Annotated in this window: 63 protein-coding genes (1 of these 63 running past the window's edge); 47 read left to right on the plus strand and 16 right to left on the minus strand. The window is 70.6% G+C overall.

Features of this window, described 5'->3' with window-relative positions; genetic code table 11:
* The coding region (locus tag VEB62_RS05210; RefSeq protein WP_324796333.1) for a DUF1993 domain-containing protein at positions 1 to 437 on the minus strand (437 nt) is incomplete at its 3' end.
* Positions 438 to 526: 89 nt separating this feature from the next.
* The gene (locus tag VEB62_RS05215) at positions 527 to 1,654 is read right to left on the minus strand and encodes a zinc-dependent alcohol dehydrogenase family protein (RefSeq protein WP_324796336.1); all 1,128 of its coding nucleotides are present in this window, start codon (positions 1,652 to 1,654) and stop codon (positions 527 to 529) included.
* 143 nt (positions 1,655 to 1,797) lie between these two features.
* Here VEB62_RS05215 and VEB62_RS05220 point away from each other — a divergent pair, with 143 nt between their 5' ends.
* On the plus strand, positions 1,798 to 2,235 hold the full coding sequence (locus tag VEB62_RS05220; RefSeq protein WP_324796339.1) for an acyl-CoA thioesterase: 438 nt from the start codon (positions 1,798 to 1,800) through the stop codon (positions 2,233 to 2,235).
* 6 nt (positions 2,236 to 2,241) lie between these two features.
* Here VEB62_RS05220 and VEB62_RS05225 read toward each other — a convergent pair whose 3' ends face one another.
* Positions 2,242 to 2,439, minus strand: coding sequence for a hypothetical protein (locus VEB62_RS05225; protein WP_324796341.1), 198 nt, complete (start codon positions 2,437 to 2,439; stop codon positions 2,242 to 2,244).
* A gap of 174 nt (positions 2,440 to 2,613) precedes the next feature.
* Here VEB62_RS05225 and VEB62_RS05230 point away from each other — a divergent pair, with 174 nt between their 5' ends.
* Positions 2,614 to 3,387: a YebC/PmpR family DNA-binding transcriptional regulator gene (locus VEB62_RS05230; protein ID WP_324796344.1), complete on the plus strand. Its 774-nt coding sequence runs from the start codon at positions 2,614 to 2,616 to the stop codon at positions 3,385 to 3,387.
* 69 nt (positions 3,388 to 3,456) lie between these two features.
* A complete protein-coding gene (locus VEB62_RS05235; RefSeq protein WP_324796347.1) occupies positions 3,457 to 3,957 on the plus strand; it encodes a TonB family protein in 501 nt (166 codons plus the stop codon).
* 33 nt (positions 3,958 to 3,990) lie between these two features.
* On the opposite strand, the gene VEB62_RS05240 is transcribed toward VEB62_RS05235, so the two are convergent.
* Together VEB62_RS05240 and VEB62_RS05245 are read right to left on the minus strand one after the other, a co-directional pair.
* Positions 3,991 to 4,197 carry a hypothetical protein gene (locus tag VEB62_RS05240; protein ID WP_324796349.1) on the minus strand — a complete coding sequence of 69 codons (207 nt, stop codon included), beginning with the start codon at positions 4,195 to 4,197 and terminating at the stop codon, positions 3,991 to 3,993.
* An 81-nt stretch (positions 4,198 to 4,278) separates the two neighbouring features.
* Positions 4,279 to 5,694 (minus strand): M20/M25/M40 family metallo-hydrolase, encoded by a 1,416-nt coding sequence (locus VEB62_RS05245; protein WP_324796352.1) that lies wholly within the window; start codon positions 5,692 to 5,694, stop codon positions 4,279 to 4,281.
* 72 nt (positions 5,695 to 5,766) lie between these two features.
* Between VEB62_RS05245 and VEB62_RS05250 the strand changes: the two genes are divergently transcribed.
* The 5 genes from VEB62_RS05250 (at position 5,767) to ruvB (ending at position 9,567) form a co-directional block, all read left to right on the plus strand.
* Complete coding sequence (locus VEB62_RS05250) at positions 5,767 to 6,459, plus strand: MgtC/SapB family protein (RefSeq protein WP_324796354.1); 693 nt, start codon at positions 5,767 to 5,769, stop codon at positions 6,457 to 6,459.
* A gap of 51 nt (positions 6,460 to 6,510) precedes the next feature.
* Positions 6,511 to 7,215, plus strand: coding sequence for an MgtC/SapB family protein (locus tag VEB62_RS05255; RefSeq protein ID WP_324796356.1), 705 nt, complete (start codon positions 6,511 to 6,513; stop codon positions 7,213 to 7,215).
* A gap of 46 nt (positions 7,216 to 7,261) precedes the next feature.
* The gene (ruvC, locus tag VEB62_RS05260; protein ID WP_324796359.1) at positions 7,262 to 7,768 is read left to right on the plus strand and encodes a crossover junction endodeoxyribonuclease RuvC; all 507 of its coding nucleotides are present in this window, start codon (positions 7,262 to 7,264) and stop codon (positions 7,766 to 7,768) included.
* On the plus strand, positions 7,765 to 8,379 hold the full coding sequence (gene ruvA / locus VEB62_RS05265) for a Holliday junction branch migration protein RuvA (protein ID WP_324796361.1): 615 nt from the start codon (positions 7,765 to 7,767) through the stop codon (positions 8,377 to 8,379). Before ruvC ends, ruvA begins: the two co-directional genes overlap by 4 nt.
* Before the next feature lie 153 nt (positions 8,380 to 8,532).
* Positions 8,533 to 9,567, plus strand: a complete 1,035-nt coding sequence (gene ruvB, locus VEB62_RS05270) for a Holliday junction branch migration DNA helicase RuvB (protein ID WP_324796364.1) — start codon at positions 8,533 to 8,535, stop codon at positions 9,565 to 9,567.
* Here the strand turns inward: ruvB and VEB62_RS05275 are convergent, their stop codons facing one another.
* A complete protein-coding gene (locus VEB62_RS05275) occupies positions 9,568 to 11,118 on the minus strand; it encodes a serine hydrolase domain-containing protein (protein ID WP_324796367.1) in 1,551 nt (516 codons plus the stop codon).
* Positions 11,119 to 11,232: 114 nt separating this feature from the next.
* On the opposite strand from VEB62_RS05275, the gene VEB62_RS05280 reads away from it, so the two are divergent.
* The 16 genes from VEB62_RS05280 (at position 11,233) to VEB62_RS05355 (ending at position 25,505) form a co-directional block, all read left to right on the plus strand.
* Entirely contained in the window at positions 11,233 to 11,613 is a 381-nt protein-coding gene (locus tag VEB62_RS05280) for a hypothetical protein (protein WP_324796371.1), read from the plus strand.
* Positions 11,610 to 12,059: a YbgC/FadM family acyl-CoA thioesterase gene (locus VEB62_RS05285; protein WP_324796373.1), complete on the plus strand. Its 450-nt coding sequence runs from the start codon at positions 11,610 to 11,612 to the stop codon at positions 12,057 to 12,059. Before VEB62_RS05280 ends, VEB62_RS05285 begins: the two co-directional genes overlap by 4 nt.
* A 129-nt stretch (positions 12,060 to 12,188) precedes the next feature.
* Positions 12,189 to 12,935, plus strand: a complete 747-nt coding sequence (tolQ, locus tag VEB62_RS05290; protein ID WP_324796376.1) for a protein TolQ — start codon at positions 12,189 to 12,191, stop codon at positions 12,933 to 12,935.
* Between the two features lie 2 nt (positions 12,936 to 12,937).
* Complete coding sequence (locus tag VEB62_RS05295; protein ID WP_324796378.1) at positions 12,938 to 13,417, plus strand: ExbD/TolR family protein; 480 nt, start codon at positions 12,938 to 12,940, stop codon at positions 13,415 to 13,417.
* A 4-nt stretch (positions 13,418 to 13,421) separates the two neighbouring features.
* Complete coding sequence (tolA, locus tag VEB62_RS05300) at positions 13,422 to 14,201, plus strand: cell envelope integrity protein TolA (protein WP_324796381.1); 780 nt, start codon at positions 13,422 to 13,424, stop codon at positions 14,199 to 14,201.
* Between the two features lie 82 nt (positions 14,202 to 14,283).
* On the plus strand, positions 14,284 to 15,663 hold the full coding sequence (gene tolB, locus VEB62_RS05305) for a Tol-Pal system beta propeller repeat protein TolB (RefSeq protein ID WP_324796383.1): 1,380 nt from the start codon (positions 14,284 to 14,286) through the stop codon (positions 15,661 to 15,663).
* 123 nt (positions 15,664 to 15,786) lie between these two features.
* Entirely contained in the window at positions 15,787 to 16,338 is a 552-nt protein-coding gene (gene pal / locus VEB62_RS05310; protein ID WP_324796676.1) for a peptidoglycan-associated lipoprotein Pal, read from the plus strand.
* Positions 16,339 to 16,444: 106 nt separating this feature from the next.
* Positions 16,445 to 17,320, plus strand: coding sequence for a tetratricopeptide repeat protein (locus VEB62_RS05315; RefSeq protein WP_324796386.1), 876 nt, complete (start codon positions 16,445 to 16,447; stop codon positions 17,318 to 17,320).
* Positions 17,321 to 17,361: 41 nt separating this feature from the next.
* Positions 17,362 to 18,681, plus strand: coding sequence for a tRNA lysidine(34) synthetase TilS (tilS, locus tag VEB62_RS05320; RefSeq protein ID WP_524536808.1), 1,320 nt, complete (start codon positions 17,362 to 17,364; stop codon positions 18,679 to 18,681).
* 35 nt (positions 18,682 to 18,716) lie between these two features.
* Positions 18,717 to 20,645 (plus strand): ATP-dependent zinc metalloprotease FtsH, encoded by a 1,929-nt coding sequence (gene ftsH, locus VEB62_RS05325; RefSeq protein WP_324796389.1) that lies wholly within the window; start codon positions 18,717 to 18,719, stop codon positions 20,643 to 20,645.
* 743 nt (positions 20,646 to 21,388) lie between these two features.
* On the plus strand, positions 21,389 to 22,612 hold the full coding sequence (locus tag VEB62_RS05330; protein WP_324796392.1) for an acyltransferase family protein: 1,224 nt from the start codon (positions 21,389 to 21,391) through the stop codon (positions 22,610 to 22,612).
* A gap of 169 nt (positions 22,613 to 22,781) precedes the next feature.
* Positions 22,782 to 23,438, plus strand: a complete 657-nt coding sequence (locus VEB62_RS05335) for a hypothetical protein (RefSeq protein WP_324796395.1) — start codon at positions 22,782 to 22,784, stop codon at positions 23,436 to 23,438.
* Between the two features lie 6 nt (positions 23,439 to 23,444).
* Complete coding sequence (locus VEB62_RS05340) at positions 23,445 to 23,747, plus strand: winged helix-turn-helix domain-containing protein (protein WP_324796397.1); 303 nt, start codon at positions 23,445 to 23,447, stop codon at positions 23,745 to 23,747.
* Entirely contained in the window at positions 23,747 to 24,346 is a 600-nt protein-coding gene (locus tag VEB62_RS05345; RefSeq protein WP_324796399.1) for a YdeI/OmpD-associated family protein, read from the plus strand. Before VEB62_RS05340 ends, VEB62_RS05345 begins: the two co-directional genes overlap by 1 nt.
* On the plus strand, positions 24,343 to 25,152 hold the full coding sequence (gene folP, locus VEB62_RS05350; protein WP_324796402.1) for a dihydropteroate synthase: 810 nt from the start codon (positions 24,343 to 24,345) through the stop codon (positions 25,150 to 25,152). The genes VEB62_RS05345 and folP overlap by 4 nt, the downstream gene beginning before the upstream one ends.
* Positions 25,149 to 25,505: a DMT family protein gene (locus VEB62_RS05355; RefSeq protein ID WP_324796405.1), complete on the plus strand. Its 357-nt coding sequence runs from the start codon at positions 25,149 to 25,151 to the stop codon at positions 25,503 to 25,505. Before folP ends, VEB62_RS05355 begins: the two co-directional genes overlap by 4 nt.
* A gap of 1 nt (position 25,506) precedes the next feature.
* Here VEB62_RS05355 and VEB62_RS05360 read toward each other — a convergent pair whose 3' ends face one another.
* Genes VEB62_RS05360 through VEB62_RS05380 form a run of 5 tightly spaced genes read right to left on the minus strand, consistent with a single transcriptional unit; the run spans position 25,507 to position 27,677 of the window.
* A complete protein-coding gene (locus VEB62_RS05360; RefSeq protein WP_324796407.1) occupies positions 25,507 to 25,890 on the minus strand; it encodes a VOC family protein in 384 nt (127 codons plus the stop codon).
* Positions 25,891 to 25,902: 12 nt separating this feature from the next.
* Positions 25,903 to 26,340 carry an SRPBCC family protein gene (locus VEB62_RS05365; RefSeq protein ID WP_324796410.1) on the minus strand — a complete coding sequence of 146 codons (438 nt, stop codon included), beginning with the start codon at positions 26,338 to 26,340 and terminating at the stop codon, positions 25,903 to 25,905.
* Positions 26,337 to 26,807 (minus strand): SRPBCC family protein, encoded by a 471-nt coding sequence (locus VEB62_RS05370; RefSeq protein WP_324796413.1) that lies wholly within the window; start codon positions 26,805 to 26,807, stop codon positions 26,337 to 26,339. The genes VEB62_RS05365 and VEB62_RS05370 overlap by 4 nt, the downstream gene beginning before the upstream one ends.
* 4 nt (positions 26,808 to 26,811) lie before the next feature.
* Positions 26,812 to 27,369 carry an SRPBCC family protein gene (locus VEB62_RS05375; RefSeq protein ID WP_324796415.1) on the minus strand — a complete coding sequence of 186 codons (558 nt, stop codon included), beginning with the start codon at positions 27,367 to 27,369 and terminating at the stop codon, positions 26,812 to 26,814.
* Positions 27,366 to 27,677 carry an ArsR/SmtB family transcription factor gene (locus tag VEB62_RS05380; protein WP_324796418.1) on the minus strand — a complete coding sequence of 104 codons (312 nt, stop codon included), beginning with the start codon at positions 27,675 to 27,677 and terminating at the stop codon, positions 27,366 to 27,368. The genes VEB62_RS05375 and VEB62_RS05380 overlap by 4 nt, the downstream gene beginning before the upstream one ends.
* An 84-nt stretch (positions 27,678 to 27,761) precedes the next feature.
* Here VEB62_RS05380 and thiD point away from each other — a divergent pair, with 84 nt between their 5' ends.
* Genes thiD through VEB62_RS05395 form a run of 3 tightly spaced genes read left to right on the plus strand, consistent with a single transcriptional unit; the run spans position 27,762 to position 29,958 of the window.
* Entirely contained in the window at positions 27,762 to 28,565 is an 804-nt protein-coding gene (gene thiD / locus VEB62_RS05385; RefSeq protein ID WP_324796420.1) for a bifunctional hydroxymethylpyrimidine kinase/phosphomethylpyrimidine kinase, read from the plus strand.
* A complete protein-coding gene (locus tag VEB62_RS05390) occupies positions 28,562 to 29,143 on the plus strand; it encodes a nucleotidyltransferase family protein (protein ID WP_324796423.1) in 582 nt (193 codons plus the stop codon). Before thiD ends, VEB62_RS05390 begins: the two co-directional genes overlap by 4 nt.
* A complete protein-coding gene (locus VEB62_RS05395; protein ID WP_324796426.1) occupies positions 29,143 to 29,958 on the plus strand; it encodes a PhzF family protein in 816 nt (271 codons plus the stop codon). Before VEB62_RS05390 ends, VEB62_RS05395 begins: the two co-directional genes overlap by 1 nt.
* A gap of 62 nt (positions 29,959 to 30,020) precedes the next feature.
* On the opposite strand, the gene VEB62_RS05400 is transcribed toward VEB62_RS05395, so the two are convergent.
* Positions 30,021 to 30,425 (minus strand): hypothetical protein, encoded by a 405-nt coding sequence (locus VEB62_RS05400; protein ID WP_324796429.1) that lies wholly within the window; start codon positions 30,423 to 30,425, stop codon positions 30,021 to 30,023.
* A 241-nt stretch (positions 30,426 to 30,666) separates the two neighbouring features.
* Here VEB62_RS05400 and VEB62_RS05405 point away from each other — a divergent pair, with 241 nt between their 5' ends.
* The 17 genes from VEB62_RS05405 (at position 30,667) to VEB62_RS05485 (ending at position 47,812) form a co-directional block, all read left to right on the plus strand.
* On the plus strand, positions 30,667 to 31,035 hold the full coding sequence (locus VEB62_RS05405) for a hypothetical protein (protein ID WP_324796431.1): 369 nt from the start codon (positions 30,667 to 30,669) through the stop codon (positions 31,033 to 31,035).
* Positions 31,036 to 31,716, plus strand: coding sequence for a response regulator transcription factor (locus tag VEB62_RS05410; protein WP_324796434.1), 681 nt, complete (start codon positions 31,036 to 31,038; stop codon positions 31,714 to 31,716).
* Positions 31,713 to 33,185: a sensor histidine kinase gene (locus VEB62_RS05415; protein WP_324796437.1), complete on the plus strand. Its 1,473-nt coding sequence runs from the start codon at positions 31,713 to 31,715 to the stop codon at positions 33,183 to 33,185. Before VEB62_RS05410 ends, VEB62_RS05415 begins: the two co-directional genes overlap by 4 nt.
* Before the next feature lie 81 nt (positions 33,186 to 33,266).
* Positions 33,267 to 34,628, plus strand: a complete 1,362-nt coding sequence (locus VEB62_RS05420) for a hypothetical protein (protein WP_324796440.1) — start codon at positions 33,267 to 33,269, stop codon at positions 34,626 to 34,628.
* 19 nt (positions 34,629 to 34,647) lie between these two features.
* Positions 34,648 to 35,469, plus strand: a complete 822-nt coding sequence (gene ccmI / locus VEB62_RS05425; RefSeq protein ID WP_324796443.1) for a c-type cytochrome biogenesis protein CcmI — start codon at positions 34,648 to 34,650, stop codon at positions 35,467 to 35,469.
* On the plus strand, positions 35,466 to 35,972 hold the full coding sequence (gene ccmE, locus VEB62_RS05430; protein WP_324796446.1) for a cytochrome c maturation protein CcmE: 507 nt from the start codon (positions 35,466 to 35,468) through the stop codon (positions 35,970 to 35,972). Before ccmI ends, ccmE begins: the two co-directional genes overlap by 4 nt.
* Positions 35,969 to 37,954 carry a heme lyase CcmF/NrfE family subunit gene (locus VEB62_RS05435; RefSeq protein ID WP_324796449.1) on the plus strand — a complete coding sequence of 662 codons (1,986 nt, stop codon included), beginning with the start codon at positions 35,969 to 35,971 and terminating at the stop codon, positions 37,952 to 37,954. The genes ccmE and VEB62_RS05435 overlap by 4 nt, the downstream gene beginning before the upstream one ends.
* Entirely contained in the window at positions 37,951 to 38,454 is a 504-nt protein-coding gene (locus VEB62_RS05440; protein ID WP_324796451.1) for a cytochrome c-type biogenesis protein, read from the plus strand. The genes VEB62_RS05435 and VEB62_RS05440 overlap by 4 nt, the downstream gene beginning before the upstream one ends.
* Before the next feature lie 114 nt (positions 38,455 to 38,568).
* Positions 38,569 to 40,086: a Do family serine endopeptidase gene (locus VEB62_RS05445; protein ID WP_324796453.1), complete on the plus strand. Its 1,518-nt coding sequence runs from the start codon at positions 38,569 to 38,571 to the stop codon at positions 40,084 to 40,086.
* Between the two features lie 69 nt (positions 40,087 to 40,155).
* Positions 40,156 to 40,827 (plus strand): response regulator transcription factor, encoded by a 672-nt coding sequence (locus VEB62_RS05450; protein WP_324796456.1) that lies wholly within the window; start codon positions 40,156 to 40,158, stop codon positions 40,825 to 40,827.
* 9 nt (positions 40,828 to 40,836) lie between these two features.
* Complete coding sequence (locus VEB62_RS05455; protein WP_324796459.1) at positions 40,837 to 42,246, plus strand: sensor histidine kinase; 1,410 nt, start codon at positions 40,837 to 40,839, stop codon at positions 42,244 to 42,246.
* Positions 42,243 to 42,674: an acetyltransferase gene (locus tag VEB62_RS05460; protein ID WP_324796461.1), complete on the plus strand. Its 432-nt coding sequence runs from the start codon at positions 42,243 to 42,245 to the stop codon at positions 42,672 to 42,674. Before VEB62_RS05455 ends, VEB62_RS05460 begins: the two co-directional genes overlap by 4 nt.
* Positions 42,662 to 45,544 carry a bifunctional [glutamine synthetase] adenylyltransferase/[glutamine synthetase]-adenylyl-L-tyrosine phosphorylase gene (locus VEB62_RS05465; protein ID WP_324796464.1) on the plus strand — a complete coding sequence of 961 codons (2,883 nt, stop codon included), beginning with the start codon at positions 42,662 to 42,664 and terminating at the stop codon, positions 45,542 to 45,544. The genes VEB62_RS05460 and VEB62_RS05465 overlap by 13 nt, the downstream gene beginning before the upstream one ends.
* Before the next feature lie 67 nt (positions 45,545 to 45,611).
* On the plus strand, positions 45,612 to 46,241 hold the full coding sequence (locus tag VEB62_RS05470; protein ID WP_324796466.1) for an EF-hand domain-containing protein: 630 nt from the start codon (positions 45,612 to 45,614) through the stop codon (positions 46,239 to 46,241).
* 64 nt (positions 46,242 to 46,305) lie between these two features.
* On the plus strand, positions 46,306 to 46,869 hold the full coding sequence (locus tag VEB62_RS05475; protein WP_324796470.1) for an RNA polymerase sigma factor: 564 nt from the start codon (positions 46,306 to 46,308) through the stop codon (positions 46,867 to 46,869).
* A complete protein-coding gene (locus VEB62_RS05480) occupies positions 46,866 to 47,303 on the plus strand; it encodes a hypothetical protein (protein WP_324796473.1) in 438 nt (145 codons plus the stop codon). The genes VEB62_RS05475 and VEB62_RS05480 overlap by 4 nt, the downstream gene beginning before the upstream one ends.
* Positions 47,300 to 47,812, plus strand: a complete 513-nt coding sequence (locus tag VEB62_RS05485; RefSeq protein ID WP_324796475.1) for a periplasmic heavy metal sensor — start codon at positions 47,300 to 47,302, stop codon at positions 47,810 to 47,812. Before VEB62_RS05480 ends, VEB62_RS05485 begins: the two co-directional genes overlap by 4 nt.
* A gap of 4 nt (positions 47,813 to 47,816) precedes the next feature.
* Here VEB62_RS05485 and VEB62_RS05490 read toward each other — a convergent pair whose 3' ends face one another.
* From VEB62_RS05490 to VEB62_RS05505, 4 genes are all read right to left on the minus strand, one after another.
* The gene (locus VEB62_RS05490; protein ID WP_324796478.1) at positions 47,817 to 50,228 is read right to left on the minus strand and encodes a sensor histidine kinase; all 2,412 of its coding nucleotides are present in this window, start codon (positions 50,226 to 50,228) and stop codon (positions 47,817 to 47,819) included.
* A 111-nt stretch (positions 50,229 to 50,339) separates the two neighbouring features.
* Positions 50,340 to 50,909, minus strand: a complete 570-nt coding sequence (locus VEB62_RS05495; RefSeq protein ID WP_324796482.1) for a hypothetical protein — start codon at positions 50,907 to 50,909, stop codon at positions 50,340 to 50,342.
* 84 nt (positions 50,910 to 50,993) lie between these two features.
* Complete coding sequence (locus VEB62_RS05500) at positions 50,994 to 51,134, minus strand: CBS domain-containing protein (protein ID WP_324796483.1); 141 nt, start codon at positions 51,132 to 51,134, stop codon at positions 50,994 to 50,996.
* A gap of 22 nt (positions 51,135 to 51,156) precedes the next feature.
* Positions 51,157 to 51,405, minus strand: coding sequence for a CBS domain-containing protein (locus VEB62_RS05505; protein ID WP_324796486.1), 249 nt, complete (start codon positions 51,403 to 51,405; stop codon positions 51,157 to 51,159).
* 165 nt (positions 51,406 to 51,570) lie between these two features.
* On the opposite strand from VEB62_RS05505, the gene VEB62_RS05510 reads away from it, so the two are divergent.
* The 3 genes from VEB62_RS05510 to amaB form a co-directional block, all read left to right on the plus strand.
* Positions 51,571 to 51,963: a hypothetical protein gene (locus VEB62_RS05510; RefSeq protein ID WP_324796488.1), complete on the plus strand. Its 393-nt coding sequence runs from the start codon at positions 51,571 to 51,573 to the stop codon at positions 51,961 to 51,963.
* A gap of 190 nt (positions 51,964 to 52,153) precedes the next feature.
* Positions 52,154 to 52,609 (plus strand): hypothetical protein, encoded by a 456-nt coding sequence (locus tag VEB62_RS05515; RefSeq protein ID WP_324796491.1) that lies wholly within the window; start codon positions 52,154 to 52,156, stop codon positions 52,607 to 52,609.
* Positions 52,610 to 52,711: 102 nt separating this feature from the next.
* Positions 52,712 to 54,074, plus strand: the 5' portion of a protein-coding gene (gene amaB / locus VEB62_RS05520) for an L-piperidine-6-carboxylate dehydrogenase (RefSeq protein ID WP_324796494.1). 131 nt of this gene lie beyond the right edge of the window; the window shows 1,363 of its 1,494 coding nt (coding positions 1–1,363); it begins with the start codon at positions 52,712 to 52,714; its stop codon lies beyond the right edge, outside the window.

A 54,074-nucleotide genomic window follows, 5' to 3' on the forward strand; every position in this document is an offset into this window, starting at 1 on the left:
GTGACGTGGAAGAAGAAATTGGGCAGGGCGAAACCGATGACATAGCCCTGACCCTTGAACGGCCATTCGCCGCCGGGGAATTTGAGGACGACCTCCTTGTCCTCCTGACCGTCGACGGCGTCGCGCGGCACCGAGCCGATGAAGGCCAGGGTCGAGGCGATGCGGGCCTGCAGCTCGGCGATCGTGGTCTCCGTGTCCTCGTTGACCGGGGCCTCGACGCCGGACAGGCGGGCGGCGCACAGCTTGGCCCCGTCGCAGGCGATCTGCACCTGTTTGACCAGCGGGTGCATGTCGTCGATCAGCCGGCGGGCCAGCAGGGCCTCCGGGCCGGCGCCGGTCTCCGCGGCGTGGGCGGCGGCCTTGTCCAGCATGGCCGACAGGGCCTTGAGGCTGCGGGTGAAGACGGGGACCGTCAGGTCGTACAGTTCGGTGGCCATGGCGTTTTGTCCCGATGGGTTTTTATTGAGAACGGTCTAGCTCGGAGGGGGCGGCCGACGCAATCCCGCCCCGTCGGGTCACGGTCGGGTCAGGGGAACATCACCACCGTCCGGACCGCCGTCCCGTCGGCGAGGGCGTCGAAGGCCTCGTTGATCCGCTCCAGCGGGATGGTCCCGCTCAGCAGCCGGTCCACCGGCAGCCGCCCCTCGCGGAACAGGGCCACGAAGCGGGGGATGTCGCGGGAGGGCACGCAGGTCCCGATGTAGCTGCCCTTCAGGGTCCGCTCCTCGGCCACCAGCTGGACCACATTGACCGCCAGCGCGGCCTCGGGCGGGGGCAGGCCGGCGGTGACCGTGGTCCCGCCCCGCCGGGTCATCCGCCACGCCGCCTCCAGCGCCCGCACGCTGCCGGCCATCTCGAACACGAAGTCCGCCCCGCCGCCGGTCAGGGCCCTGACCTGCTCCACCGCGTCCGCATCCGCCGCATTGACCGTCCGCACCGAACCGAGGCTCCGCGCCAACGCCAGCTTCTCCTCGCTCAGGTCCACCGCGATGACCGGCGACGCCCCGCTGGCCAGCGCCCCCAGCACCGACGACAGCCCGACCCCGCCGAGGCCCACGACCGCCACCGACTGCCCCGCCCGGACGCCGGCCGTATTGACCACCGCCCCCACGCCGGTCAGCACCGCGCAGCCGAACAGCGCCGCCTGCTCGAACGGCAGGTCGGCGTTGACCTTCACCAGCGATCGCCGCGACACCACCGCATGGCTCGCGAAGGCCGAACAGCCGAGATGATGATTGAGCTCGCCGTGACCGTCATGCAGCCGCCGCCCGCCGCCCAGCAGCTCGCCCTTGCCGTTGGCCGCCGCCCCCGGCTCGCATAGCGCCGGCCGCCCTCCGGCGCACGGATCGCAGTGCCCGCAGCTTGGCATGAAGACCATGACCACATGGTCGCCGACCGCCAGATCGTCGACGCCGGCGCCCAGCGCCTCGACCACGCCCGCCGCCTCGTGACCCAGCGCCATCGGCATCGGCCGCGGCCGGTCGCCGTTGATGACGCTGAGGTCCGAATGGCACAGCCCCGCCGCCCGGATCGCCACCCGCACCTCCCCCGGCCCGGGCGGATCGAGCGTCACCGTCTCGAGGCCCAGCGGCCGGCTGTCGGCGTAAGGACGGGCGGCGCCCATGCTGCGGAGAACGGCGGCGGTGGTCTGCATGGAACGGAGGCTAGGCGCTTGACGCCGCGTCCGCCAAGCCCAAGGCTCAAGCCCAAGCGGACTCGACCGAAGCCCGCACGAAACGCGCTCAAGCAGCGAGGCGCCGCGCGCCGAGCGATAGCGCCCAAAAAAGGGGAGACCTCATGACCGGAACCATCGAGCGGACCAAACGCAGCGACTACCGCCGCTTCCAGGCCATCTCCACGCGCTGGATGGACAACGACGTCTACGGCCACGTCAACAACGTGGTCTACTATTCGTGGTTCGACACGGCGGTGAACCGGCTGCTGGTGGTCAACGGCCTGCTCGACATCCATCAGGGCAAGGTCATCGGTCTCGTGGCCGAGACCGGCTGCCGCTACTTCACGCCGACCGCCTTCCCCGACGAGATCCAGGCCGGCGTCCGCGTCGCCCACGTCGGCACGTCCTCGGTCCGCTACGAGATCGGCCTGTTCCGCAATAACGAGGAGGAGGCCGCCGCCGTCGGCCATTTCGTCCACGTCTACGTCGACCGCGAGACCAAGCGGCCCGTGCCGGTGGACGACCGGATGCGCGGGTTCCTCGAGAGCCTGAAGGCCTAGCGCCGTCTAGTCGTCCAGCCGCCCCATCAGCGCCAGCGCGCCCACGGCGGTCAGCACGCCCAGGGCGAAAGCGCCGATGATGGCGCCGGTGGCGACGGCGGCCGGCACGGTGACCGGACGGGCCTCGTACCATTCGACGATGTCGGCCTCCTCCAGTTCCTCATCGGAAAAGTAGTCAGGGTCCTTGATCACGTCGGCGGTCATGTCGAGCTCCCTGTGGCGACGCTGGCGGAATGCCCGGACGGAAGCGGGGTTCCAGCCACAACGGCGTCTCGTGACACGCGCCCGGCCATCGGCTAGACGCGCGGCGACAGACAATGGTCGCGCTCAAGCAGCGAGCGACCGCGTCGCGAGCGTTAGCGCACTCAAGAGAGATTCATGGCCGGCCATTCCAAGTTCAAGAACATCATGCATCGCAAGGGCCGCGCCGACGCGCAGCGGTCCAAGCTGTTCTCCAAGCTGTCGCGGGACATCACCGTGGCGGCCAAGTCGGGCATGCCCGACCCGGCCATGAACCCGCGCCTGCGTCTGGCGGTGAACAACGCCAAGGCCGAGAGCCTGCCCAAGGACGTCATCCAGCGGGCCATCAACAAGGCCTCCTCCGGCGACGCGGATACGATGGAGGAAATCCGCTACGAGGGCCGGGGTCCCGGCGGGGTCGGCATCATCGTCGAGGCCCTCACCGACAACCGCAATCGGGCCGGCTCCAACATCCGCGCCGCCTTCTCCAAGAACGGCGGGGCGCTGGGCGAGATGAACTCGGTCGCCTTCATGTGGGACCGGGTCGGGCAAATCAGATATCCGGCCGAAGCCGGCACCGAGGACCAGGTCATGGAGGCCGCTATCGAGGCGGGCGCCCAGGACGTCGAGAGCGATCTGGTCAAGCCGGATATCTACGAGGACGCGCCGGGCCACACCATCTGGACGAAGTTCGAGGACCTCAACGAGGTCGCCGAGGCCATGTCGAAGGTGCTGGGCGACCCGAAATCGACGGCCCTGGTGTGGAAGCCGCAGTCCGAGGTCCCGGTCACCGGCGAGGCGGTCGGCACGCTGATGAAGCTGCTCGATGCGCTCGACGCCGAGGACGACGTGCAGAACGTCTATTCGAATGAGGACATCTCGGACGAAGACCTGGCGAAATACGCGGGCTAGATGACGACCGGCGGGCCAGACACACCCGGAAACGGACCGCGCGGACGCTGGGTCGATGTCACGGTCTGGGTGCTGGTTATCGCGTCCCTCATCGGCCTGGCCGGCGCCATAGCCTGGTATCTGTCCAACGCGTCGTTCGAGCTTCGCGAGATCACCTTCGAGGACGATTCAGTCGATGTCGAACTGCTGATTCCGGTCGCCCCCGCCCCCGCCCCGGAGCCGTCACCCACCGACCGCCCGCCCGCTGCGGCGCCTGTCCCGACCGGCGGCCCGGACACTGACGGGGTCGCGCGGCCCGCCTGGGTCCGTCCTCCCGCGCCCTTCTACCCGGCTCTCGCTCAAGGTCGCGGCATCGAGCAAGGCGTCGTTCAGCTGCGCTGCGAGGCCCTGGCGTCCGGAGCGCTGGGAGCCTGCGAGATCCTGCATGAGAGCCCGTCCGGAGCCGGCTTCGCCGAGGCCGCGCTGGCTTCGACGCGCCGGGCCCGGGTCCGGCCCTACAGTATCGATGGTTTGGAGACAGACAGCACGATCGCCTTCAGCGTGCGTTTCCAGATGGCGCCGGAACCCTGAAGCTTCACCGGGGCCGGCCCCCGCCCGGGCGGGTCAGCCGAAGCTGCGCAGCTCGTCGTCGACCCAGCCGTCGGGGTTGCGGACCGGACGGCCCGGGCGGCGCAGCCGCATCATCCCGTGCAGGGCGTCGGTGAGGTCGATGAGCTGGTCCTCGGACAGTTCCACCGCGGCGCGCAGCACCTCGGCGCGGACCTTCTCATAGGCCCCGGCGTCAAGGCGGCGTTCCGAAAACAGGGCCATGCCAAGCCCTCCGTTACGACGACGGCGTATCGTCAACCGGCGGGTAACCATCGCGCAACCGTCCGGTTTCGGCGTTAACCCTCATTGCCCGGTCGCGTACGCCTTGACCAGATCGAACAGGAAGTCCCGGCCCTCGTAGAGCGACCGGACGCGGATGCGCTCATTGAGGCCGTGGACGCCGCCCCCGTCCGGGTCGGCGAACAGGCCGGTGACGCCGTAGGTCGGAATGCCGGCGGCGTTGGTGAATCGGCCGTCGGTGGCCCCGGGGCTCATCGAGGGGATCACCGGCACGCCCGGCCACATGCGCCCGGCGATGTCCGTTATCGGATCGAGGATGGCGGGCGTCAGGGGCGGGGGCGGCGACACCGGATCGGGCTCGCCGACCAGGCTGACCGCAACGCCCGGATCGGCGATGACCCGTTCCAGCTCGGCCTTGACCTCGGCCGCGTCGTGGCCCGGCAGGATGCGGCAGTTGACGTTGGCCCGGGCGCGCTGGGGCAGGGCGTTGGGCGCATGGCCGGCGTCGACCATGGTGGCGACGCAGGTGGTGTGCAGGATGGCGTTCCAGGCCGGGTCCGCCGCCGACAGCCGCTCCACCGCCGCGTCCGGCCGGCCCCGCGCCCTCAGGTCGCCCATGTTGCGGGCATGGGCCGGCGTTACGGCCTCCATCGCCTGGAAATAGGCCGCGACCGTCGGATTGATCTCCCATTGGAAGACGTGGTCCCCGAGCCGGACCAGCGCGTTGGCCAGCCGGTCGATGGCGTTGTCGGGCACGGGCCGCGAGGAGTGGCCGCCCGGATTGGTGATCTCAAGCGCGAAGTCCTGGTAGATTTTCTCGCCCGCCTGGATATCCAGCGCGATACGGTTCCCCCCGGCGTCGAGCCGTCCGCGCGCGCCTTCGTTCAGGGCGAAGCCGGCGCTGAGGGCGTCCGGATGGGTCTCGAGCAGCCATTCGACGCCGTTGTGGACGTCGGACGTCTCCTCCCCGCAGGTCAGGGCGATCTTGATGTCGCGACGCGGCATGAAGCCCTCGGCCTTGAGCCGGATCAGCGTATCGACCCAGATGGCGGCCTGGGCTTTGTCGTCCTGGGCGCCCCGGGCGTAGAAATAGCCGTCCTCCTCGACGAGGGTGAAGGGATCGCGGACCCAGTCCTCCGCCTTCGCCTCGACCACGTCGATATGGGCCAGCAGCAGGACCGGTTCGGCGGCCGCGTCGGAGCCGCGCAGCACCGCCGACAGGTTGCCGTCCTTCGGGCGATCCGCCGGGACCAGCACGCGGACGTCGGCGGCCGGATAGCCGGCGGCGACCAGGCGGGCGGCCATCCGTTCCGAGGCGAGGGTGCAGCTGCCTTCCGACAGGGTGGTGTTGGTCTCGACCAGTTCTTCATACAGGGCGCGGAAGGCGAGCTGGTCCGGCCGGGCCGCCTGGGCCGAGACGGCCGGGGCTGAGAGGCCAAGGGCGGCCGCGACTCCGGCGACCAGCAGTCGTGATTTCATCGTGGGCGTCCCTCCGTTCCGGAACGCTACCTTGGAACAGCGCGGCTGTCGCGCCCGTTGCCGGACATGGACATGAGCGACCTGCCCGACTTCGCCCCGTCGCTGCTGGCCGCCGTTCTGGCCGGCGGACTGATCGGTTTCGAACGCGAGTGGCGCGGCCGCGCGGCCGGCTTCCGCACCCACATCCTCGTCTGCCTCGCCTCGGCCCTGCTGATGGAGGCCGCGGTGTCGCAAGGGGCGTGGCGGTTCGACGCCCTGCTCGGGACGCAGATCGTCAGCGATCCGACGCGGATGGCCCATGGCGTGCTGACCGGCATCGGCTTCCTCTGCGCCGGCGTGATCTTCCGGGCCGGCTTCTCGATCCACGGCCTGACCACGGCGGCGTCGCTGTGGATCACCGCCGCGATCGGCCTGCTGCTCGGAGTCGGTCTGTTCGGGCTGGCGTTCACCGGAACCGTGCTGACCGTCATGGTCCTGCTGATCCTGCGGCTGGTCAGCCGGCGCCTGCCCCAGAAGGCGGTGATCGACGCGGAGATCGTCTGGCGGCGCGACGCGGCCGACGCCGAGGCGGCGGTGGAGGCCGCGGTGACGGACCTTGACCCGGGGCGGCGCGCCGACCTGTTCGAACTGATCGACGGCGGCGAACGCGTGCGCCGGAGCTTCCGCCTCCAGATCGAGGACGACGCGGCGCTGAAGACCCTCGCGGCCAGGCTGAGGACCATCGAGGGGATCACCGGCTATCGCCTCGACCCGCGCGACGACTGACGACCGCTTGATCGCATCGGGCAGACGAGCCTAGGCTGAAGATTCGTCAGCTTGCGGAGTGAATTCCTGATGGACTGGGATCTGGTCTGGCCAGTGGTCGCGGCCATGACGGCCGGCGGGCTGATCGGGGTCGAGCGCACCTATCACGGGCATCCGGCCGGGTTCCGGACCCATATCCTGGTGTGCCTGACCAGCTGTCTGCTGATGCTGGCGGCCATGCACCAGGCGACCTGGGACTTCATCGCCCTGCCCGACCAGACGGTGGTGATCGATCCCACCCGGATGTCGCACGGCCTGCTGACCGGCATCGGCTTCCTCTGCGCCGGAGTGATCTTCCGCGAGGGCTTCTCGGTGCACGGCCTGACCACGGCGGCGTCGCTGTGGGTCACCTCGGCCATCGGCGTGCTCTACGGCGTCGGCATGCTGCAGCTGGCCCTGATCGGCTCCGGAGCGACCCTGGCGGTGCTGGCCGTGCTGCGTCTGCTCGACGCCAAACTGCCCCACGTCGGCGTCATGGACGTGACGCTGCGCTGGAAACAGGGCGCCGCGCCCGGCGAGCCGGCGTTGCGCGAGCTGCTGCGGGCGCGGGGGCTGAAGGCAGTGCGGATCGGCCACGTCATGAGCCCCGACTGCCTGATCCACGAGCACCATATGAAGGTGAAGGGCCCGATGCCGGTCGATGTCGACGCCCTCGTCTCCCAGCTGTGCGGTCAGGAGGGCCTGGCCGGATTCTCGGTGCTTCCGCGCGACGAATAAAGCCGGTCATTGTCCGCTAACCCTCTTTGGGGCATGACTGGAACGAATGACGAACGAAGCGACTCGGATTCTCGGTCTGGACCCCGGCCTGCGGCGCACCGGATGGGGCGTGGTGGCGGCCGAGGGCTCGCGCCTGCGCTGGATCGCCCACGGCGTCGTGGCCCCGCCGGAAAGCGCGCCGTTCAGCGAACGGCTGCTGCACCTGCTCGAGGCGGTGGGCGCGGTCTGCGCGGACTACGACTGTGATGAAGCCGCGATCGAGGAGGTCTTCGTCAACATGAACCCGGCCTCGACGCTGAAGCTGGGCCACGCCCGCGCGGCGGTGATGCTGGCCCCGGCCCGGCATGGGCTCAGCGTGGCGGAATACTCGCCCAACCTGATCAAGAAGGCGGTGGTCGGGGCCGGCCACGCCGACAAGACCCAGATCGCCTTCATGGTGAAGCGGCTGCTGCCGTCGGCCGGCGACGTGAAGGCCGACGCCGCCGACGCCCTGGCGGTGGCCATCACCCATGCGCAGCTGAGAAAGCGCGCCCTGCTGGCGGGGGCGGCATGATCGGGCGGCTCAGAGGCGTGCTGGCCGAGGTCGAGGCGGACCACTGCCTGATCGACTGCGCCGGCGTCGGCTATGTCGTGGCCTGCGGGGCGCGCACGCTGCAGCGTCTGCCTGCCCCCGGCGACGAGGCGACCTTGCATATCGAATCGAACTGGAACGCCGAGAGCGGGCCGCGCCTCTACGGCTTCCTGACCCGCGACGAGCGCCGCGCCTTCACCACCCTGACCGGCATCCAGGGCGTCGGCCCCAAGGCGGCCCTGTCCGTGCTGGACGTGCTGCCTCCGGGCGATCTCGCGGCGGCCGTTGCGCGCGAGGACAAGGCGGCCGTGGCCCGCGCCAACGGCGTCGGCCCCAAGCTGGCCCTGCGCATCGTCACCGAACTCAAGGGCAAGCCGCTCGGCGAGGTCAGCTTCACCCCGTCCGCGGGGGGCGTGCATGCGGCGCCCGCGCCGGCGCCCAGCGTCACCGGCGAGGCCGTTTCGGCCCTGCTCGGCCTCGGCGTGGCCGAGGTCAACGCCCGCCGCGCCGTCGACCAGGCCCTGATCCGCCTCGGCGACGACGCCGAACTGTCGGCGGTGATCCGCGCGGCCCTGCAGGAGCTGGGGCGGTGATTTTCTCTCTCCGCTCATCCCGGCGAAAGCCGGGACCCAGTGCTTTGGGTGATGTAGCATTCGTGATCGCCGGTCGGCCGGTCGCCCGGAAGCAGGGGTGTCATGCTGGACAGAACGGGGTCCCGGCTTTCGCCGGGATGAGCGGGTATGGGCATGACTGAGGACAGGCTGGTGGATGCATCGCCCGCCCCCGGCGAAACCTACGACCGCGCCCTGCGTCCGCAGACCCTGTCCGAATTCGTCGGCCAGGAGCAGGCCAAGGGCAATCTCAAGGTCTTCATCGAGGCGGCGCGCGGGCGCGGCGAGTCGCTCGACCACGTTCTGCTGTTCGGCCCGCCCGGCCTCGGCAAGACCACCCTGGCCCAGATCGTCGCCCGCGAGCTCGGCGTCGGCTTCCGCGCCACCTCCGGCCCGATCCTCGCCAAGGCCGGCGACCTCGCCGCCATCCTGACCAATCTCGAACCGCGCGACGTGTTGTTCATCGACGAGATCCACCGCCTCGCCCCGACGGTCGAGGAGATCCTCTATCCGGCCATGGAGGACCACGTCCTCGACCTGATCATCGGCGAGGGCCCCTCGGCGCGCTCGGTGCGCATCGATCTGGCCCCCTTCACCCTCGTCGGCGCCACCACCCGCGCCGGCCTGCTGGCCACGCCCTTGCGCGACCGTTTCGGCATCCCCCTGCGGCTGGAATTCTACACCCCGGACGAGCTGGTGAAGGTGATCATGGGCGCGGCCCGCAAGATGGGCGCCCCGATCGCCGAGGACGGCGCCCGCGAGATCGCCTCCCGCTCCCGCGGCACCCCCCGCGTCGCCGGCCGGCTGCTGCGCCGGGTGCGCGACTTCGCCTCCGCCGACGGCGCGACCTCGATCGACCGGCTGGCGGCGGCCCGCGCCCTCAGCCGGCTCGAGATCGACGAGGCCGGCCTCGACGCCAACGACCGCCGCTTCCTCAAGGCGCTGATCGAGAACTACGGCGGCGGTCCCGTCGGCATGGACACCCTCGCGGCCGCCATCGCCGAGGCCCGCGACGCCGTCGAGGACGTCATCGAGCCCTATCTGCTGCAGCAGGGCTTCATCCAGCGCACGTCGCGCGGCCGGATGGCCTGTGCAAGGGCCTACAGCCACCTCGGCCTGACCGAACCGCCCCGGCCCGCGACGGCCGGGCAGGGCGGCCTGTTCGAATAGCTACTGCGGCGCCGGCGCCGGCGTCGGGCTCAGCCGGAAATTCACGGCCTGGATCGTGGCGGGATTGGTCGGGGCCAGCAGCACACGGCCGTCGATCTGGCCCTTGTCGCAGGTCCAGCGGAAGCTTCCGGACAGCGCGCCCGTCGGCGTGACCGGCGCATCGGTCACACAGGCGCCGGCGTCGGTCTTCAACTGCGTCAGCACGGCGCGCCACGAGTCCGCTGAACGGTCCATCAGGAAATTCATGGCCAGCCGGTCGCCGGCCGCCGTCACATCCCCGGCGGCCCAGATCCGCCCGACGTCGGCGTAGCGTTCCGCCAGTACGGCGCTGGTCGCGGCCGATCGCACCGGGGCCTCTCCAGACCGGACCAGGGTCGTGGCCGCATCCATCAGCGGGCCGGACGGCCCGGCGTAGGTCCGGTTGGCGAAGGCGAACAGGCCCGTCCCCCGCTCGGGCATCAGGATCATGAAGGAGCCGTAGCCCGGATAACCGCCCCCATGGGCCAGATAGACGCCGAGCTCGCAGTCGACGATCGCCTGCAGGCCCATGCCATAGGCCCCGGCCCCGGCGCAGGGCTGGCCGTCGGGGCCGGTCCGGCCGCGCGGCGAAACGAAGTTCGAGCCCTGGGCCATTTCGCGCACCGTGGAGCGGCGGACCGGGCCGGTCTCGGGCTCGTCCCGCGCCGGCCAGGCCGACAGCAGGAAGGCGATCCAGCGGGCGTAATCCTCGGCGCTGGTCTGCACCCCGCCCATCGATCCGAACGCGCCGTGCCGCATGTCCGGTTCGCGCAGCCAGGCGTCGTTCTCCCAGCGATAGCCGAGGGCGCGGCGCTCCTGCGGGGCCGCGAAGACGTCATAGCCGCTCGAGGTCATGCCCAGCGGCCGCATGATCTCGGCCTCGATATAGTCGTTGTAGGGCCGGCCCGAGACGTTGGTGACGATCCGGCCCAGCAGGGCGTAACCGAAGTTGGAATATTCGAACGCCGTCTGCGGCGCGCGGGTGAAGGGCACGCCGTCCCGGAGCATCTGCGTGAACTCGGCCTCGGTCAGCACCTGCTGGCGGTCGCCCCACGGGTCGTCCGTGACGAACCCGGCGGTATGATTGAGCAGGTCGCGGACCCGGATGCGCGGGGAGTCGGCGGTGGGATAGGTCCAGGCCGCCAGCTCCGGCACATAGGTCTCGGCCAGGGCGTCGAGCGACAGTTTGCCTTCGTCGCGCAGCTTCAGGATGGCCAGGGCGGTGAAGGCCTTGGACATGGAGGCGATGCGGAACAGGGTGTCGGGGGTCACGGCGGCGCCGTCGACGGCCCGCACCCCCGTCGCCCGCAGATGGATGATCTCGCCGTTCCGGACGATGCCGTACACCAGCCCCGGCGCGCGGGCGTTCGCCTGCCAATGGTCGAAAGCCGCGTCGATGACGGGGATCGCCTCCTCGAGGCTCGCCGGCGCCGCGACGGCGGCGGCGGGGGCGGGCGGCGTCTGCGCCTGAACGGGGACCGCGGCCCCCATCCCCAGGACCAGAACCGCCAAGGTCAGAGCGCTGCGTCGCATGATCCCCTCCCAGTTGTGGTCCAGCCCTAGCATTCCGCCGGACGCCGGCCAATCCGCCGGCGGGCTTCACCTTGAATGCGAACCCCGTCATGCTTGGCCGTGAACGGAGACGGCATGGCGCCACGCAAGATCAGGGTCGAGCGGTTGATCGCCGTGCTGGGCGCCGCGGTGCTGACCCTGGGCGTGCTGCTGCTGTGGCTCTTCACCCGAAGCGGCGGCCTCGGCGGCGGCGAGCCGTCGGCCGAGGATCGGGCCCGGGCCCAGCTCGGCGAGCACATCGGGCCCGACGCCGTGGTCCGCTATACGGAGACAGGCCGCCGGCGGGCGGTGTGCGGCTATGTCTCGACCGACGACCAGCTGGTCGTGTTCATCTCGCGGCCCAACCGCATCCTGCTGGAGACCGATCCCTTGAAGGCCGAGTTCGACGAGATGCTGCGCGACGTCTGCCCCGGCTTCCTGACCCGCGCGCCCGGCGCGAGCGGAGCGCGGCCATGACCGACCGTCCCAACGCCGGCCGTTTCGAGGGTCGCGAGCATCGCCTGCCCGTCCGCGTCTACTACGAGGACACGGACTTCACCGGTCTGGTCTATCATGGAACCTATGTCCGCTATTTCGAGCGCGGCCGGTCCGACGCCCTCAGGCTGATGGGTGTCGGCCACGCCGAGCTGCTGGAGGGCGACGAGCCCATGGCCTTCGTGATCTCGAAGATGACGCTCGACTTCCTCAAGCCGGCCCGGATCGACGACGAACTGCTGGTCCGCACCTGCTATCGCGCCATCAAGGGGCCCCGGCTGCTGATCTCCCAGGTCATCGCGCGCGGCGGCGACGATCTCTGCCGGGCCGAGGTCGAGGTGGTCTGCATCCACCTGGACGGCCGCGCGCGCCGCCCGACGAAGCTTCTGGTGGGGAAGGTCCAGCCCTGGCTGGCGCCTTCAAGCTAGACCATTCACACACCTGTCAGATGCAGTCGGGTGACGAACCCGCCGCACCCCGCTAGACCCGCCTGAATCGCCACACATCCGCCACGCCCGTCCGGTGCACAGGACGCCCGGACGAAAGAGGACGACCGAATGACCACCGCCGCCGACGCATCGACGATGCTGAATCCCGTGACCCTGTTCATGCAGGCCGATATTGTCGTGCAGGTCATCATGGTCGGACTTGCCGTCGCCTCGCTGTGGTCGTGGGCCGTGATCATCGACAAGGCGGTCCGCTTCGCCACGTTGAACAGCCAGGCCACGGCGTTCGAGAAGGCCGTGGGTTCCGGCCGCCCGCTCGAGGAGATCGCCTCGCAGGCCGGGCCGGATCCCGTCCATCCGCTGCCGCGCATGCTGGTCATCGCCCTGAGCGACTGGCGCGAGGCCCGCACGCGCGGGCCGCTGACCGAAGGGCAGGGCAATATGCTGATGGCGCGCATCGACCGGGCCCTCGACAGCCTGATCGCGCGCGAGGGTCAGCGGGTCGAGGCCGGCCTCGGCGTCCTGTCGGTGGTCGCGACCTCGTCACCCTTCATCGGCCTGTTCGGCACGGTCTGGGGCATCATGAACGCCTTCGGGGCCATCGCCGCCGCGCAGAACACCAACCTGGCCACCGTGGCCCCCGCCATCTCGGAGGCTTTGTTCGCCACCGCGCTCGGCCTCGCCGCCGCCATCCCCGCCTATATGGCCTACAACAAATTCTCGATCGACGCGGGCAAGTTCACCGGCCGGCTGGAGAGTTTCGCCGACGATCTCCAGGCCGCCGTGGCGCGCCGGCTGGGCGGCCCGGCCAGCCCGTCGCCGCAGACTTCGGCCGACTACAGCCGCCGGGAGCTCTGAGCATGGCCATGGGCGGAACGGGTGGCGCGGGCGGACACGTCCGGGGCCGCAGACGGGCCCGCAAGCGGCCCCTCAGCGAGATCAACATCACGCCGCTGGTCGACGTGATGCTGGTGCTGCTGATCATCTTCATGATCTCGGCCCCGCTGCTGACCACCGGCGTCGAGGTCGAACTGCCCAGGACCGAGGCCAGCGCGGTCGACGTGTCCGAACAGCCGGTGACGGTCTCGATCGACCGCAACGGCGCGATCTTCGTCGGCGAGGGCGCGACCTCCTGGGAGCGGCTGGTCGAGCACGTGTCGGAGGAGGGCGGCCCTGATGCGACGACCAAGCCCGTCTTCGTGCGGGCCGACGGGCGGGCGCCCTACCAGGCGGTGGCGCGCGTGATGGCGCGCCTTTCGACCTCCGGCTTCACCAAGCTGAACCTGATCACCGACACCTCCGGGGTCTCGTCCCTGCCGGCCGCCTCCGGGGAGGAGTGACACCTTGGAGCGTCCCGGCTCGGCTCTGATCGGTTCGATCGTCGTCCACTTCATGGTGGTCGGGGCCGTCGTGCTGGCCCTGAGCCTGAGCCCGCGCGAGCGGGCGTCCTTGCCGGTGACCAACAGCGTGCCGGTATCGATCATTTCCGAGATGGTTGTCCCGGCCGGACCGGCTGATGCACCCTCCGATGAACCGGCCGCCGAGGCGCCTGCGGACGTCGCCGAGCCGGAACCGCCCACGCCGGTCCCCACGCCGCGGACTCCGCCCCCGCCGCGTCCCGCGCCGTCGCCGACTCTCCGTCCGCCGCAGAAGACGACGCCGCCCCGGCCGACGCCGTCCCGACCGACGCCTCCGCGGCCGACGCCGCCGCGCGAGGACTCGCTGGACCTCGGCGCCCTCGCGAAACGGCCGACCACGTCACCCGCTCCGTCACGCCCGCCGCGCCCGCCGAGCGGAGACCGCGGGAACGGCGCGGCCGGTCGTGCGACCGGGCCGCAGATCCAGAACATTTCGGGCCAGATCAGTTCTCGCTGGGACTTCCAATGCGATCTGCCCGGCGCCCGCGACCTCATTGTGCCGGTCACCATGCGGATCGGCGCCAACGGGCGGGTGACGGACGGCCCGGACTTCTCGGCCCAGGGCAGCGGCGCCGCCTGGCGAAGCGCGGTCGACACCATGCAGCGCGCCATCGCGGCGGCCCAACCGTTCCGCTTGCCGGAGGGATGGACGGAGCAGACCCTCAGCTTCCGCTTCAGGGCTGACGTCGTATGTGCAAATCAATAGTCATCAGGGCTCCGCAGCCCGAAAGTCGCCTCATTGTGCCGACTCTGTGTGACGCTCTGATCTATCAACGGACCGGAACCTTATGAGACCTCTGATCGCCCTGAAGCTTCTCGCCGTCCTTGGCGTCACCGTGGCCGCGACCCCGCTGTTCGCGCAGGTGCAGGGCGGGCCGCAGACGCCGGGTGGGCAGCAGCAGGTCTATGACATCACGGAGGCCAACCTCCGCCCCTTCCAGATCGCCGTCGCCACCTTCGACGGCCAGAACGGCGCCGACCTGTCCGGCGTGATCCGCGCCGACCTGCGCCGCTCCGGCTATTTCGAGCCGCTGGATCCGGCCAGCTTCGTCGAGACCGGCCTGACCCTCGCCAACGCCCCCAACTTCCCGCAGTGGACCTCGATCGGGGCGCAGGCGGTGCTCTACGGTTCGGTGACGCCGCGGCCCGACGGGCGCAACGACTTCGGCTTCCGCCTCTACGACCCCTACCGCCAGTGCCAGCTGGTCTCCTACCGATTCACCGCCACGCCCGAGCAATGGCGCCGGATCGGGCACAAGATCGCCGACCTGGTCTACCAGCGCATGACCGGCGAGACGGGCTTCTTCGACAGCCGCGTGCTGTTCGTCTCCGAGAGCGGCACCCAGCTGAACCGCCTGTCGCGACTCGCCATCTCGGACCAGGACGGCTTCGACCCCGTCTACCTGACCCAGGGCGACGAGATCATCATGTCGCCGCGCTTCTCGCTCAACGACCCCAACGAGATCACCTATGTGGCGCTGGGCAAGGACTACAGCCGCATCTACCTGTTCAACCTGTCGACCGGCCGCCGGGAGTCGCTGGGCGAGTTCGACGGCCAGGTGCTGGCCCCGCGCTTCTCCAACGACGGCTCCCGGATGGCCTTCTCGATCATTCGCGGCGGCAACACCGACGTCTATGTGATGGATCTGGCCAGCCGGCAGGTGCGCCGCCTGACCAACGATCCGGCCATCGACACCTCGCCGTCGTTCAGCCCGGACAACAGCCAGATCGTCTTCACCTCGGACCGCTCGGGCTCGGCGCGGCTCTACGTCATGCGCGCCGACGGCTCGGGCCAGCGCCCGATCTCCCGCGGCGGCGGCATCTACACCGCCCCGAACTGGAGCCCGCGCGGCGACCTGATCGCCTTCACCAAACAGGGCGGCGGGCGGTTCTCGACCGGTGTCATGGCCCCCGACGGCACGGGCGAGCGCATCCTGTCGTCCAGCTATTTCGAGGAAGGGCCCTCGTGGGCCCCGAACGGCCGCTACATCATGTTCGCGCGCCAGTCGCCGGGCGGGGACACCCGCCTGTGGACCGTGGACCTGTCCGGGCGGGTGGTCAGCCAGGCGGGCTACGCCGGCCGCGGCACCGACCCGGCCTGGTCGCCCCTGCTGGACGAACAGCCCTCCAACCTCGGAGGCGGCGGCCCCGACAGCTGCTCCACCTGAGTTCAAGCGGAGCCTTTGGGCTCAATTCCGCGTTATCGCGACTGGCGAAATCGCTGGCGCGGCAGTACCCGACGATTATAGCAAAGCTGGAGGCCGAGGCCTCGCACCAGGAGACAACCGATGATGAAGACCTCGACCCTCGTTCGTCTGGCCGCCGTGGGCGTCGCCGTGACGGCGATCGCCGCCTGCACCCCGCGCCGCCCGGTCGACTCGGCCACCGGCGAGACCGTGCCGGTGGTCGGACCGCAGTATCCGACCGCCCCCACGGGTCCGGTCGACGGCGGCAGCCTGGGCGCCGGCGCGCCGGGGTCCGAGCAGGACTTCGTCGTCAACATCGGCGACCGGGTCTATTTCGACCTCGACAGCTATGAGATCCGCCCCGACGCCTTCCCGCGCATGGACGCCCAGGCGGCGTGGCTGCAGCGCTATCCGTCGGTCACGGTCCGGATCGAGGGCAATGCCGACGAGCGCGGCACCCGCGAGTACAACCTCGCCCTCGGCGCCCGCCGCGCCGAGTCGGTGCGCAGCTATCTGGTCCAGCGCGGCGTCTCGGCCGCCCGTATCGACACCATCAGCTACGGCAAGGAACGGCCGATCGCGGCCGGCTCCAACGAGGAAGCCTGGGCCCGCAACCGCAACGCCCACACCGCCATCGTCAGCGGCGCCACGCGCTGATCCGATCGCGGGTGACTATCGGAGGGGCGGCCGCGCCACGGCCGCCCTTTCTCATGACCGGCGCACGGCCTTGCGGCGGCCTCAAATCGGTGGGACGAAAACAACCATGCTGACGCTGCCCCCCGCCCTCCGTTCGAAGAACGCCCTCGTCACCGTGCTGGGCGTCGCCCTCATCCTCGGCACGACCACGGTCGTGGCCCAGACCACGCCCATGGAGCCGATCCAGTGGGACAAGCGCCGGCTGGACCAGCTGGACCGCAACGTCCGCCGCATCGAGCGGGCCCTGACCCAGAGGAACGCCGCCGGCCAGCCGGTGATCGTCGAGCCGGATCCCGAGGTCGTCGCCCTGACCGGACGGGTAACCATCATGGATCGCCGCCTGACCGATCTCGAGGCCACCCTGCAGCGTGTCAACGGCGACCTCGAGCGGCTGACCTTCCAGCTGGACGAGACCACGCGCGACAACGCCGCCCTCAACACCCGGCTGCGCACGGCCGAGACCCGGCTGCGCGACATCGCCGCCGCCGCCGAGCGCGAGGCCGAGCTCAACGCCCCGATCAGCTCGACGTCCCCGACCGGCGACGCGGCCCGGGACCTTGCCGCCGCCGTGCGGCTGGCGGCCTCCGATCCCGCCATGGGCGACCGCGCCCTGCAGACCGTGGCGCTCGCCTGGCCGGATACGCCCCAGGCCCGCGAGGCCAACGCCCGCCTCGGCGATCTGCGCGTCTCGGCCGGCGACCACGCCGGCGCCGTGTCCTTCTACGCGGCGGCCCTCGAGGGCTGGCCGACCGCGCCGTGGGCGGGCGGGACCGTGCTCGAGCTGGCCACGGCCCTGAACGCCTCCGACCGCAAGACCCAGGCCTGCACCGCCCTGGGCGAGTTCGACCGGCGCTACGCCGCCGCCGGCAGCGCCGCCCTGCGCACCCGCGCCGGCGAGCTGCGCACCCGCTTCGCCTGTCCGGCGGCCCGGAGAGCCGGCTGAGCCCCATCGCCCCGGCCTGGATCGCCCCGGTCCGCGAACGGCTGACCGCCCGGCTTGAGATTCATTCGGACCGCCCCGTCGCCCTCGCCCTGTCCGGCGGCGGCGACTCCGTCGCCCTGCTCGATGTCGCGTCCGGGTGGGCCCGCGCCAACGGCCGGTCCCTGCTGGCCCTCACGGTCGACCACGGCCTGAATCCCGACAGCGCCCGCTGGACCGCCTTCGCCCGCGACGTCGCCCACGCCGCCGGCGCCGACTGGCGGGGCCTGTCTTGGCGCGGGCCGAAGCCGGCGACCGGCCTGCCCGCCGCCGCCCGCGCCGCCCGCCACCGCCTGATCGCCGACGCCGCCCGGGAGCAGGGGGCCCGGGTCGTCCTGTTCGCCCACACCGCCGACGACGTGGCCGAAGCCGACCTGATGCGGGCCGAAGGCTCGACCCTGGGCCGGCTGCGCGACTGGTCGCCGTCGCCGGCCTGGCCCGCGGGCCGGGGCCTGATGCTGCTGCGGCCGATGCTGGACGTCGGGCGGGGCGACCTGCGCGCCTGGCTGACGGAGCGGGGCGCGGACTGGATCGACGATCCGGCCAACGAGGACCTGCGGTACGCGCGGAGCCGTGCACGTCGTTCCCTTCTCCCATTGGGAGAAGGTGCCCCGGAGGGGCGGATGAGGGTCGACTGCTTGAGCGGCGAAGCCGTCCCCGGGCAGCCGCCCCTCACCCTTGAGCGCCAGAACGACGGCTTCGCCGCCGTGCGCTCAAGCCCTCTCCCATTGGGAGAGGGGGCGTTGAAATTGGATCGGCATGTCGATGCCTTCACCCTCGCCGCCGTCCTCGTCTGCGCCGGCGGCTCCGACCGGCCTCCGCGCGGCGACCGGCTCGAGCGGCTGCTGGCCCGGCTCAGGGCGGGGGATGTCTTCACCGCCACCCTGTGCGGGGCCCGGATCGGGGCCGGCCCCGATCAAGTCCTCGTGACCCGCGAGGCCGGCGAATTCGCCCGCCGCCCCGCGCCGCCCCTGCCGCTGACGCCGGGCGAGGAGACGGTCTGGGACGGGCGCTGGGCGGTCACCATCGCCGAACCCGGCTGGAGCGTCGCGGCCGCCGCCGGGCGAATGGCCGCGTTGTCAAAGGCCGACCGGGCCCGGCTCAACGCCCTGCCGCCGGCGGCGCGCGGCGGCTGGCCTGTGCTGATCCGGAACGGCGGGACTGCGCCGGTTCTTGCAGGAACCGCGGCCATGACGCGGTCGCTGGTCGAGGAGAGACTGGCGCTTGCGCTGGACCGAATGACGCACGAGACGGAGCTGGAGCCGCGCGCGCATGGCGCTACGCCCCGGAACCACCTATTTTCTGGCGCTGACATCACCGAATAGGGAAGCGCGCCGCGCTTCCAGGGATCGAGACGAGAATGAATCTTCGCAATCTGGCCATCTGGGGCGCCGTCATCCTGGGAGCGCTCGCCTTCTATGTGGCGGTGGACCGCGGCGGCGCGATGACGACGCCGGGGCAGAAGGCGGCCTCCGCCCGTCCCCAGCCGATGAGCTATTCGCAGCTGATCACGGCCCGCGAGGCCCGCGCCATCGCCTCGGTCGAGGTCCGCAATGAGACGCTGCTGGTCAAGACCCGGGACAACAAGAGCTTCACCGTCATCACCCCGGTCCCGAACGGCGACCTGGTCGAGAGCCTCCAGAAGTCTGGCGCCCAGGTCGACGTCAAGAACACGCGCCAGCCGATGATCGTCAGCATCCTGATCGGCCTGCTGCCGTTCGTGCTGATCATCGGCCTGTGGGTGCTGATCATGCGCCAGATGCAGGGCGGCGCGCGCGGGGCCATGGGCTTCGGCAAGTCCAAGGCCAAGCTGCTGACCGAGCACAAGGGCCGCAAGACCTTCGACGACGTCGCCGGCGTGGACGAGGCCAAGGAGGAGCTGCAGGAGGTCGTCGACTTCCTCAAGGATCCGGCCAAGTTCCAGAAGCTGGGCGGCAAGATCCCCAAGGGCGCCCTGCTGGTCGGCCCTCCCGGCACCGGCAAGACCCTGCTGGCCCGCGCCGTGGCCGGCGAGGCCGGCGTGCCCTTCTTCTCGATCTCGGGCTCGGACTTCGTCGAGATGTTCGTCGGCGTCGGCGCCAGCCGCGTCCGCGACATGTTCGAACAGGCCAAGAAGAACGCCCCCTGCATCATCTTCATCGATGAGATCGACGCCGTCGGCCGTCACCGCGGCGCCGGCCTCGGCGGCGGCAATGACGAGCGCGAGCAGACCCTCAACCAGCTGCTGGTCGAGATGGACGGCTTCGAATCCAACGAAGGCATCATCCTGATCGCCGCCACCAACCGGCCCGACGTGCTCGACCCGGCCCTGCTGCGTCCCGGCCGCTTCGACCGCCAGGTCGTGGTGCCCAATCCCGACGTCAACGGCCGCGAGAAGATCCTGCGCGTCCACATGAAGGACGTGCCGCTGGCCGCCGACGTCAACGTCAAGACCATCGCCCGCGGCACCCCCGGCTTCTCCGGCGCCGACCTCGCCAACCTCGTCAACGAGGCGGCCCTGATGGCGGCGCGCAAGGACCGGCGCATGGTCACTCACCGCGACTTCGAGGACGCCAAGGACAAGGTCATGATGGGCGCCGAGCGCAAGTCCATGGCCATGAACGACGAAGAGAAGCGGATGACCGCCTATCACGAGGCCGGCCACGCCATCGTCGCCATGAACGTCAAGATGGCCGACCCGGTGCACAAGGCGACGATCGTCCCGCGCGGCCGCGCCCTCGGCATGGTCATGCAGCTGCCGGAAGGCGACCGCTATTCGACCAGCTTCCAGCAGATGGTCGACCGCATCGCCATCCTGGCCGGCGGCCGGGTCGCCGAGGAGAGGATCTTCGGCAAGGAGAACGTCACCTCGGGGGCCAGCTCCGACATCCAGCAGGCGACCAAGCTGGCCCGGGCCATGGTCACGCGCTGGGGCTTCTCCGACAAGCTGGGCACGGTGGCCTATGGCGAGAACCAGGAGGAGGTCTTCCTCGGCCACTCGGTGGCGCGCAGCCAGAACGTCTCCGAGGAGACCGCCCGCATCATCGACGAGGAGGTCAAGCGCATCGTCACCGAAGGCTGGAACGTCGCCCGCAAGATTCTGAAGGACAAGGCCGAGGACCACGAGAAACTGTCCCAGGCCCTGCTCGAATATGAGACCCTGTCGGGGCAGGAGATCAAGGACCTGCTGGAGAAGGGGCTGGCGCCCAACCGCGACGAGAGCAACTTCCCCAACGCCGGCCCCTCGGTCTCCGTGCCGATCACCCCGGTCTCCGACGGCGTCGACGTCGAACAGCCGACGGTTCACTAGGCCTCTGTCTCCTCCCTGTTCGCGTAGCGAATGGGGAGGGGGACCATTCCGGCGACTCAGCCGGAATGGTGGAGGGGTGGAGGCGGATCGCATGCGATCCGACGACGGCCGCGCCTCGGTCTGGCGGCCCCTCCACCGCTTCGCGGTCCCCCTCCCCATTGCTTCGCAACAGGGAGGAGACGGGGCAGCCATGACGCTGTGCTGACTATTCCGGAATCCATAGTCGGGTTCAGCGGAAAATGCCGGGCGGCATCAACGCTCTGACCTTTTCTCGACCCCACTTCCTGCGCACAGCTGGCGCCGGCCGCATACTATTGCCCGTCCCGTCGCAGGGAGGCTCGCTCGGCCGGCGAACCGAAGCGGCGGCGGGGACGGAAGGAACGGGCCGCGCCGGAGCGTTTCGTACGCCGGCAGCGGAAGCCGAACCGGTGGAAAGCCGGCGGCTCAGGGCGCGGGGTAGTCAGAACCCGCGCCGGTCCGGGAGATGGTCGTCGCCATCCCCGCCCGTGGCGAGCAGAGCGGAGCCCCCGCAAAGAGCGGGCTTTCCTCCGCGCCCGTCGAAAACCGACCGTGCGGAGCGTCTGTCTTCTGCCGAAACGCAAACTCTACCCCCACGGTCTCCGGGCGGAAGCCCGGGCGCTCCGCCCAGCCTCCCGTTCCTCATCCGGCGATGATCTGAAAGACAAGTTTGCATTTCAAACAAGTCTGTCGTAGACCGCATCTCCTCAAGAGGGGAGAGACCCATGTCCGCCACCATTGCCGACCGTTCCGATCGCCTGCATGGCCTCGACGCCCTGAGGGGCGGGGCCCTGTTGCTCGGCGTCGTCCTGCACGCCTCGATGAGCTACATGCCGACGCCGATCTGGCTGTTCCCGGACGAGCAGACCTCGCCCGTCGACTCCGGCCTGTTCTTCGCCATCCACCTGTTCCGGATGACCAGCTTCTTCCTGATCGCCGGCCTGTTCGCCCACATGATGCTGGCCCGTCGCGGGACCTGGGGTTTCATCCGCGACCGGCTCGGACGCATCGCCGGTCCCCTGTTCGGCCTGTGGTGGGTCGTCTTCCCCGCCTTCATCGCGGTCATCGTCTGGAAGGCGGCGATCGACAACGGCGGCGCCATCCCGACCGACGGCCCGCCGCCTCCGCCGCTGACCCTCGAGACCTTCCCGCTGCTGCACCTCTGGTTCCTCTGGGTGCTGCTGATCCTCTACGCGGCCGTCCTCCTCCTGCGCGCGCCCTTCGCCGCCCTGGACCGCGACGGCGCGGCCGGCCGCCTCCTCGACCGCCTGGCCGGCGCCCTCGTCGGGCCGTGGACCCCCGCCGTGATGGCCGCCCCGCTGGCGCTGGCCCTCTGGTTCACCCCCGACTGGATCCCCTTCTTCGGCATCCCCACCCCGGACAGGGGCTTCGTCCCCAACCCCGCCGCCCTGACGGCCTTCGGCTCCGCCTTCGGGCTCGGCGTCCTGCTCGACCGGCGCCGCGACCTGCTCGGCCGCATCGAGCGTCTCTGGCCGGTCTTCACCGTCATGGCCCTCGGCGCAGGCGCCGCGGCTCTGGTGCTCGCCGGCGGCCCCGTGCCGCCCCTGACGCCGATGATCGACCCGCAGCTGAAGGCCCCGACGGCCGCCCTCTACGCCCTGGCCGTCTTCGCCTCGACGCTGGCCGTGACGGCCCTGTCGCTGCGCTTCCTGTCCGGCTACAGCGCCGTGCGCCGCTACCTCGCCGACGCCTCCTACTGGGTCTACATCGTCCACCTGCCGCTGGTCATGGTCGGCCAGGTGCTGATGCTGGACGCGCCCTGGCCGTGGTTCGCCAAGCTCGGCGTCGGGGTCGGCGGCGTCATGGCCGTCTCGCTGCTCAGCTACGAACTTCTGGTCCGCCACACCGTCATGGGCCGATGGCTGAACGGCCGCCGCGTGCCCTGGCGGCGCCGTGTCGCCCAACCGGCCCCCGCGCCCGCCGAATAGCTTGCCAACCCCCGGACCATTTTTGCTTCGGATCGATTCGATCCGAATCCAAAAAATGGTCCACACTCACAACGGAGCGAAGTCGGTTGCGATGGATCAGTCCTTCACAACCGACTTCGCTCCGGGCTCGTCCACCCCAAGGGCGAGCCGGTTCCGGAGAATCGCCCCCATGTCCGCAAAGTCCGCCAACCCCCGAATGCAGTCCGCCGAGGCCGATCTCGCCTTCATGCGCTCGATCGTCGAAGGCGGCGGCCGGCCCCATCTCACGCTCGGCGTCGCCTATCTGGCCGGCGGCCTGCTCTATGGCCTGCAGTGCCTGTTCCACATCGGCCAGGCGACCGGACTGATCCGCTGGCCGGGTCCCGCCAACCTCGGCTTTCTCGTCCTGATCACCGTCAGCTTCTGCGCCGTGCTGGCCTGGGCGGTCCGCAGGGACCGCAAGGACGGGGTCGGAACCCTGCACGGCCCGATGGCCACCCGCATCCTGAACGCCGCCTTCAGCGCCAGCGGCATGGCCAATCTGGCGGTCATCCTCGTCTTCGGCTTCGGCGCGGTCCGGGACCAGGACTTCGCGATCTGGCTCTACTATCCGGCGGTGATCTTCGCCCTCCAGGCGGCGGCCTGGTACGTCGCCTGGAGCCTGAAGCGGAAAGGCTGGATGCTGGCCTGCTCCATCGGCGGCTGGCTGACCGCCGTCGCCCTGGGCCTGCTTGTGCGCGAGCCGATGTGGTTTCTCGGCGTCTGCACCGTGGCCCTGTTCGCCCTGTTCGCCCTGCCGGGCTGGATCATGGTTCGCGAAGCCCGCGCGGCCCGGAAGACGGGCTGACGCGCCATGGGTCTGGCCGATCTCGGACGCATCGACGAGGTCATCCACGGCCGCATGCGGCTGGGGATCATGGTCTATCTGTCCGACGCCGACAGCGCCGACTTCACCGAGCTGAAGACCGTGCTCGAGGCCACCCAGGGCAACCTCTCGGTCCATCTGAAGAAGCTGGAGGAGGCCGGCTACGTCGCCATCGCCAAGAGCTTCTTCAACAACAAGCCCTTGACCCGGGTCTCGATCACCCCGGACGGCCGCCGCGCCTTCGCCGCCTATCTCGAGGCCATCGGCGCCCTGATCGGAGGCAAGGACTGATGGCGCCCGTGGTCGTCGATCCGGCGCACGTCCACGCCTTCGCCGACGCGGAGGCCTTCTACACCTGGCTGGCCGACCATCACGACCGCGAGCCGGAGGTCTGGATCCGCATCTACAAGGTCAGGTCCGGCACGCCGTCCATCACGCCGAAGCAAGCCATCGACGTCGTCCTGTGCTGGGGCTGGATCGACGGCATCCGCAAGAGCCTGGACGAGGTCAGCTTCCTCCAGCGCTACACCCCGCGCGGCAAGAAGAGCGTGTGGAGCCAGATCAACGTCGACAATGTCGAACGCCTGATCGCCGAGGGCCGCATGACCGAACACGGCCTGAAACAGGTCGAGGCCGCCAGGGCGGACGGGCGCTGGGCGCAGGCCTATCGGGTCAAGGGTTCGAGCGTTCCCGACGATCTCCAGGCCGCGATCGACGCCGTGCCCGAGGCGAAAGCGATGTTCGAAACCCTGACCGCCCAGAACCGCTTCGCCCTGATCTTCCGCACCGGGGCGATGAAGACGCCGGCCGGCCGGGCCCGGAAGATCGCGCAGTTCGTCGACATGCTCCGGCGCGGCGAAACCCTCCATCCGCAGGGGAGGTCGTCATGACCCCTCAGGTGATGGGCATCGTCAACGTCACGCCGGACAGCTTCTCCGACGGCGGGCGGCTGGCCTCGGTCGAGGCGGCCGTGGCCCACGGCCTGCGGCTGGTCGAACAGGGCGCCGCCATCCTCGACATCGGCGGCGAAAGCACCCGGCCCGGCGCCGGGCCCGTCGACGCCGCCGCCGAGATCGCCCGCGCGGTTCCCGTCATCGAGGGCCTGCGCGCCCGCTGGCCCGGGCCCATCAGCATCGACACCATGAAGCCCGGGGTCGCCCGCGCCGCCGTCGCCGCCGGCGCGACGATGTGGAACGACGTCACCGCCCTCGGCTTCGCGCCCGACAGCCTGACCACCGCCGCTGATCTGGGCTGCGACGTCGTGCTGATGCACATGCAGGGCGAACCCCGCACCATGCAGGCCGCCCCGCACTACGACGACGTGGTCGCCGAGGTCGCCGACTGGCTGGCCGCCCGCGCTGACGCCGCCATGGCCGCCGGCGTGGCGCGCGAGCGCATCCGGCTTGATCCCGGCCTCGGCTTCGGCAAGACGGCCGCCCATAACCTCGCCCTGACGGCCCATCTCGACCGGCTGGCGGCCCTCGGTTTCCCGGTCCTCTACGGGGGCAGCCGCAAGCGCACCATCCAGTCGGTCGATCCGGCCGCCACCGATCCCGCCGACCGGCTCGGCGGCTCGCTGGCCCTGGCGCTGGAGGCGGCGCGCAACGGGGCGGCGATCATCCGCGTCCACGACGTCCGCGAGACGGTCCAGGCGCTCGCGGTCCAGGCGGCGATCCTCGCGGAGAGCGGGCGATGACCCAGCTGACCGGCCCGTACATCGCGCCGATCGTGCTGCTGATCCTGTCGAACGTCTTCATGACCTTCGCCTGGTACGGCCACCTCAAGTTCGGGACGAAGCCGCTGGCCGTCGTGGTGATGATCAGCTGGGCCATCGCCTTCTTCGAATACTGGCTCGCCGTGCCCGCCAACCGCATCGGCCATCAGGTCTATTCCGCGGCCGAGCTCAAGACGATGCAGGAAGTCATCACCCTCGTCGTCTTCGCCGGCTTCTCGGTGCTCTATCTCGGCGAAAAGCTGACCCTGAACCACGCCGTCGGCTTCGGCTTCATCGCCCTCGGCGCCTGGTTCGTCTTCCGCGGCCCGCTTTGACCTATGGGAGGTTCAGTTGCCAGCTGACCCCGAAGCGGTCGCCGACCCAGGTGAAGAGGGTGCTGAAGCCGTAGTTGTCGACCGGCATCATCACCTTGCCGCCCTCGCCCAGCACCTCTGCCAGCCGGCGCAGCTGGGCCTCGTCGTCGCAGTCGATGAAGGTCGAGGTCGAGGGCGTGAAGGTGAAATCGTGCACCGGCGGGCTGTCGTAGAGCCGGATTTCCAGGCCGCCGATCCGGATGCTGGCCATGGCGATCTGGCCGGCCTGGGCGCCCTCGGGATGCTCCTTCAAGAGGATCTCCTCGAAATCGGGAAAGGCCTCGCGGTAGAGCGCCAGCGCCTCCCTGGCCTGGCCCTGAAACATAAGGAACGGCGTGGCTTTCATGCGGGGACTCCCTCAGTCGTGGTCCATAACGCCGGCGAGGCTGTCGAGGATCATGCTCCAGCCCGCCGTCGTCCGCCGGGCGTACGACGCCCACGCCGCGGCCAGATCGTGGGTCAGTGTGACCACGCAGCCGTCCCCGTCGGGCGCGAAGGCCACCGTGACCCGCGTCGGCTCGTCGGGCGTCTCGTCGACCCAGAAGTCGAACACCACCCGGTCCGGCCGCTCGATCTCCACGAATCGCCCGAAATGCCGCGCCAGATCGGCGCCGCGCCGCTCGAAGATCGCGAACGAACCGCCCGGACGTGGGTCGTAGTCGGTCTGCTCCATGATCCCCTCGGGCGTATGGAACAGCCAGTCGCCCACCCGGGACGGGTCGAGGAAGGCGTCGAACACCCGCTCGCGGGAATGGCGAAAACGCTTCTCGACCCGGATTTCGACGGGATCGCTCACGGCGTCCACCCCTCGACCCGCGCCTGCGGATGGCGATCCACGACGAAGCCGGGGTCGATCCCGTGCTCCAGCCAGATCTTGGCTCCGGCCAGGACCAGGGCGAAGCCGCCCGTCGAATCCAGCGCCTTGCCCGCCTGCTCGTCCGGGGAGCCGCTGAAGCCCCGGTTCTCGACGGTGACCCACGTCTGCTCGCCCCGCGCGTCGAAGCGCCACTCGACCTCGGTGGGATCGCTGTCGACGTCCCAGTCGATCAGGATGCGGCGGTTTGGCTCCACCGCCTTGACGATGACGTCCGTCCCGACGCCGTACATCGCCCAGGTCCAGCGGACCCGCGCGCCGGCCTCCAGCCGTCCGCTGCCCGACGTGAACCAGAACCGGCTCGTGAGCGCCGGATCGACGAAGGCTTCGAACACGTCTGGGACGGCGCGTCGGATCAGCATGCCGGCGGAGGCGACCGGAGCGGTCATGCGCTCAGCCCTCCTTGGTCAGCACGGCGGCATAGGCGTCGCGCAGGGCGAACCAGCGGTCCCATTCCCACGAATGGCGCACGCCCCGGACCGCGTCGTCCAGACCTTCCATATGAAGGTGCCAGCCGCTGAGGACGTTGCTCCGGGCGTTCGCCCACGACTCGGGCAGCCGGTGGACGAGGGTCAGATGCGTCCCCTCGCCATCCGGCTCCAGCCGCCACGACACCACCGAGTCCGCATTGCTTCCGAAGGTGTGCTCGAAGCGGCTGAACGGCCGCACCACCAGCACCTCGTTCGACTGCAGCCGCCTCTCGGGCGTGTCGGGCATGAATTCGTGGTCGGGCTGGCGGAAGTTGAGATCCATCCGGCCGCCGGGGCGCAGCTCGATCTCCGCCTCGGCCAGCCAGCAGGCGAGGCCGTCGCCGGTGGTCAAGGCCTTCCACACCCGCTCCGGCGAATGACGCAGCCGGCGCTCGAACCGCAGCTCCCAGCCGCCCTCGATGCGGCGCAGGGTTCCGGCCTTCGCGCCAAGGCGCACGGGCGTCTCCAGGGTGTCGGTCATTGCGGGAACTCCTTGTCGAGATGGGCTTCGAGCGCGTCCAGCCGATCGGTCCAGAACCGGCGATACCGGGCCAGCCATATGTCCAATTCCTTCAGCGGGGCCGGGTTCAGACTGTACAGCCGCCGCTGGGCGTCCTTGCGCACCGTGACCAGGCCGGCCTCGCGCAGCACCGACAGGTGTTTCGACACCGTCGGCTGGGCGATGGGCAGGGCGTCGACGAAGTCCCCGGCGGGACGTTCGCCGTCGGCCAGCATGGACAGGATGGCCATGCGATGCGGTTCCGAAAGGGCTTGCAGGGCGGCGTGCATGAATATCTGCTATCAGCAATATAGCCGAAATGCAATATACGCAAACGGGTTGCCGAGTCGCCCCGGATTGGCCATCCCGTCCGCATGACCTCGCTCCTCGGACGCGTCCTGATAATCGCCGGCTCCGACTCCGGAGGCGGGGCGGGCATACAGGCCGATATCAAGGCCGTGACGGCCATGGGGGGCTATGCGGCCACGGCGATCACCGCGATCACGGTGCAGAACACCCTCGGCGTTCACGGCGTGCACCCGTTGCCGCTGGACCTGATCGAGGCGCAGGCGCGGGCGGTGCTCGACGACATCGGGGCCGACGCGATCAAGACCGGCATGCTCGGCTCGATTGAGGTGGTCGAGCGGGTCGCCGCCATCCTCGACACGTCGGAAGCGCCGGCCGTGATTGATCCGGTCATGATCGCCAAGGGCGGCCAGCCGCTGCTGCCGGATGAGGCGGTTGAGGCGGTGCGGAGCCTGATGGTCCCCCGCGCCGCCCTGCTGACGCCCAATGCGCCGGAGGCGGAGGCCCTGACCGGCCTCGGCGTCGCCGATCTCGACGGCCAGCGCCGGGCGGGGGAAGCCTTGCTGGCCATGGGCGCCCGGGCCGTGCTGATGAAGGGCGGACATGTCGCCGGCGACACTGTCGTGGACCTGCTGCTGACCCCGACCGGGGAGACCCTGCTGGAGGGACCGCGCCTGAACACTCCCCATACCCACGGCACCGGCTGCACCCTGGCCAGCGCCTGCGCGGCCGGGCTGGCCAGGGGGCTGCCGCTGGAGGCGGCCGTCGCCGAGGCCTGGGCCTATGTCGCCGAGGCCATCCGCCGGGCCCCGGGGCTGGGGCAGGGGCATGGGCCGCTCGACCACGGCTGGCCGCTGAGGGAAGGTCGATGAGCGATCTGGACGCCCGGCTGGCCGCGATCGTCCGCGCCGATCCGGGCCTGATGCATGTTCTGACAACCGTGCGCAGTCTGGGCCTGAACGACTGGCGGGTGTTCTCCGGCGCCGTCTATCAGAGCGTCTGGAACGCCGTGACCAACCGGCCCGCCGGCTACGGCATCCGTGACTACGATCTCGGCTATTTCGATCCCGACGTCAGCTGGGACGCCGAGGACGCCGTCATCCGGCGCGCCGCCGCCGCCTTCGAGCCGCCCTTCCGCGACATGGTCGAGGTTCGCAACCAGGCCCGCGTCCATCTCTGGTTCGAGGGCAAGTTCGGCGAGCCCTACGACGCCCTGACCGGCACGGACGAGGCCCTGGCGCGGTTCGTGGCTCCGGCCTTCGCCGTGGGAGTACGGCTGGAGGAGGATGACGCCATCAGCATCGCCGCGCCTTTCGGCCTGGAGGACGTCTTCTCGCTCACCCTCCGCCCGAACCCGAGCCGGCCCCTGGCCAAAGGCTGGGACCGGGCTGTGACCAACGCCCGCTCGCGCTGGCCGGAACTCTCGATCGTCGAGCCGGAGATCGCCTGATGCGCCAGTGGACCGTCGACGCCTTCGCCTCCGCCCCCTTCCGGGGCAATCCCGCCTGCGTGGTCGAGCCGTTCGACGCCTGGCCCGACCCCGCCTGGATGCAGGCGCTGGCGAGGGAGAACAACCAGGCCGAGACGGCCTTCCTGTTGCGCACCGCCGACCCGGCGCGGTTTGGCCTGCGCTGGTTCACCCCGGGACGCGAGGTCGACCTGTGCGGTCACGCCACGCTCGGCTCGGCCCACGTCCTGATCACGGAACTCGGGTCCAACGCCGGGGCCCTGACCTTCGACACCCGCTCCGGCCCGCTGATCGTGCGCCGCGCCGGCGAGGGCTACGAGATGGACTTCCCCGCCGATCCGCCGCGCCGCACAGGACCCCTGGCCGGCCTGGCCGAGGCGCTGGGCGCCGAGCCGGTTGAGGTCTGGGCCGGGCGGTATCTGGTGGCCGTCCTCGCTGACGCGGAGGCGGTACGGTCGCTCGAGCCCGATATCCGCGCGCTGACCGCCCTGCAGGGCGAGGCCGGGGAGGCGGGCGAGATCATCGTCTGCGCGGACGCCGACCCCGGAGACGATGTCGATGTGGTGGACCGCTTCTTCGCCCCCGGCTGCGGCGTCGACGAGGATCCCGCGACGGGCTCGGCGCACTGCATCCTCGGTCCCCTCTACGCCGAGAGGCTCGGGCGGGCGGCGGTGCGGTTCCGGCAGGTGTTCCCCGGCCGCGGCGGCGACATCGAGACCGAGACGCTGGGTGACCGGGTGCTGCTGCGCGGACGGGCCGCCACCGTGATCGAGAGTCGGCTGCGCATCGTTCCATAGGAAAGGGGCGCCGCCCTTGCGGACGACGCCCCTCGGACCTTCCGGGGAGGAAAGGCCAGGCCTTACCAGCGACGATTGTCGCGGTCGCGGCGCTCGATGCGGACCTGAACGGCCAGTTGATCGTAGCGGCGATCAAGGTCGTTGCGTTCCCAGCGGGTCAGGCCGCCGCGCAGATAGCTGCGCTCCAGGCGGACCAGGCTGTTGAGCTGGGCGCTCAGCCGGCTCGCTTCGCGGCGGCTCAACGAGCCGTTGCGCAGGCCGACGTCGATACGGCGGTCCAGTTGATGTTTCCGGTTGCTGATCGACTGCCAGCCGCCGCGGTTGTAGTCCGACCGATCGTCACGATCGTACCGGTCGCCGCGCTCATGGCGATCCTGGCGATCGTAACGGTCATAGGATTGGGCGGCTGCGGGAACCGCGACGGACGCCGCGGCGATGGCCAGCAGGGGGATGAGGGCTTTCTTCATCATCGGTCTTGTCCTTCGCGTTCTACGCCGCCGGGCTGGCTGCGTTGATGGACAAGACCATCCCGCGCCTGAGCCCGATCTGAACGGCTTGTGTCAGCTTGCGTTCATGTCGATGACAACGCATCCATGCGCCGTCTCTCGCGCGCGTGGAGTGGGATGATGAGGGGCGGCGGCAACGGTGAAATATGTCTACACTCGCCGTTCAGCCGTCGTTCAGAGCCTGGGGCCTAGACCGTCGCCCATGACCCGGATGCCCGCCTACATCCTCGCCGCCCTGCTCGCCGCCGCGCCCCTGTCCGCGGCGGCGCAGGATCGTGGCGACCGCGCCGAGGCGAGGCAGGAGCGTCGCGCCGCCGCTGGCGGCGGTTCGCAGGATCGTGGGGATCGCAACGAACCCGGGCGCGAGCGGCCGTCTCGCGAACAGTCGGGACAGGCGCCGCGTGTCAGCGTGGGGGCCGCCGTCCAGCGCGCCTCCGCTGGTCGCCCTGGCCGTTTCCTGGGGGCCAGCGATCGCGGCGACACGATTGTGGTGCGCTGGGAGTATCCCGGCGGCCGCGTCGCGGACATCATGGTGGACGGCCGCACCGGCCGCGTGATCGGAGAACGCTGAATGCGCGTGCTGCTTGTCGAGGACGACGCCGATCTGTCGCGCCAGCTGAAGGGCGCCCTGTCAGACGCCGGCTACGCCGTGGACCACGCCGCCGACGGCGAGGAGGCCCATTTCCTCGGCGACACCGAGCCTTACGACGTGGTGGTTCTGGATCTCGGCCTGCCGAAGATCGACGGCGTGTCGGTGCTCGAACGCTGGCGCCGGGACGGGAAGACCACACCGGTGCTGATCCTGACCGCCCGTGGCGCGTGGTCGGACAAGGTCTCCGGCTTCGACGCCGGCGCCGACGACTATCTGACCAAGCCCTTCCACACCGAGGAGCTTCTGGCCCGGCTGCGCGCCCTGCTGCGGCGCTCGGCCGGCATCGCCTCGTCGACCCTGTCCTGCGGCGGCCTCAGGCTGGACCCGCGCGCGGCGCGCGCCAGCGTCAACGGCGAGCCCCTGCGTCTGACCTCGCTGGAGTACCGCCTGCTGCACTATCTGATGATGCACCAGGGTCGGGTGATCAGCCGCACCGAACTGGTCGAGCACCTGTACGATCAGGATTTCGACCGCGACTCCAACACCATCGAGGTGTTCGTCGGCCGGCTGCGCAAGAAGATCGGTCCCGACCGGATCGAGACGGTGCGTGGCCTCGGCTACCGGCTGACGCCCCTGCCCGGGGAGACCGAGGGGACGTGACGGACGGCTCGGGGGGCCTTGTCGAGACCGGAGCGGCGGATCCGCCGCGAACCTGGGGCCGCTGGTTCGGACGCCCGGGCCGAAGCCTGACGCGGCGCCTGATCTGGCTCGCCTCCGCCTGGATCGTGCTCGCCCTGGTCCTGACCGGCTGGGCCCTGACCAACCAGTACCAGGAGTCGGCCCTGCGCCGGCTCGGCAACGTCCTGGGCGACACGATCGACGAGGTGGTCATCGCCTCCAACGCCCGGGCGGACGGCTCACTGACCGTCGGCGAGGTCAAGGACGACCGCACCCTGCGCGCTCTGTCGGGCAAATACTGGGCCGTGGCGGAACCGGGACCGGACGGACGGCTGCGCATCCTCGTGCGTTCGCCCTCGCTGGCCGGCGAGAGCCTGACCATTCCGGATGAGCTGCCGGACCGGCTCGCCGCCGCCCGGGGCGCCACGATCAGCTACAATGATCCCGACGGCCTGCGCCCCGGCGGCGAAGGCCCGCTTGGCGTGCCGCTGCGCGTCGCCGCCAGCATGAAACAGCTGCCGGGCCGGACGCAGCCCGTGGTCTTCCTGGCCGGCATCGACCGTTCCAACATCGACAGCGACACCCGCCAGTTTGCGACCTTCACCTGGACGGCGCTGCTGATCCTCGGCCTGGGGCTGGTGGTCGCGGTCTTTCTGCAGGTCCAGATCGGCCTTCGCCCCCTCTACGCCCTGCGCAATGAGATCGCCGACGTCCGCAAGGGCAGGGCCGGGCGGATCGCCCACAGCTATCCCCTCGAGATCCAGCCACTGGCTGAACAGGTCAACCGGCTGCTGGACCACAATCAGGAGACGGTGGAGCGTCAGCGAACCCACGTCGGCAATCTGGCCCATGCGCTGAAGACGCCATTGTCGGTCATGCTCGCCGAGGCCGGGACCCAGCAAGGCCCCCTGCCGGATATGGTGCGCAAGCAGACCGAGGTGATGAAGGCCCAGGTCGACCACCATTTGCGCCGCGCCCGGGCCGCCGCCCGGGCCCAGATGCTGGGCGAAATCACCCCCATCGCCGAGGTCCTGGACGAGATGGCGGTCATGCTGGAGCGAGTGTTCGAGGACAAGGGCGTGGTCATCGACTGGCGCGCCCCGGACGAACTGGCGTTTCGCGGCGAGCGGCAGGACCTGCAGGAGCTTCTCGGCAACCTTCTGGAGAACGCCTGCAAATGGGCCAGGCGCCGGGTGCGGGTCTCCGTCGGGCCGACCGGTCTGGGGCAGATGGTGGTCGTGGTCGAGGACGACGGCCCCGGCCTGCCGGAGGAGCAGCGCGAGGCCGCCCTGCTGCGCGGCGCCCGCATGGATGAGAACACGCCGGGTTCTGGTCTCGGCCTGTCGATCGTGGTCGAACTGACTCGCGCCTATGGCGGACGGATTTCGCTCGCGGACAGCGAGCTCGGCGGACTGAAGGCCGTCCTGGAACTGCCCTCCGCCGAGGCCTGAGCGATCGTCGGATAGCGGATATTAACTCCGTGAGGGCAGCATGGCGTGGGCTGGACGATTGGCCGGTCGCGAGGTGTCTGAATGTCGGGGCTGTCTGTCGCCCATCGCGTCGCCCTGGCTGCTCTGATCGAGCAGGCGTCCGACGATATGCTGGTGAAGCTGTCGTCGGTGGCGGTGGCCTTGCCCGGCGCGCGGGCGCTTGAACTCGGCGACATGCTCGCGGGCGAGGTCCGCGACCGGGCCCGCCGCGGCATCGCGATGGCGCCCCTGCTGCCGATGTTCAGGCCACGCGCCGACGGCGTCGAGGCCATGACCTTCCCTGCGGTCGTCCTGCCGCGCCTGTGGAAGGCCGCATCGACGCGCGAGCCCGCCTTGTTGCCCCGGCTGGACCGCGATGGGCCGGACGCTGTGGCCGTCTGCGACCGCATCTGCCTGGCCGCCGCCGCCGCCGTGCGCGACCGACCGGACCTGGTCTGGCCCGCGGACCACGAACCGGAGCGGCGCGCGGGCGGCCTGGCCGATCTCGCCGCCTGCCTGGATCTCGCTCACCTGGCGCGGCGCGGCCTGCCATCGCTTGAGATCTGGCTGAAACGCCCCGACGGCGACCAGATCGCCGAACTGCGCCTGCTGCTCAAGGATTGCGCCGGGGTCCACCTCGATGGCGCCCAGCGGGTGTTGGAGATGTTGTTCTCCCATCTGGACGACGCCGTCCTGATTCTGCGGATCATCACCCAGAGCTCGTGTTCGTCCGGACAGGAGGGCTTTCTCAGCGCCTCGGAGCTGTCCGGATTCGTCGAGCGGCTGATCGCGGGCGTCAATACGCGGGTGGCGCGGATCGGAGCGTTCCGGCCGGGTTCGGACCTGGCCGCCGTCGATCCGGTCATCGAGGATCTGACCTGGTGCGCCAACGTTCTCAACGAACTGGACGTAACCCTGACCCTCAATCCGCTCAGTGTCTGGGGCAAGTCGGTGCGCGACGCGCGCGTCAGCATCGCGGGCCAGCTGTCGGCCTTCCTGCGCGCCGCCGACCGGGCCGTGGACAAGGCCCTGCCGCTGGAGCGGGTCCAGATCTCAGGCCGGATGACCCGCAAGTCGCCGCAACTCACCGCGCCGGTCCAGGGCGAGACCGTGCAAGCGGCGCGGAATCTGCTGAAATTGGTCGGCGCCGTGCGTGGTCCGGCCTCGATCTTCGGGGCGGAGTCGGACCGCCGGAAGCTGGTCGAATCCCTGACCGACCGCCTGACCGACTACGCCGACCAGGCCCTGCTTGTGGTCAACGACGGCGAGGCGGCGGACGAGGTCAACGCCCTGCGGCTGGTCGAACTGGCCGCCCGTTGCCTCGATCTGATCGATGCGAAGGACGCCGCCCGCACGGTGCGTCGCCGCGCCGCGGTGGCCGGGGCGGGCAAGGGCGGGTCCAGGCCCTCGTCGCGAGCCGCCTGATCGGCTACATCGCCCGGCGATGACGATGTTCTGGATCATGACGGCGCTGCTGGCGGCGCTCGCGGGCCTGCTGGTGCTGGCTGGTGCGCGGCGCGGCGTGGACGCGGGCGAAGCGACCTCCGGCTCCGGCGCCGTCGAACTGTCCGAACTGGACCGGTTGAAAGCCCGCGGTCTGCTGGACGAGGCCGGCTGGACGGCCGCCCGCGCCGAGGCGGGCCGCCGCATCCTGTCGGGGCGACGCGATATCGCTCCGGTCGCCGCCGGCGCCCATGACCGGTTCTGGGTGCTCGGCGGGATCGGCGTCGCGGTCGCCGCGGCGGTCGGCCTGTATGCCGTGGTTGGCGCGCCCGGTCTGCCGGATCAGGCCTATGAGCGCCGGGTCGACGACTGGGCGACACAGCTGGATACACTGCAACCGCCGCAGATCGCCGCCGTGGTCGCCCGGGTGGTGGAAGAGCGCCCGAACGACCATCAGGCCCTGACCATGCTGGGCGCGGCCCGGTTCGAGGCCGGCGATCCGGTCGGCGCGGTCTCCGCTTTCCGCCGGGCCGTGACGGTGCAGCCCGACGACGCCCGGAGCTGGGCGCGGCTTGGCGAGAGCCTCGTGCGGGCCAATGAGGGTGAGGTCGACGGCGACGCCGAGGCCGCCTTCACCGAGGCTCTGAGGCTCGACGCCGGTCAACTGGGAGCCCGTTTCTTCCTGGGCGAGGCCGCATTGGCGCGGGGCGATGCGGCGCGCGTGCGCGAGATGTGGCTGCCCCTGATCGCCGTTCTCGATCCCGCCGATCCGCGCCGGATCGATCTGGAGGCCCGTCTGCCCGCCGCCGGAACGCCCTCGTGAGCTGGCTGCCGAAATCGCCCAAGGCGCGCCGCCGCCTGTGGGTGGTGATCGCCGTAGCCCCGGTGCTGGCGCTGGCGGTCGGCCTGTCGCTGTACGCCATGCGTGACAGCGTGACCTTCTTCTTTTCACCCTCGGAAGCCACGCCGGACAAGGCGCCGGCCGGACGCGTGGTCCGCCTGGGCGGTCTGGTCGAGACCGGCAGCATCCTTCGCGACGGCGCCGGCCAGGTCGCCTTCGTCGTCACGGACAATGTGGCGACGACCCGGGTGATCTACCGGGGAGACCTGCCCGACCTGTTCGCCGAAGGGCAGGGGGTTGTGGTGCAGGGCGCCTTCCTCCCCGACCGCAGCTTCCGCGCCACCCAGGTGCTGGCCAAGCACGACGAAACCTATATGCCGCGCGAGGTGGCCGATCGGCTCAAGGCCAGGGGCGAGTGGCGGCCCGCGGCGGAGTCCGCGCCCTCGAGCGGGCCGGCGGCCGGAAGCGGCGTGGACCGGCCGTGATCGTTGAAACGGGCGCCTTCGCCCTGATCCTCGCGTTCGCGCTGGCCACGCTGCAGACCGGCATGGCCGTGGCCGGACGCCTGCGCCGCAGCCCGGTGCTGGCGGGGGCCGCGCAAGGGGCCGCGATCGCCGCCGCCCTGGCCGTGGCCATCGCCTTCGCCAGCCTGATCTTCGCCTTCGTCACGTCGGACTTTTCGGTCGCCAACGTCGCCGCCAACAGCCACACCGACAAGCCGATGCTCTACAAGGTCGCCGGCGCCTGGGGCAGCCACGAGGGTTCGCTGGTGCTCTGGTGCCTGGTCCTGACCGGCTTCGGCGCGGTTCTGGCCCGGGCGCGGAACCTGCCGTTCGGGCTGAAGACGTCGGCGGTGGCCACGCAGGGGCTGCTCGGCGTGCTTTTCCTGGCCTTCGCCGTCTTCACCTCCAGCCCCTTCGCCCGGCTGACCCCGGCCCCCTTCCAGGGCGCGTCGCTGAACCCGCTGCTGCAGGATCCGGCGCTCGCCGTCCATCCGCCCCTGCTCTACGCCGGCTACGTCGGTTTCTCGGTCTGTTTCTCGCTGGCGGTGGCGGCGCTGATCGAGGGGCGGGCCAATTCCGCCTTCTGGCCGGCCTGGGGCCGCTGGGTGCGGCCGTGGGCGCTGGCCAGCTGGGCCTTTCTGACCGTCGGCATCACCCTCGGCGCCTTCTGGGCCTATTACGAGCTCGGCTGGGGCGGCTGGTGGTTCTGGGACCCGGTCGAGAACGCCAGCTTCATGCCGTGGCTGGCCGGCGCGGCCCTGTTGCATTCCGCCGTGGTCACCGAGCGGCGCGGCGCGCTGGCGGGCTGGACCACCTTCCTGGCCTTGCTGGCCTTCACCTTCTCCATGCTGGGGGCCTTCCTGGTCCGCTCCGGCGTCCTGACCAGCGTGCACGCCTTCGCCGTCGATCCCGAGCGGGGCATGATGCTGCTGGCCATCCTCGGCGGCACGGCGGGGCTGGCCTTCGCCCTGTTCGCCTGGCGCGCGCCGCAACTGAAGGGCGGCGGCATGTTCGCCCCGGTCAGCCGCGAGGGCGCGCTGGTGCTCAACAACCTGTTCCTGACCGCCGCCTGCGCCACCGTGCTGCTCGGCACCCTGTATCCGCTGATCCTGGAGGCGGCGAACGGCTCGACCATCTCGGTCGGTCCGCCCTATTTCGCCCTGACCTTTGTGCCGCTGATGGCCGTGGCCTTCCTGATCCTGCCCGCCGGGCCGCTGCTGGCGTGGAAACGCGGCGACCTCAAGGGCGTGACCCAGCGGCTCGTCGTGGCGGCCGGGCTGGCGATTCTGCTGGCGCTGGCGGGCTGGCTGATGTTCGAGCCGCGCAGGGCGTTGTCGGCCGCCGGCGTGGGGCTCGGCGGTTGGCTGATTCTCGGCGCCCTGGCCGAGACGGCCGAGCGCACCCGCCTGTTCCGCGCCTCTCCCGGCGAGACCCTGCGCCGGGCGAAAGGCCTGCCGCTCGGCGCCTGGGGCACGACCCTGGCCCACGCGGGACTGGGAGTCTTCGTGCTGGGTGCGGTGGTCGAGACCGGCTACCGCGTCGAGGCGGCCCGGCCCATCGCGGTCGGCGAGGTGGTCGAGGCGGGTCCATGGACGGCGCGGCTTGAAGACGTTCGGGTCGTCGAGGGCCCGAACTACCTCGCCGAGCAGGGGCGACTGACGGTGGCGCTGCGTTCCGGCGCTGCGCCGCGCGAGATCACCGCCGAGCGCCGCTTCTTCCCCGCCGGCGGCCAGACCACGACCGAGGTCGGGCTCGACTTCCGCGGGCTGGACGACGTCTATGTCGTGCTGGGCGAGCGCGGTCGGACAGCGGCGGGCGCCCCGGCCTGGAATGTGCGTATCTGGTGGAACCCCTGGGCGCGGCTGATCTTCCTGGGCCCGGCGATCATGGCGCTGGGCGGGGTGCTGTCGCTGATGGACCGGCGCCTGCGACTGGGCGTGGGCCAACGGAAGGCCGCTCCATGAAACGGACCCTGCCGATCGCGTTGGCCAGTATGGGCGCCGCCCTCGGCATGATCGCCGCCGAGCCGCCGCCCGCGCCGGACCGGCCGCTGCCGGACGCCGCCCGGGAGGCCCGGGCGCAGGCCCTGTTCGACGGCATCCGCTGCGTGGTCTGCCAGCACGAGGCCATCGCCGACAGCCCCGCCGTCATCGCCGCCGATATGCGCGGCCTGGTGCGCGAACAGATCGCCGCCGGCCGCTCGGACGCCGAGATCAAACGCGATCTGGTCCGGCGCTACGGGGATTTCGTGCTGTTCCGGCCGCCGGTTCGCGCCGGGACCTGGCTGCTGTGGTTCGGCCCCTTCGCCCTGATGGCGGCGGTGGCGGCGGCCCCGCTGCTGCTGGCCCGCCGACGCCGGGTCGAGCCCATGGCCCTGTCGCCGGAAGAGGAGGCGCAACTCGCGGATATTGTGGCGCAAGCCAATCTTCGCCGTGATCCTGACGCAAAGCCGTCTGACCACTGACGCCCCGACGGACCTATCCTGCCGCCACGGCGTTGGCGAAGGAAGCCGGCGGCCTATATTGACGGACTGTACGGGCGCGCGCCGCCCGATGAGAGGATCGTGCGAACTCCGATGATGAAGCGTAAGGAATTCATGCTGGGGGCCACGTTCGGCCTGGTTCTCGCGGCCGGCGCCACCGCCGGCGGCGTCATCGACTGGCCGAGCGCGCAGGCGGGACCCGTCGCGGGCATGTCCGGCCGCCTGGCCCCGAGCGCCGGCGGCGCGGGCCTGGCCTTCGCCCCGCCACAAGGCGCTCCCCTCAGCTTCGCCGACATCGTCCAGCAGGTCGCCCCGGCCGTGGTTCAGATCGACGTGAAGACGCGGATCGAGCGTCCCGAGGGCGGTCTGATCCAGGTTCCGGGCCTGCCGTTCGCCATTCCGGTCCCTGAGCCGGAAGAGGGTGAGGACGGAGGCATCACCGGCTCGGGCGCCGGGTCGGGCTTCTTCGTCTCCGCGGACGGCTACATCGTCACCAACAATCACGTTGTCGCAGACGCCACCGAGATCACGGTGAAACTCGCGGATTCGCGCGAACTGACCGCCCGTGTCGTGGGGCGCGACGAGGCCACCGACCTTGCGGTCATCAAGGTCGAGGGATCGGATTTCCCGTTCGTGACCTTCGAGGAGCAGGCGCAGCCCCGCGTGGGCGACTGGGTCGTCGCCGTCGGCAACCCGTTCGGACTCGGCGGCACCGCCACCGCCGGCATCATCTCGGCCCAGGGCCGCGGCATCGACGCCTCGACGCCCTATACCGACTATCTGCAGATCGACGCCGCCATCAACCGCGGCAGCTCCGGCGGCCCGACCTTCGATATCTACGGCCGGGTCATCGGGGTGAACTCGGCCATCTATTCGCCGACGGGGAATTCGGTGGGCATCGGCTTCGCCATTCCCGCCTCGGTCGCCAAGCCGATCACCGACCGGCTGATGCGGGGCGAGACCATACAGCGCGGCTATCTCGGCGTGGAGATCGGGCCGATCAGCCGCGAGTATCAGGAGGCTCTGGGCCTCGACAGCCGGGACGGCGCCTATGTCAACAGCGTCACGCCCGGCGGACCGGGGGATCGGGCGGGGCTCCAGGCCGGCGACATCGTGGTCGGCCTGAACGGTCAGCCCGTTCGGGACAGCAGCGATCTCACCCGACGCATCGGGGAGACCAGCCCCGGCGACGCGCTGCGAATCGAGGTTCTGCGCAATGGACGTCGTCAGACGGTCAGCGCCCGCTCCGGCACCCGTCCGTCGCTGTCCGAACTGAATGCGGGCCGGCAGCCGGATGAACCGGCGGCCCCGGTCCAGGGCGGCACGGCGGTCGCGGGCCTGACGGTCTCGCCCCTCACCGCCGCCCTGCGCCAGCGTTACGAGATTCCGGAGCGCGTGACGGGGGTGGTGGTCACCGCGCCGGGACGCGGAAACGCCCAGGGCTTCCAGCCCGGCTATGTCATCATGCGGGCCGGCAATGGTCCGGTGAATTCGGTGGCGGACCTGGAGGCGGCGGTGCAGGCGTCCCGCCAGGCGGGGCGCGGCGTCTTCCTGCTGGTCTGGACCCCGGGGGGCAACCGTTCGATCGTGATGGATCTCCCGAAGTCTGAATAAGCCTTAACTGCCGGGATCGCCGCCGATGCGCTACCATCGGCGGCGATTCTGCATCCGGAGGGGTTTTCCATGCGTATTCTGGTGGTCGAGGACGACGCGGAGGCCGCGACCGCCATGGTTCGCGGGCTGACCGAAGCCGGTCATGAGCCGACCCACGCCGTTGACGGCGCCTTCGGCCTGCTGGAGGCCCAGAAGGGCGGCTACGACGTCTATGTCGTCGACCGCATGATGCCGCGGCTCGACGGCATCGGCATGGTCGAGACCCTGCGCAAGGACGGCGACCAGACCCCGGTTCTGTTCCTGTCGGCGCTCGGCGAAGTCGATGACCGGGTCGCGGGCCTCCGGGCCGGGGCCGACGATTATCTGGTCAAGCCCTACGCCTTCTCCGAGCTGATCGCCCGCGTCGAGGCCCTGTCACGCCGTCGCGAGACCGGCTCGGTCGCCACCATGCTCAAGGTCGGCGATCTCGAGATGAACCTGATCGCGCGCACCGTGCATCGCGGCGGCAAGGAGATCGACTTGCAGCCGCGCGAGTTCCAGTTGCTGGAATTCCTGATGCGTCATGCCGGCCAGTCGGTCACCCGCACCATGCTGCTGGAGAAGGTCTGGGAGTATCACTTCGACCCCCAGACCAACGTCATCGACGTCCACATCAGCCGCCTGCGCGCCAAGATCGACAAGGGCTTCGACCACGCCATGCTGCAGACCGTGCGCGGCGCGGGGTACCGGCTGGAGGTCTGAACCCGCGCCATGCGGCTTCCCTCGCTCCTTCGCCGTACGCCGTTCCGGCTGACGCTGCTGTTCCTCGCCCTGTTCGCCGCGGCGGCCAGCGCCATCCTGGCCTATGTCTATTTCGCCTCGGCCGCCGAGGCCCGGGTCAACGCCGAGCGCGAGGTCCGCGGCGAGATGCAGGTGCTGGTGGGCATCTACGACGCCCGCGGCTTCGACGCCCTCAACCGGGCCCTGATCGACCGCTCGCTGACCCACAGCGCCTTCCTCTACCTCCTGCTCGACAAGGACGGGCGCACCACCACCGGCAGTCTCAGCCAGTCGCCGATCGAGACGATGCAGGGCGACCGCCAGTGGATCACCTTCCCCTTCACCGACACCGACCCGGCGGGCCGGGTCACCCGACCCCAGGTGCGTGGCGTGCAGGTGCGGCTGTCCGGGGGCGAGATGCTGCTGGTCGGCCGCTCGATGGGCGACACCGAGGCCTATCTGGCGCGCCTCACCCAGGCGTTGTGGGGCGCCATGGGCATCGTCCTGCTGCTCGGCCTGGCCGGCGGGGCCTTCGTCAGCCGTAATCTTGAACGGTCGATGGGCCGGCTCAACCGGGTCGTCACGGCGGTGCAGGAGGGCGACCTCAAGGCCCGGGCGCCGGTGCGCAACTCCGGCGACGAACTGGACGAACTCGGCGCCGGGCTGAACACCATGCTGGACCGGCTGGAGGCGTCGATGGCTTCGATCCGCCACGCCGGCGACGCCATCGCCCATGACCTGCGCTCGCCCCTGACCCGCATGCGGGCCAAGCTGGAGGTGTCCCTGATCGACGCCGAGGCGGGCCGGATCAACGGCGTCGACGCCTTGCAGCTGGCGCTGGACGAGGCGGACAACCTGCTCAAGACCTTCAACACCGTGCTGGCCATAGCCCGGCTGCAGGCGGCGGCTGGCCGCACGCCCGATCCCCAGTTGTTCGACGCCGCCGATCTCGCCGTCGACATGGCCGAGCTCTACGAACCGGCTTCGGAGGACAAGGGGCTGGAATTCTCCGCCGAGATCGAGCGCGGTCTGATGGTCGAGGCCAATCAGCCGTTCCTCGCCCAGGCCCTGGCCAACGTCATCGACAACGCCATCAAATACACCCCGGTCGGCGGGGCGGTGATGCTGCGGGCCCGGCGGCGCAGCTCGGGAGAGATCGAATTCTCGGTCACCGACACCGGCCCCGGCGTGCCCGAGGCCGATCGGGACCGGGTCACGCAGCGCTTCGTCCGCCTGGACAACAGCCGCACCGAGGCTGGCTCGGGGCTCGGCCTGTCGCTCGTGGCCGCCGTGCTGGAGGCCCACGGCGGTCGGGTCCAGCTGGATGAGGGCCCGGGCGAATACGGCGGTTTCGGCCCCGGCTTGCGCGTGGCGCTGGTTCTCCCGGCAGCCGAAGCATGATCCGGTTGGGCACAGCCCGGGATGCGCTGCGCAACCTCGAAATCTGGCGGAGGGCGGTGGCCGCAACCCACGACTTTCTCTCGCCGGGCGACCTCGCCCGGATCGACGCCCTGGTTGCTGACTGGCTGCCGGGCGCCGAGCCCTGGGTTTATGTTGATCAGACGGACGGTCCGTTGGGGTTCACGGCGCTCACCGGGGCGCACGTGGACGCCCTTTTCGTCGATCCGGCCCGCCATGGCGCCGGGGTGGGCCGGGCCCTGATGGCGCACGCTCGCCGGCTGCACGGCCGGCTGACGGTGGATGTGAACGAGCAGAATTCCCGCGCCGTCGGTTTCTACGAACGGCTGGGTTTCGAGCGGACAGGCCGGTCGCCGACCGACGGGCAGGGCATGCCCTATCCGTTGCTGCATATGACATGGCCCGCATGACGGGCCTGCGGGCCTGTGGGCCGGTGGTGGACGCCGCCGCCGCCGCCCGGGCGTTCGAAAGGCTGCGCGAGCCGGCGGTCGAACAGGGCTGGTCCGACCTGCTGGACAGCGCCTGGGCGGCGCTCGCGCCCATCTTCGCCGCCTCTCCATACCTGTTCGGCCTGTCGCGGCGTTGGCCGGATCTCCTGCCCGGCGTGCTGCGGGACGGTCCCGACGCCCGACTGGAGGACGTGCTCGCGCGCACCGAAGCCCTGACCGGCGGCGCCGACGCGTTGCGCGCGCCGCTGCGCCGGATGAAGGGCGAACTCCATCTGCTGACCGCGCTCGCCGACCTCGGCGGGGTGTGGGACCTGGATCAGGTCACCGGCGCCCTCAGCCGTTTCGCCGACGTCTCCGTCAACGCCGCCCTGCGCGCCGTCGCCCATGACCAGCGCGACCGCGGCAAGCTTCTCGGCGCTCCTGACGATCCGCGCGGCCCCGTTCCCGGCCTGTTCGGCCTTGCCATGGGCAAGCACGGGGCCTTCGAGCTCAACTACTCCTCGGACATCGACATCAGCCTGTTCTGGGACCCGGAGGCCCTGATCCCCGCGCTGGCGGAGGAGGTGGAGCCGCAGCGGTTCGTCGACCGCCTGGCCCAGTCTCTGGCCACGCTGATGCAGGAGCGGACCGGCGATGGTTATGTCTTCCGCGTCGACCTGCGCCTGCGCCCGGATCCTTCGTCGACGCCGCCGGTGGTCGCCGCCCCGACCGCCCTGGCCTACTATGAGAGCGTCGGCCAGAACTGGGAACGCGCCGCCTTCATCAAGGCCCGCGCGGCGCTCGGCGATGTCGAGGCCGGGCGCGGCTTCCTGAAGGCGCTGGTTCCCTTTATCTGGCGCCGCAGTCTCGACTATCCGGCCATCCTCGACATCCAGTCGATCAAGCGGCAGATCCACGTCCACAAGACCGGCGAGGGGCTGGAGGCGGCGGGCGCCAATCTCAAGCTCGGCCGCGGCGGCATCCGCGAGATCGAGTTCTTCGCCCAGACGCAGCAGCTGATTCTCGGGGGCCGCGACCCCGTCCTGCGCAATCCACGCACGGTGGACGCCCTCGCCGCCCTGCGCGACGCCGGTCACGTTCATCCCGACGTCTGCGCCGAACTGACCGCCGCCTATGTCGTGCTGCGGGGGCTCGAGCACCGCGTGCAGATGCTCGACGACGAGCAGACCCACAGTCTGCCCGTCGAGCCCGCCGTCCGCGCCCGCGTCGCGGCGCTGGCGGGCGAAGGCGACCTGGCGGCTTTCGACGCCGGGGTCGAGGCCGTGCTGGTCGGGGTCAACCGGCGCTACGGCGAACTGTTCGAGGGCGAGGAGGCGCTGTCCTCCCCCTACGGTTCGCTGGTCTTCACCGGCGTGGAGAACGATCCGGAGACGCTGGACACGCTGGTCCGGATGGGCTTCTCCGATCCCGCGATGGTGGCCGACACCATCCGCAGCTGGCACCATGGCCGCATACCGGCCACGCGGGCGGCGCGAGGCCGGGAGCTGTTCACCCGCCTGGCGCCGCGGCTGCTAACGGCCCTGGCCGACACCGGGGCGGCCGACGCCGCCTTCCGCCGGTTCGCGGTCTTCTTCTCCGGACTCAGCGGTGGGGTGCAGGTCCAGGCACTGTTCCTGGCCCAGCCCAAACTGTTCGACCTGGTCGTCGGGGTCATGGCTTTCGCGCCCAGGCTGGCGCGGACCTTGGGCCGCTATCCGGCGGCGCTGGACAGCATGCTGGACGCCCGCTTCGCCCGGAGCATCGAGGAAGACACTGGCGTCGCCGCGCAGATCGTGGCCGAATCCGCGTCCGCGCCAGACTTCGAGGCCGCCATGAATGTCGTGCGCCGCCTTCATCGCGAACAGATGTTCCGCATCGGCGTGCAGACCCTGACCGGCCGCGTCGGCCCCGAAGAGGCGGGGCGCGCCTACACCACCCTGGCCGACGCCTGCCTCGGCGCTCTCGCCGCCGCCGCCATGGACGAGACCATGCGTCAGGGCGGCGCGTTGCCCGGGGGCTCGGTGGCCATCGTTGCGCTGGGCAAGGCCGGCTCGCGCGAAATGACGGCGACCTCGGACCTCGACCTGATGACCGTCTATGACGCGCCGGCCGACGCCATATCCGCTGGCAAGGGTTGGGCCGCCGGAGTGTTCTATTCGCGCTTCACCCAACGGCTGATCGCCGCCCTGTCGGCGCACACGGCGGAGGGCGGGCTCTATGAGGTCGACATGCGGCTCCGTCCTGGCGCGGCCAAGGGGCCGGTGTCGCTGCGGCTGTCCGCGGTCGAGGACTATTATGCGACGGAGGCCGACACCTGGGAGTTCATGGCCCTGACCCGCGCCCGGGTCGTCTGGACGGACGATCCGGAGTTCGGCGCGCGCACGGCGGCGATGCTGGAGGCGATTCTGCGCCGCCCGCGGCCCGGCGTGGACATCGCCGCCGACGCCCGGCGCATGCGCGCTCTGATGGCGCGCGAACGGTCCGGACAAGGCGACTGGGATCTGAAGCTGGCTCCCGGCGGCCAGGTCGACGCCGAGTTCGTGGCCCAGGTGCGCCAGCTCCGGCGCGCTGCGGCCGGCGAGTCGCTGACCGTCTCGACCCTGGAGGCCCTCTCGAATGACCCCGCCCTGGCCGAGGCGTGGCGGTTGCAGCAGGCCCTCGGCCAGGTGCTCGGCGCCGCCTTCGACGACCGTCCCGATCCGGAGCAGGAGCCGGAGGGCTTCCAGAACCGGCTGGCGAAGGCGGCGGGCTTCGGCGACTTCGAGGCGCTGAAAGCCGGGCTGGCCGAGACGCGGACGGCCGCCCGAACGGCCTTTGAAGCCGCCCTGCCGCCGGTCAGCGACGGAGACTGACCTCCCGGCCGTTTGACCCTCCAGACAGGGACGGACGGCCGCGTCGGGCGGTCAGGGAGATATCGAGATGAACAAGACCCTTCTGGTCGGCGGTCTGGCCGCCCTGACCCTCGCCGCCGGCGGCGACGCCTTGGCCCAGCAGCCGCCGGAGCCGCCGCACGCCCACGGCATGCGCGCCGACGCCGACGGCGACCATCGGCTCAGCCAGGTCGAGTTCGTCGGCCGGCGCGTCGAGCGTCTGACCGCCGCCGACGCCGACCGTGACGGCTCGGTCAGCCCCGCGGAACGGCGCGCCGCTGCAGAGGCCCGCAGGGCCGGCCGCGCCGATGCCCGCTTCGACCGGCTCGACGCCGATGACGACGGCGCCATCACCAAACCCGAGTTTGACGCCGGCCAGGAGGCCCGCGCCGGGACCCGCGCCGAACGGGCCCCGCGCCGCGCTCATCGCGGCCCCGCACGCCGGGCCCGGCACGAGCAGCGGATGGAGAACCGCGGCCCCGTGGTGATCGCCGAGGCGCAGGCCAGGGCCGAGGCGACCTTCGTCCGCCTCGACGCGGACCGGGACGGCTATATCACGGTGGCTGAACGCCGGGCGGCCCACGCGGATCGCCGCGAGCACCGCCGAGAGCGGATGTCCGGGCGCCGCGCCGCCCGTCAGGCGCAACAGGCGTCGCCTCCGGCGCCCGCTTCGGAGTAAGCAGATGACGGGCGCGGCGGTCCTCGACCATGCCGGCCTTGCAGCAACGTTCGCACGAGGCCGGATGGCGACCTTCGCCGACCCCGATGAGGACCTGGTGCGCCGCGTGGGCAAGGGCGATCCCGCGGCCATCCAGGCCATGGTGGCGCGCAAGCTGCCGCGTATGCTGGCGCTCGCCCACCGCATGCTGGGCGACGCCGTCGAGGCGGAGGACGTGGCGCAGGAGGCCTTGTTGCGGGCCTGGAGGCAGGCGCCCCGCTGGGTCACCGGCAAGGCGAAGTTCGACACCTGGCTGCACCGGGTGGCGTTGAACCTCTGCTACGACCGGCTCAGGCGGCGGCGCGAGGTCCCAACCGACGCGCCTCCGGACCGGCGGGATGAAGGCCCGGCGCCGGATCGGGGCCTGCTCGCCGCCGACGTCGGCGCGGCGGTCAACGACGCGCTGGCGCGCTTGCCCGATCGCCAGCGCGAGGCCATCGTGCTGTGCCATTATCAGGAGCTCTCGAACATCGAGGCCGCGGGGCTGATGGATGTCAGCATCGAGGCCCTGGAAAGCCTGCTGTCGCGTGGCCGGCGGGCATTGAGACTGGCGCTGGCCGATCACCGGCCGGGCGCCGAAGGAGTATGAACGTGATGACGGCGGAACGCTTCCTCGCCCTTGTGGCGGCCTATGGCGCCGATCGGCGACGCTGGCCGGACGGCGAGCGCCCGGCGGCCGAGGCCTTCGCGGCGGCCCACCGGGACCTGGCCGGTCCGGTGCTGACCGAGGCCGACGCGGTCGATGCCCTGTTGCACCGCTCTCCGACGCTCCAGGTGTCGATGGCGCTGCGCGACCGGGTGATCGCCGCCGCCGCCTCGGCCGGAGGCCAGGTCGGACGCACCGGCCGGGTGTGGATCGACCGCCTGTCTCTGGCCTTCGGCGCCGGCTGGGCCGCGGCGGCCTGCGCGGGCGTCGTGGCGGGCGTGATCATGACCGGTCATCTCACCGCCGACGCCCAGGCGGACGCCGTCCTGTACCAGGCCTCCCTGCTCGGCGTGGATGACACGGAGGTGCTCGGTTGAACGCCAGGACCCTGAAGATCGCCCTGGCCGCCTCGGTGGCGCTGAACCTGTTCGCGCTCGCGGCGGGTGCCACGCTGCTCGTCGGCCGGGCCAACGTCGAGCGCCGCATTGAGGCCCAGCACCGCGCCCCCCGCGATCACCCGTTCATGACCCTCGTCGAAGGCCTGGACCCCGCGGTGCGGGACCGTGTGCGCGACACCCTGCGCGCGTCGGCCCGGGCCGCCCGGCCTGATTTCGAGGAGACCCGGCTCAAGCGGCGTCAGGCGACGGCCCTGGCCCGTTCGGCCGATTTCGATCCTGCGGAAGTCTCCGCCCTGCTCGAGCAGTCGCGCGCCGCCGAATTGCGCGGCCGGGCCCGGCTGGAGGAGGACGCCGTCGCCTTGCTGGGAACGCTGGAGCCCGACGACCGGGCGGCCCTGTCGGAAATCCTCACCCGCCGCGGCCGGACCGTGGTGCGGGACAAGGGCGACCGCAAGGCCCGCGAGGCGGCTTCGCACCCCGCCGCCTGAGAGGTCAGGCCGCCCGGGCCTGCGTTTCGGCGGCCTGATGCGGACGACGGATCGGCAGATCGAAGCTGACCGTTGTCCCGCGCCCCGGCATGCTCTCCAGCACCAGGGTCCCGCCGTGCAGCTCGATCAGGGACTTGGTCAGGGCCAGGCCGAGGCCCGTGCCCTGGGTGGTTTTGGAATGCTGGCCCTCGACCTGCTCGAACGGCCGCGCCAGACGCGCCAGATCCTCGGCGGCGATGCCGATGCCGGTGTCGGTGACCGCGACCCGAATCCGGTCGTCGTCCTCACGCGACAGGGCCACGACGATATCCCCGCCCTCCGGCGTGAACTTCACCGCGTTGGACAGCAGATTCAGCACCACCTGCTTCAGGCCGCGATGGTCGGCCTCGATGGTCGGCAGGTCGGGCGCGTCGACCAGCAGCTTCAGTCCCGCCTCCTCGACACGCCCGCGCATCAGCCGCGCCGCGTCGTCGACGATCTCCTTCAGAGACACCGGTTCATAGTGCAGCGTCAGCTTGCCGGCCTCGATCTTGGCCATGTCGAGGATGTCGTTGATCAGGCTGAGCAGATGCTGGCCCGAGCGCAGGATGTCGGCGGCGTAGCCCTTGTAGCGCGGGTCGCCGAGGGGCCCGAACATCTCCCCGGACATGATCTCCGAGAAACCGTTGATGGCGTTCAGCGGCGTCCGCAACTCGTGGCTCATATTGGCCAGGAACTCGGACTTGGCCTGGTTCGCCGCTTCCGCCCGGGTCATGGCGATTTCGTACTTGCGCGCCAGCAGCGACAGCTTCTCCTCGCGATCCTCCAGTTCCGTGATGGTCGCGTGCAGCCGCTCGGTGGCGCGCTGACGCTCGGCCTCCTTCTGCTTGATGGCGGTGATGTCCGCGGCCGTGACCACAGACCCGCCTTCCGAGGTGAAGCGCTCGATCAGTTGCAGCCAGCGTCCATCCTGCAGCTCCACCTCGCGAGCGCCGGCCCGGCCGCCGGCGGCGGCCTGTTCCGATTTGATGGCCAGGGCCGCGATCTGGTTCAGGTCGGTCTTCAGGGCGCCCTTGCGCACCACCCCCGGCTCAAAGCTGAAGGCGTCCTGGAACGCCTGGTTGGACAGGATCAGCCGGCCGTGCCGGTCGAACAGGACGAAGGCGTCCGAGACGCTCTCGATACCGTCGCGCAACCGGCCCTCGGCGGCCTGGGCGTGCGCCTTGGCCCGCCGCGCCTCGGTGGTGTCCAGCGCGATGCCGAGAATGGAGGTGAACCCGTCCTCGCCCCGTTCGCCGCGAGCCTGCCCCCGCGCGTCGATCCAGCGGGCGTGACCCTGGGCGTCCGGCACCGGGAAGCTGACCTCGAAGGCGCCGAACATCTCGGCCTGTCGCAAGGCGTGGGTCACGGCGTCACGGTAGCGGGGATGGATGCGCTCCATGAACTCTTCGGCCGAGGCGACGCCCGTCCGCTCCAGCCCCAGCAGGTCGGCCATGTAGTCGGACAGCAGGATCTGGCCGCTCTCCAGATCCCAATCCCAGACGCCGCAGCGGGCCGCCTCGACCGCACCCCTGAAGCGGCGTTCCGACGCGGCCCATTCGCGACTGATCCCGGCCTGTTTTCGTTGCTGCAGCAGCGCCAGCAGCACGACCAGAACGCCGATGGCGAAGGGCGCCGTCAGCATCCATGCGTCGTCCAGCAGGGCGCCCGCGCCGACGCTGACCGGGGTTGACGCCACGGCGATCAGGTCGGTGTCCCCCACCGCCACCGTGGTCCGCCGCACGGCTCCATCAGCCACCGAAAGCGTGGCGCCCTGTCCCCGCCCGTCGGCCGGGGCCGCAGCCAGCGCCAGGGCCCTGGCGTCGTCGGATCCGCCGGCCAGCAGGGCGCGCGGGCCCGAGAGCACCCACAGATCGACGCCGTCCGTGGTTCTCAGAGAGGGCAGGGGGGCGCGGCCGACCAGCCGGCTTCCGTCGTCCAGCGGACGCGAGACCAGCAGCGCGGCGCCGTCCGCCGCCAGCCGCGGCTTGCCGGGCGCGGATACGAAGGCCGCTTCGGGCGCTCCCGCGGCCGCCACTACCTCCCCGCCCGGCGAGACCACGGCGAAGGCCCGGCCGGGCGCGGCGGTGCGGGCTTGCCGGATCACGTCGGCGGCGCCGCCCGATTGCGCCACGGCGGCCCGGACGGCGGCCTCGACGGGGGCGATGCGAGTTTCGATCTCTAGCGCCAGCAGCCGGGCCTCGCGGTCGACCGCCGCCATGCGCAGGGCATCCGCCTCCTGCCCCGGTCGCGCCATTTCGCGAGCGAACAGAAGCACATAGGCGGCGACCGCCAGGGTCACGGCGAGGATGGCGATCCGCACCCATGCGGGCGGGCCCTTGCGCCGGTCCGCGGCGCGCCGTCCTTGCGAGGTTATGCGGCGCTCGCTGCCCCGCAAGGCGCTCTCCCGGACGATTCGGCGAAGATCAGGTAAATCTAGGCCGTGTCGCGGATTCCTGTCGAGGCTTCGTTGCCCGATCCGCGGTTCAAATTGATGGGACCGTCGGCGTCAGGCTGCGCGCGACGGGGTCTGGGCGGTGGCGATTTCGGGGGCGGCGAGCACGTCGGTCACACTCTTCAGCACGGCGCGCGCGTCGCGCGCCAGCACCTGCATCTCGGGCGGAGCGTCCTCGGGGGCGTCATCCACGGCGGCGACCATCCGTTCGGCCAGGGCCATCAGCCTCGGCGCGGCGGCGATCAGCCTGGCCTGGAACTCGATCTGGTCCGGATCGCGGTCGTACTCCGCGCCGGGCACACGCCAGCCGCCCCAGTCGGCCTTGTCCGTGACCACGACCGGATAGGTGCCGGGGAAGGGATGGTGCGGCGTGTCCTCCGCGGTCTGCCATTTGTTGCGGGCCCGCATCAGCCGCCAGGTCTCGCCGGCGTTGGCAGCCGGGTCGTCGGTCGGCAGCAGCAGCTCGCTGCCGAGGAATTCCCGGCCCAGGCCGACATCGTAGGTGACGCGCACGGGTTCCTCGAAGCCCTTGGCCCATACGGGCTGGACTTTCTCGATCTGGGCCCATGCGCCGACACACTCGACCCAGACCTTCTGACCCTTCTGGAACTGCGCACGCGCCATCGGCGTCTCCCGTCGTGAACGGCGAGCATGCCCCAACGCGGGTGAACACGTGGTTTGGCGAAAAGGTTAACGAGGGCGGGCGCGTCAGGGGCGTGAGATGTCCTCCAGCGTCTCGCCGGCGTACTTTTCCTTCACCCGCGTCGACAGATCTCCCAGGGACACCACGCCAACCAGCCGGTCGTCCTTGTCCAGCACCGGCATGCGCCGGATCTGCTTCGAGCCCATGGTGTCCAGGACCGTCTGCAGGTCATCGTCGGCATAGGCGGGTCCGGGCGTCCCGCGTAATATACTCCACGACCGGCGAGGTGCAGGCGGCGCCGCCGGCCACCGCGCGCACGGCGATATCCCGGTCGGTGATCGTGCCGATCAGCCGGTCTCCGTCGGCCACCGGCATGAAGCCGAAGTCGCCGCTGGCCATCCGTGTGGCGACCTCTTGCAGGCTGTCTCCGGGGCGGGCGACCTGCACATCCTTGCTCATCACATCGCGAACTTTCATCGGTCTCTCCTGATCTCGGCCTGGTCACAGAACCCCCCGTGGGGATGGCGGTTCCTGACTGCCAGACAACGAGCGCCTCAGGGTCGTGTCACGCGCCGTGTGGTTTCCTGCCTCCATCACCCGGGATGGTCCCGGCTCGAGAGGACGAATTCAATGAAGACCGCCATGATCAGGAAAGCCCTGCTTCCCGTGCTGGCGGCGTCGGCGGTCATGGTGTCGACCCCGGCGCTGGCCCAGAATTTCGGCGTCACGCTCAGCTTCGGCTCGCCCGGCTACAGTCAGCCCTATGGCTACGGTTACGGCCGAGGCTATGGATACGACGCGCGTGACCTCCACTACCGCGCCCAGGTCTTGTCGCAGCACATCGACCGCCTGGCCTGGAGCGGTCGCATCCATCGGCGCGAGGCGCGCGATCTGGCCCGTCAACTGGACCAGTTCCGCCGGCTCGAATACCGCTACGCCCGCAACGGTCTGAGCGCCGGTGAGTACCGCGACCTCGACCATCGGCTGGACCGGATCGAGTACCAGGTCCAGCGCGCCAGCTGGTCGCGCTGGTAAGGCCAGACAAGCCATGGAGAGCCGCCCCGGCGACGGGGCGGCTCTTTTTCTTTGGCGACCAACGCCCCCGTCGACGGCCGTTCATCAACCTGACGCCTGGACAACGCCGACCTCACGCGGCCGTCAGGGGCGGTGTGGCCTTCTGCTCCTGCGCCGGGAAACACCGGCGAACGAGAACGAGGACGAAACCATGAAGATCGCGATCCGGAACCGGGCTCTGCTTTCCCTCGCGGCCGCGACGGCCATTCTGGTCGCGACGCCCGCCCTGGCCCAGAACTATGAGGCCGAATACTACGGCTACGGCGAGAACCATCCGTACGACGTCTGGGGCCGTGACATCGAACAGCGCCAGAACGCCCTCGAGCAGGCGGTGCGCCGCGCGGCGTCCACGGGCCAGCTCGGCCAGGGCGAGGCCCGCCGCCTGTCCGGCGCCTTCAATCAGCTTGAACGCGTCAAGGCCACCTACCGCCACCGCGGATACAGTCGGGCCGAGGTCAACGATATCAACCGCCGGCTCGAGCGGATCGAGGCGGTTCTCCGTTACGGCGGCCGCGGCTATGACCGCCGGGACCGCGACGACTACGGTCGCGACGACTACCGCCGCGACGACTACGGCCGCGGTGGCTACGACCGTTACGATCGCTGACCATCAATCCGCCTGCCGGATAAGGGGCCGCTCTGGCCACAGGGCGGCCCTTTCGTTCGTCGGCAGGTGAGTCTAATCGCTTGCATCGGCAGGAGCGTGACGATGACGGCGGCGAACGAGGCGAAGACCATTCTTGAGCGGTTGGGTGTGGGGGAGGCCGCCTGGGGCGGAACCCTGCCGGCCCGCTCGCCGGTCGACGGCTCCAGCGCCGGCGCGGTCGTCGAGACGGCCGATTCCGATGCGGTCGTCGCCCGCTCGGTCGCGGCCTTCCAGCAGTGGAAACGCATCCCTGCGCCCCGCCGCGGCGAATTGGTTCGCCTGCTCGGCGAGGAACTGCGGGCGTCGAAGGACGATCTCGCCCGCCTCGTCACTCTCGAAGCCGGCAAGATCGTCTCCGAGGGTCTCGGCGAGGTGCAGGAGATGATCGACATCTGCGACTTCGCAGTGGGGCTGTCGCGGCAGCTGTACGGGCTGACGCTGGCCAGCGAGCGGCCCGGGCATCACATGCGCGAGACGTGGCAGCCGCTGGGGCCGGTGCTGGTCATCTCGGCGTTCAACTTCCCGGTTGCGGTGTGGGCGTGGAACGCCTGCCTCGCCCTGGTCTGCGGCGACCCCGTGATCTGGAAGCCGTCGGAGAAGACGCCGCTGACGGCGCTGGCGACGCAGGCAATCCTCGACCGCGCCCTCGCCCGTTTCGGGGACGCGCCCGAGGGGTTGTCGCAGGTCGTCATCGGGGGCCGCGAAGCCGGCGAGCGTCTGGCCGCCGACCCGCGCATCCCGATGGTTTCCGCCACCGGCTCGACCCGGATGGGCAGGGCGGTGGCGCAGACGGTGGCCGCCCGCCTCGGCCGTTCACTGCTGGAGCTGGGCGGCAACAACGCCATGATCGTCACCCCCAGCGCAGACCTCGACATGGCCGTGCGCGCCATCGCCTTCTCGGCCGTCGGCACCTGCGGCCAGCGCTGCACGAGCCTGCGCCGCCTGCTGGTCCACGAGAGCATCGCCGACGCACTTATCGCCCGTCTTTCAAAAGCTTATGAGACCCTGCCCGTCGGCGATCCGCGCGACGACGGCGTGCTGGTCGGCCCGCTGATCGACGGCGATGCGGCCCGCGCCTTCGACGCCGCGCTGGAACAGGCCGTGGCGCAGGGCGGCGAAATCGTCGTCGGCGGCGCCCGCGTCGAGCGTGACGGCGACTACGTCCGCCCCGCCATCGTGCGCATGCCGGCCCAGACGGCGGTGGTCGAGCACGAGACCTTCGCCCCCATCCTCTACGTCCTGACCTGGTCCGGTTTCGACGAGGCCGTCGCGATGCAGAACGCCGTGCCGCAGGGCCTGTCGTCCTGCGTCTTCACCGACAGCGTCCGCGAGGCCGAGCAATTCCTCTCCGCCTGGGGTTCCGACTGCGGCATCGCCAACGTCAACATCGGTCCGTCCGGCGCCGAGATCGGCGGGGCCTTCGGCG

Source organism: Brevundimonas sp. (genome assembly GCF_035626975.1).
Classification (GTDB): Bacteria; Pseudomonadota; Alphaproteobacteria; order Caulobacterales; family Caulobacteraceae; genus Brevundimonas.

Coding starts and splice junctions, on each gene's coding strand:
- VEB62_RS05445 (WP_324796453.1), top strand. CDS start 38,569: ATGAAGCGTAAGGAATTCATGCTGGGGGCCACGTTCGGCCTGGTTCTC.
- folP (WP_324796402.1), top strand. CDS start 24,343: ATGACCCCTCAGGTGATGGGCATCGTCAACGTCACGCCGGACAGCTTC.
- VEB62_RS05455 (WP_324796459.1), top strand. CDS start 40,837: ATGCGGCTTCCCTCGCTCCTTCGCCGTACGCCGTTCCGGCTGACGCTG.
- ftsH (WP_324796389.1), top strand. CDS start 18,717: ATGAATCTTCGCAATCTGGCCATCTGGGGCGCCGTCATCCTGGGAGCG.
- ruvB (WP_324796364.1), top strand. CDS start 8,533: ATGACTGAGGACAGGCTGGTGGATGCATCGCCCGCCCCCGGCGAAACC.
- VEB62_RS05465 (WP_324796464.1), top strand. CDS start 42,662: ATGGCCCGCATGACGGGCCTGCGGGCCTGTGGGCCGGTGGTGGACGCC.
- VEB62_RS05275 (WP_324796367.1), bottom strand. CDS start 11,118: ATGCGACGCAGCGCTCTGACCTTGGCGGTTCTGGTCCTGGGGATGGGG.
- VEB62_RS05245 (WP_324796352.1), bottom strand. CDS start 5,694: ATGAAATCACGACTGCTGGTCGCCGGAGTCGCGGCCGCCCTTGGCCTC.
- pal (WP_324796676.1), top strand. CDS start 15,787: ATGAAGACCTCGACCCTCGTTCGTCTGGCCGCCGTGGGCGTCGCCGTG.
- VEB62_RS05295 (WP_324796378.1), top strand. CDS start 12,938: ATGGCCATGGGCGGAACGGGTGGCGCGGGCGGACACGTCCGGGGCCGC.
- VEB62_RS05240 (WP_324796349.1), bottom strand. CDS start 4,197: ATGGCCCTGTTTTCGGAACGCCGCCTTGACGCCGGGGCCTATGAGAAG.
- VEB62_RS05280 (WP_324796371.1), top strand. CDS start 11,233: ATGGCGCCACGCAAGATCAGGGTCGAGCGGTTGATCGCCGTGCTGGGC.
- VEB62_RS05475 (WP_324796470.1), top strand. CDS start 46,306: ATGGCGACCTTCGCCGACCCCGATGAGGACCTGGTGCGCCGCGTGGGC.
- VEB62_RS05440 (WP_324796451.1), top strand. CDS start 37,951: ATGAAACGGACCCTGCCGATCGCGTTGGCCAGTATGGGCGCCGCCCTC.
- VEB62_RS05375 (WP_324796415.1), bottom strand. CDS start 27,369: ATGACCGACACCCTGGAGACGCCCGTGCGCCTTGGCGCGAAGGCCGGA.
- VEB62_RS05230 (WP_324796344.1), top strand. CDS start 2,614: ATGGCCGGCCATTCCAAGTTCAAGAACATCATGCATCGCAAGGGCCGC.
- ruvC (WP_324796359.1), top strand. CDS start 7,262: ATGACGAACGAAGCGACTCGGATTCTCGGTCTGGACCCCGGCCTGCGG.
- VEB62_RS05505 (WP_324796486.1), bottom strand. CDS start 51,405: ATGAAAGTTCGCGATGTGATGAGCAAGGATGTGCAGGTCGCCCGCCCC.
- VEB62_RS05225 (WP_324796341.1), bottom strand. CDS start 2,439: ATGACCGCCGACGTGATCAAGGACCCTGACTACTTTTCCGATGAGGAA.
- VEB62_RS05355 (WP_324796405.1), top strand. CDS start 25,149: ATGACCCAGCTGACCGGCCCGTACATCGCGCCGATCGTGCTGCTGATC.
- VEB62_RS05380 (WP_324796418.1), bottom strand. CDS start 27,677: ATGCACGCCGCCCTGCAAGCCCTTTCGGAACCGCATCGCATGGCCATC.
- VEB62_RS05420 (WP_324796440.1), top strand. CDS start 33,267: ATGTCGGGGCTGTCTGTCGCCCATCGCGTCGCCCTGGCTGCTCTGATC.
- VEB62_RS05370 (WP_324796413.1), bottom strand. CDS start 26,807: ATGACCGCTCCGGTCGCCTCCGCCGGCATGCTGATCCGACGCGCCGTC.
- VEB62_RS05285 (WP_324796373.1), top strand. CDS start 11,610: ATGACCGACCGTCCCAACGCCGGCCGTTTCGAGGGTCGCGAGCATCGC.
- ccmI (WP_324796443.1), top strand. CDS start 34,648: ATGACGATGTTCTGGATCATGACGGCGCTGCTGGCGGCGCTCGCGGGC.
- VEB62_RS05400 (WP_324796429.1), bottom strand. CDS start 30,425: ATGAAGAAAGCCCTCATCCCCCTGCTGGCCATCGCCGCGGCGTCCGTC.
- VEB62_RS05360 (WP_324796407.1), bottom strand. CDS start 25,890: ATGAAAGCCACGCCGTTCCTTATGTTTCAGGGCCAGGCCAGGGAGGCG.
- VEB62_RS05390 (WP_324796423.1), top strand. CDS start 28,562: ATGAGCGATCTGGACGCCCGGCTGGCCGCGATCGTCCGCGCCGATCCG.
- VEB62_RS05470 (WP_324796466.1), top strand. CDS start 45,612: ATGAACAAGACCCTTCTGGTCGGCGGTCTGGCCGCCCTGACCCTCGCC.
- VEB62_RS05450 (WP_324796456.1), top strand. CDS start 40,156: ATGCGTATTCTGGTGGTCGAGGACGACGCGGAGGCCGCGACCGCCATG.
- VEB62_RS05460 (WP_324796461.1), top strand. CDS start 42,243: ATGATCCGGTTGGGCACAGCCCGGGATGCGCTGCGCAACCTCGAAATC.
- VEB62_RS05340 (WP_324796397.1), top strand. CDS start 23,445: ATGGGTCTGGCCGATCTCGGACGCATCGACGAGGTCATCCACGGCCGC.
- VEB62_RS05495 (WP_324796482.1), bottom strand. CDS start 50,909: ATGGCGCGTGCGCAGTTCCAGAAGGGTCAGAAGGTCTGGGTCGAGTGT.
- VEB62_RS05220 (WP_324796339.1), top strand. CDS start 1,798: ATGACCGGAACCATCGAGCGGACCAAACGCAGCGACTACCGCCGCTTC.
- VEB62_RS05410 (WP_324796434.1), top strand. CDS start 31,036: ATGCGCGTGCTGCTTGTCGAGGACGACGCCGATCTGTCGCGCCAGCTG.
- VEB62_RS05515 (WP_324796491.1), top strand. CDS start 52,154: ATGAAGATCGCGATCCGGAACCGGGCTCTGCTTTCCCTCGCGGCCGCG.
- VEB62_RS05315 (WP_324796386.1), top strand. CDS start 16,445: ATGCTGACGCTGCCCCCCGCCCTCCGTTCGAAGAACGCCCTCGTCACC.
- VEB62_RS05330 (WP_324796392.1), top strand. CDS start 21,389: ATGTCCGCCACCATTGCCGACCGTTCCGATCGCCTGCATGGCCTCGAC.
- VEB62_RS05215 (WP_324796336.1), bottom strand. CDS start 1,654: ATGCAGACCACCGCCGCCGTTCTCCGCAGCATGGGCGCCGCCCGTCCT.
- tolQ (WP_324796376.1), top strand. CDS start 12,189: ATGACCACCGCCGCCGACGCATCGACGATGCTGAATCCCGTGACCCTG.
- VEB62_RS05335 (WP_324796395.1), top strand. CDS start 22,782: ATGTCCGCAAAGTCCGCCAACCCCCGAATGCAGTCCGCCGAGGCCGAT.
- thiD (WP_324796420.1), top strand. CDS start 27,762: ATGACCTCGCTCCTCGGACGCGTCCTGATAATCGCCGGCTCCGACTCC.
- VEB62_RS05395 (WP_324796426.1), top strand. CDS start 29,143: ATGCGCCAGTGGACCGTCGACGCCTTCGCCTCCGCCCCCTTCCGGGGC.
- ruvA (WP_324796361.1), top strand. CDS start 7,765: ATGATCGGGCGGCTCAGAGGCGTGCTGGCCGAGGTCGAGGCGGACCAC.
- VEB62_RS05405 (WP_324796431.1), top strand. CDS start 30,667: ATGACCCGGATGCCCGCCTACATCCTCGCCGCCCTGCTCGCCGCCGCG.
- VEB62_RS05500 (WP_324796483.1), bottom strand. CDS start 51,134: ATGGGCTCGAAGCAGATCCGGCGCATGCCGGTGCTGGACAAGGACGAC.
- VEB62_RS05480 (WP_324796473.1), top strand. CDS start 46,866: ATGAACGTGATGACGGCGGAACGCTTCCTCGCCCTTGTGGCGGCCTAT.
- VEB62_RS05345 (WP_324796399.1), top strand. CDS start 23,747: ATGGCGCCCGTGGTCGTCGATCCGGCGCACGTCCACGCCTTCGCCGAC.
- VEB62_RS05250 (WP_324796354.1), top strand. CDS start 5,767: ATGAGCGACCTGCCCGACTTCGCCCCGTCGCTGCTGGCCGCCGTTCTG.
- tolB (WP_324796383.1), top strand. CDS start 14,284: ATGAGACCTCTGATCGCCCTGAAGCTTCTCGCCGTCCTTGGCGTCACC.
- VEB62_RS05510 (WP_324796488.1), top strand. CDS start 51,571: ATGATCAGGAAAGCCCTGCTTCCCGTGCTGGCGGCGTCGGCGGTCATG.